Here is a 56540-nt window from a genome sequence, read left to right on the forward strand (position 1 = left end):
CCCGTAAGCCCGTCTGGCGCCCCGCCGCCGCATCTCTGCGCCGCCGGTGAAGGGGGTTCTACGGTTACTCGAAGATACCCGCAACCCCTTTTTTCGAGAAAAGTGCATTTTTTATGACATCTCTGAATATACGTTTGTTTTTAATGGCTTGTGGTATTTTAAATGCGCCAGAACCCCCCGTTGTCGCAATTTTCTTAGGCAGAATAGAAATAGAACATACCAGATTTGGGGTTATCCACAGAGTCTCCTACTAGAGCCTTCAAGATTCACGAAGACTCACGTACCAAAATCGCTCTGAATCGCTGCTATTCACACTTTCTTAAGGCATTGAGATGAAGCTGAGATGGTGATTCATTCTGATTCACCTCCTCACCACACAAAGACCCGGCAGTTTTCGCTGCCGGGTCCGTGGGCAATGTCGCAATATCAGCTCGTTTACCCCGAGGCTGGCTGTCGCTTCCGCTCCAGAGACACATACCGCGCCCCGACCAGCGCCAGCACCAAAATCAAATAGATCAGCGGCTCGATCTGGAAGCCCTTTGCGAGCCAGAGATAATGCAACGCGCCCAGAACGGCGGCCGGATAGGTCAGCTTGTGCAGCTTGCGCCAGGACGCGGCCCCCATTTTGCGCAGGGACAGGTTGTTTGATGTCATCGCGAGCGGAATCAACATCACGAATGACGCCATCCCGACGGTGACATAGGGGCGCTTCACGACTTCTTCCCAGACGCGGCTAAGACTTTGCACATCAAGAACCGCGAAAACCAGGAAATGCGCCAGCACAAAGAAGAATGCACTGACACCGATCGCGCGCCGGAACTTGAGCAGGTTCAGACCGGTCCATTTGCGCAACGGTGTAACGGTTAATCCCGCCACCATCAGGATCAGGGCGATTTCACCATAGGCCCGTTCAAGCACGTTGATCGGCTCGACCAGATAGGGGCCAAGCTGGTTCAGGGCGCGCCAGAACTCCCAGCAGGCGTAAAGCGCGCTGACGATATAGATCGTGCCGGCGGGCAACCGACGCAGAACGCTGTTGATGGGTTGGGCCACTGTCACTTTAGATATCCACGCTCAGATCCTGGCCTGCATAAAGCGGAGCGACTTCGGGATAGCCGTTGAACATCAGCGTGTCCTGACGCGTTGCGAACAAACCGCCGCCAATGCGGCGCTCGGTTGCCTGGCTCCAGCGCGGGTGATCCACGTTCGGGTTCACGTTACTGTAGAACCCGTATTCACGCGCATTGGCCTTGTTCCAGCTGGTCGGTGGTTCACGATCGGTCAGCGTAATCCGCACAATGGATTTGATCGACTTGAACCCGTACTTCCACGGCACGACCAAACGGATCGGCGCGCCGGACTGGTTATAAAGCGGCTCATCATAGATGCCGGTCGCCATAATCGTCAGCGGGTGCATTGCCTCGTCAAGGCGCAAGCCCTCGACATAAGGGAAATCCAGAACGCGGCGTTGGACGCCGATCATGTTCTCTGGCTGCACGACCGTTTCAAAAGCCACATATTTTGCGCGCGACTGAACCCCGACCCTATCGAGGATATCTGCGAGCTCGATCCCGTTCCACGGCACGACCATCGACCATGCCTCGACACAACGGAAGCGATAGAGCCGGTCTTCAACCGATAACCCGGCCAGCAGGTCATCCAGCGCATAGTCACCGGGGTTATCGACCATGCCGTCCACTTTGATCGACCAGGGCGATGTCACCATCTTATGTGCGTTTTGGGCCGGATCATTCTTGCCGGTGCCGAACTCGTAGAAGTTGTTGTAGCTTGTGATCTCTTCCAGCGTGTTGGGCTCGAGGTCGCCCTGTGCGGCGGCGCGGCCCGCAAGGCCAATCGCGCCAAGGCCGATCGTGCCCGCCAGAATCTGGCGCCGGTTCAGATAAGCCGACTTTGGTGTGACGTCAGCCTTTGTCAAAGTATTGGTCCAGCGATATGCCATCTTGGATCTCCGATCTTTTCAGTTCCTGACAGTATATAGGGGATAACGTTTGAAAGATGTCTCACGTTGCCGCCAGATCATTGAAATGTTCCAAAAATATACGGGATCAATCACAAAGTTTCACGCACCTGTGACTGGAAACAGCAAATCATCGCGGCTTAGGTGAATTGCTGTAATCGTCAAGCGGCGTCGGCAAAATTCCCCCATGATCCAAGGCGATCTGCCTTCGTAAAAAGCACAATGCCATCGACAAGGCATGCTTTGAAACTAGGAGAAAACAAATGCTACGCAGAACTTTTATCGCACTGACAACGACAGCTGCCCTGACATCGACATCCGCCTTTGCAGCAGGCCACTCAAAAGACATCGTCGACACAGCGATTGATGCAGGCAGCTTCACAACTCTGGTTGCAGCTGTCGAAGCGGCTGGTCTGGTTGAGACACTGAAGGGCGAAGGCCCGTTCACTGTTTTCGCACCAACAGACGAAGCTTTTGCTGCACTGCCAGAAGGTACAGTTGAAGGTCTGCTTGCCGATCCGGAAGCACTGGCCGCGATCCTGACATACCACGTTGTCCCAGGCAAAGTGATGTCCACAGACCTGAGCAACAACATGATGGCGACAACCGTAAACGGTGCTGACGTCACAATCATGACCGAAGGTGGCGTGATGGTTGACGGCGCAAATGTCGTTACAGCTGACATCGAAGCATCGAACGGCGTCATCCACGTGATCGACGCGGTTATCCTGCCGTCCATGTAAACGATTGACCACAAGGTCTACCAAAGCCCCGGCACATCGCCGGGGCTTTTTTGTTATCGTGCGACGTAACGGTCGCGCCGGTGATTGATCGCAATGATCAGGTTGAGCACCACAGCGCCCACGAGCGAATAGAACACCAACAACGGATCAAAGAGAAAGAACGCCAGCCCGAAGATAAGGGCGTCAAAGATGAGCTGCACATATCCGGCGCGAAACCCTGTCGTATCCTGGATCAGCAGAGCCACAACGCCCAATCCACCCAGCGATCCGTTGTGCCGGAAGAGCACCAAAAGAGCGACCCCGAGCAAAGCACCAAATGTCAGCGCACCTAACAGCGGGTCAATATACGAGAATACCATGCCAAGCGGGATGATCTCGCTCAGGACTGACAAAAGCGTCACAGAGATCAGCGACTTAATGGTGAAAGTGGCGCCCAGACGTTTCCACGCCAGGACGTAGAACGGCAGATTTACCGCAAAGAAGACCACACCGAATGAATACCCGCTGAGGTAAGAAATAATCACCGCAATTCCGGCTGTCTGTCCGGTAATCAGCCCAACCGTCGTCAGTATGTTCAAACCAATCGCGGCAAGAAAGATACCAAGCGACATGCCTTGGACGTCATCAAGAAGCGAATGTGTGGATTCTGGCAGGTTTGTTGTCATGACACCCTTATAGGGCAGCTTTGCTGACCCACAAGTGCCCCACGGACCCACAACGAAAAAGGGGCGCCCAAAGGCGCCCCGATCATTTGCTCAATGTACGACTGCATCATCCGGCCGTGGCCGGTTTGATCCCGCCACGCGGTCACCCACCAACAAGCCATCTGCACCGGCGCTGACACGGATCGTGTCACCGTCCATGACGTCACCGGCCAGGATCATCTCGGCCAGCTGGTCTTGCAGTGCACGCTGGATCACCCGCTTGAGCGGACGCGCACCGAACACCGGATCATAGCCCTCATCGGCCAGCCATTTCAGCGCGGCCTCATCCAGATCAAGATGGATGTTCCGCCCTGCAAGCCGCTTTTCAAGCCGCTTGAGCTGGATCGTGACAATGCCTGCCATGTCTTCGCGGGCCAGACGGTCAAAGATGATCGTCTCGTCGAGACGGTTCAGGAACTCTGGCCGGAAGTGCGCACGCACAGCATCCATCACATCACGCTTGGCATCGCTGGCATCGGCCCCATCAGGCAGTTGGCTCAGCGACTGCGCCCCAAGGTTGGATGTCAGCACGATCAGCGTCTGCTTGAAGTCCACCGTACGACCCTGACCATCGGTCAGCACACCATCGTCCAGGACCTGCAACAGCACGTTGAAGACATCGGGGTGCGCCTTTTCGACCTCGTCGAATAGCACGACCTGATAAGGTCTGCGCCGCACGGCCTCGGTCAACACACCGCCTTCGTCATAGCCGACGTAGCCCGGAGGTGCACCGATCAGACGGGCGACTGCGTGTTTCTCCATGAATTCCGACATATCAATACGCACCATCGCGCTGTCATCATCAAAGAGGTACTCGGCCACAGCCTTGGTCAACTCGGTCTTACCAACACCCGTTGGCCCGAGGAACAGGAACGACCCCAGCGGGCGGTTCTCGTCATTCAGACCGGCACGGGCACGGCGCACGGCATTGGCAACCGCGCGCACGGCGCTTTTCTGGCCAATCACACGCTTGCCCAGCTCATCTTCCATGCGCAAGAGCTTGTCGCGTTCGCCTTCCAGCATCTTGGACGTGGGAATCCCCGTCCAACGCTCGACGACTTCGGCGATCTGCTCGGGCCGCACGGCTTCTTCGACCATCAGGTCGTCGCCTTCAGCGTCTTCAACCTTCGCAACCAAACGCTCAAGCTCCGGGATCACACCATAGGACAGCTCACCTGCCCGCTGCAGGTTGCCTTCGCGCTTGGCGATATCCAGTTCGGCGCGCGCACGGTCCAGCTTTTCCTTGGCGTTGCGTGTGCTTTCAAGCTTGTCACGCTCGGCCTGCCATTTCGCCGTCATCTCAGACGCACGATCCTGCAGGTCGGCCAGTTCTTTCTCCAGCTTTTCCAAACGATCCTTGGAGGCTTTGTCGTCTTCTTTCTTCAAAGCCTCGGATTCGATTTGCAACTGCAGGATCTGGCGATCCAGCGCATCGAGCTCTTCTGGCTTGCTGTCCACTTCCATGCGCAGACGGCTTGCGGCCTCGTCCATCAGGTCGATAGCTTTGTCAGGCAAGAAGCGATCCGTGATATAGCGGTGCGACAGCGTCGCCGCAGCCACAAGTGCCGCGTCACTGATGCGCACACCATGGTGCAACTCATACTTTTCTTTAATACCGCGCAAGATGCTGACCGTGTCCGACACAGTTGGCTCTTCGACCATCAAAGGCTGGAACCGGCGGGCCAAGGCTGCGTCCTTTTCCACATACTTGCGGTATTCATTCAGCGTCGTGGCACCCACGCAGTGCAATTCGCCCCGCGCCAGGGCCGGTTTGATCAGGTTGGCCGCATCCATTGAACCCTCGGATGCCCCTGCCCCGACAAGCGTGTGCATCTCGTCGATGAACAGGATGATTTCACCAGCCGCCGATTCGATCTCTTTCAACACCGCCTTGAGACGTTCCTCAAACTCACCGCGGTATTTCGCACCGGCAATCAGCGCCCCCATATCCAGCGCCATCAGCTTTTTGTTGCGCAGGCTTTCGGGCACGTCACCATCAACAATGCGCAGCGCAAGACCTTCGGCGATGGCGGTCTTACCGACACCGGGTTCACCGATCAAAACTGGGTTGTTTTTGGTCCGACGCGACAACACCTGCATCGCGCGGCGAATTTCTTCGTCACGGCCGATGATCGGGTCGATCTTGCCCTGCTCTGCGGCCTCGGTCAGGTCGCGGGCATATTTCTTGAGCGCATCAAAGCTGTCTTCAGCTGTGGCGCTATCGGCGGTCCGGCCTTTGCGGATATCGTTGATGGCCGCGTTCAGCTTCATGGCGGAAACGCCACCGGCATCCAGCGCATCCTTGGCCTTGGATTTGACGACAGCGAGTGCCGTCAGCAATCGCTCAACCGGGACAAAGCTGTCTCCGGCTTTCTTGGCGATCTTCTCAGCCTCATCCACGACTTTGGCAGTGGTATTGTCCAAATAAACCTGCCCCGTATCTCCGGAAACCTTTGGGATTTTGGCAAGGGCTGCCTCGACAGCGCCGACAACAGCGGGCGCATCGCCACCTGCACGAGAAATCAGGTTGGTGGCCAACCCTTCTTCATCATCAAGCAAAGCTTTGAGCAGGTGCTCGGGGGCGAGTTTCTGGTGGTCCTCGCGCATAGCGATCGTCTGGGCGGCCTGAATGAAGCCGCGCGACCGCTCGGTGAACTTTTCTAAGTTCATGGGTCTCTCCTTTGTTAAGCGCCCGGGTTTATGGATGCCCGCTTGGCGGCACACCCCTGATTGGGCCTCGCTATATAGATGGGCATCGGAAGGTTCGCTCGCAAGGTTGTGAACAGGATTTTTGACAACGGGGAGATCGCAACAATTATTCCCCGCGCTTTCTATCCCCAACTTGCCCAGACTTGATCTGCAGAGAGGGACTTGTGCAATTACACAACGCGCTTTCTGCAAACCCCCACCTTGGTCGGCGTCGGTGATGGCGGCCAGGGGCAATGGCGCGGCCACGGGAGAGGCTGCGCCATTGCATTTGCACCGCCCGCCCGCAATCGCTAGACCCGTGGCAAATCAGCCAAGGAGTTTGCATATGTCCGATGACCGTTTGATCGTAGCAATGGACGTGCCGAACGTCCTTGAAGGGCTGGAACTGGCCAACACGCTGGGCGACAGCGTGAGCTTCTACAAAATCGGGCTCGGGATGCTGACAGGTGGCGGCTTGGCGCTTGCCAATGAGCTTAAGCAGGAACATGGCAAACGCATTTTCCTTGATATGAAATTCTTTGACATCGGAGCGACAGTCGAGGCTGCGGTGCGTGGTGTGGCCCAATTCGATCTGGATTTCCTGACCGTGCATGGCGACCCCCATGTCGTACGTGCAGCGCGTGAAGGGGCTGGCGGGTCCAACATGAAGATCTTGGCCGTAACCATTCTGACATCACTGGACCGCGACGATCTGGATGCATCCTGCATCAAGGCTGGCAATGTGGCCGATCTGGTGCAGGAACGCGCCGGCATCGCGCTCTCGAACGGGGCTGACGGTGTCATCGCATCGCCACAAGAGGCGGCACTGATCCGCGCCCTGCCCGAAGCGGAAGGCAAACTGATCGTCACCCCCGGCGTGCGGCCCGCAGGTGCAGCACTTGGGGATCAAAAACGGGTCATGACACCAGCGCAGGCCATCGCAAACGGCGCGGACCATGTGGTTGTGGGCCGCCCGATCTGGCAAGCCGCGAACCCAAAGGCCGCAGCACAAAGCATTCTGGCGGAGCTGGCATCACCGCAAGCAAAAACCCCCAACCACTAGGGCAGGGGGTTTCCAAGTCTGAAAATCTGGAACGACAGATCAATCGTTGACGTCGGTTTCCCAGATTTTAACCTGTCCGGTCTTGAGGGCGAAGTATTTCCGCATCACCAGATAGGAAATCAGCGACAGGACCGAAAAGATCACCAGCGTGAGCGCAAAGCCTGACGCCGAAATCCCGAAGAGGATCAGCAGCCCCATCATGGCCGCACCTATGGCGAACCCCAGAAATATATAGCCCGGGATCAACACTTCGAGCGTCGCGAGGATCAAAGCCCCCGACATCCACACCCACCATTCTGTCCAAAGCGGCATTATCCACGTCCTTTCAGCATCTGAAATGCGTTGGCAAAGGCATCAAGCGCATTGGCGGGCAGAATAACAGTCTGGCTGCCGGTGCCGTCACCCAGCTTTTGCAAGGCTTCAACCTGCTTGAGGGCAACCTGATACTGCGCCGCCTCCAAACCATTTTCCGCAATCGCCACGGCAACAACCTGCGTCGCATAGGCTTCGGCATCAGCCAGAATACGGCGCGCCTTGGCTTCCTGCTCGGCGGCATAAAGTTCCGCATCCGATTGTAGCTCAACCGCGCGCTTTTTACCCTCGGCTTCGGTCACCTGCGCACGACGCGCACGTTCCGCGTTCAGCTGTTGCAGCATCGCTTCGCGGGTTGCCTGATCCAGATTTACATCGAGGATCTCGGCGCGGGTCACTTCGATGCCCCAGTCATCAACCTGCTGGGCCACTTGGGTGCGGACCGCTTCAATCAGGCTCGAACGGTTCGCCTGTACCTGATCCAGTTCCATGCGGCCGATTTCCGACCGCACGATGCCCGCAACAGTGGTCGAGATCGCACCATCAACATCACGGATCCGGTAGACGGTCTTTTCAGGCTCGATGATGCGGTAAAATACCGATGTTTCGACCTGTACCAGCACGTTGTCCGATGTGATCGCATCCTGATTCATTGACGGCAATTGACGCTCAAGGATGGAGACCTTGTGCCGGACCCGATCCAGAAACGGCACAATAAAGTTGATCCCGGGCCCTAGGACCGCGCGCAAACGTCCGAGCCGTTCGACGACGAATTTCTCCGACTGCGGCACGATGCGGACACCCGCCATGATGCAGACGATGATGAACACCGCCAGAAGTAGCCAAAGCACATTTTGGCCCAGAAACTCGGAAAAAAGGTCTTCAATAGGCATGTATCTATCCCTCATAATTATGAGGGATAGATAAGTAGCTGCTATGCTGATTTCAATGTATGCTGTTGCATACTGTGCGATTTGGGCGCGAAAACACGCGACTGTACCGCACTTGCAACGAGATCGGACGTTGCCGCCGAAAGGGTCCAGCCAAGGTGCCCGTGCCCGGTATTATAGAAAACACGCGGATGACGCCCGGCACCGACACGCGGCATCATATTGGGCATCATCGGGCGCAGCCCCGCCCAAGGCACGACGTTTTCCGTGCTGACATCAGGGAAATGCGCCTCGCACCACTGCACCAGCGGTTTCACACGATCCGCACGGATATCGCGGTTCTCGCCGTTGAATTCCGCCGTGCCTGCAATGCGGAACCGGTCACGCCCCAAGCGCGAAGTGACGATCTTGGCCTTGTCGTCCAGCAGCGAAACCGTTGGTGCCGCCGCCTGCGATTGCGCATCCGGCAGGTTTACGGTGATGGAATAGCCCTTCACCGGATACACATTCACGCGGTCGCCCAGTTTCTTTGCAAAACCGCGTGACGCAACGCCCGCCGAAACAACCACCGCATCAAAACGCTGCTCGGTCCGTGCCCGCACCGTCACGCCATCCGCATCCGCTGCAACATCCTCGACCGCATGGCCCATTTCAAACTGCACACCCTGCTGGCGCAGCCAAGCGGCCAGACCGACCGTGAATTTGTGGATATCGCCTGTGCTGTCGCTTTCGGTCCAGAACCCGCCCAGAATATCGCCGCGCAATGTAGGCTCTGTGGCAAGGGTTTCCTCTGCACTCAATTCGCGCCGCGCCAATCCGCCTTGTGCCAAAAGCGCGGTCACCTTGCGCGCATGGGCAAAGTCTTTTTCGGTCTTATAGAAATGCAGAATTCCCGCAGGCGTGAAATCAAAATCAATCCCGGCATGATCAGCCATTTCCGCCAGACCTGCACGCGCCGTCACCGCCATCCGCGCGGTTGCGACGGTGTTCGCTTTATAGTGCGGAATATTGGCCAGAAACGCCGCCATCCAGCTAATTTTATGCCAGCTGGGGCTCGGGTTCACCGACAATGGTGCGTCCTGTTGCAGCATCCATTTGATGCCCTTCAGAACCGTGGACCATTGGTTCCAGACCTCCGCATTCGACGCGCTGAGCTGCCCGCCATTGGCAAAGCTGGTTTCCATCGCCGCATAGCGCTGGCGATCATAGACGGTCACGTCATATCCGCGTGTGTGAAGTGAATAAGCGGTGGTGACGCCGGTGATTCCGGCGCCCAATACAGCAACTTTAGGCATGGTAAACTCCCTACCATCTGCCCCCGCCGTCTGCTGTACCTGAGAGATTCGCCCAATCGGGCTTGCTCCTTCGGCGGACCACTCAAGGCCTCTCTTCGGCGTGTTGCACCCCAACCGGTCCTTTTGCCTGAGAGTGACCGGGGCGGTTGCTCCTTCGGCGCCAGACCAAACCGGACTCTCCCGGTTGGTGTGTTTCCTATTGGAAACTCATAGACAGATCGGCGCGCAACGCAATGAGAAATTTCAGCCCGGAATGCCATCCGTCGCACCGTGGCATTTTCGCGACGCAACGCCACCAGCAGCATCCTCGCACCATCATGCCGGCCGTTGTGTCCAAATCCTGCCCCTTCTACACTGCCTTCATGCCAGCACTTTGTCGCGATTGCCTGACCACATTCGACAATGAGTCCCGTTGTCCACAATGCCGCAGTCCAAGGGTGACGCGGCATCCGGAACTATTTGACCTGACCATCGCGCATATGGATTGCGATGCCTTCTATGCCTCGGTGGAAAAGCGCGACAACCCGGATCTCGCAGATAAACCCGTGATCATCGGCGGCGGGCGGCGCGGCGTGGTGTCAACCGCCTGTTATGTCGCGCGGATCAAAGGCGTGAAATCTGCGATGCCGATGTTTCAGGCGCTGAAGCTTTGCCCCGAAGCAGTTGTCGTGCGCCCCAACTTTCCCGCCTACACCGAAGCCTCGCGCGCCATCCGCGCGATGATGGATGAACTGACACCGATTGTGGAGCCCTTGTCACTGGATGAAGCCTTCATGGACCTGACAGGCACCGAACGCCTGCACCATGCGCCCCCTGCGGTCATGCTGGCGCGTCTGGTCAAACGGATGAAAGACGAACTGGGGCTGACAGGATCAATCGGGCTGTCGCACAACAAATTCCTCGCCAAAGTGGCCTCGGACCTCGACAAACCACGCGGCTTCTCGATTATCGGCAAGGCAGAAACCACCGCATTTCTGCGCCCCAAATCCGTGCGCCTGATCTGGGGCATCGGGCCGGCCGCACAGGCCAGCCTGGAGGGTGCAGGGATTCGTACCTTTGACGACCTTCTGCGCTGGGACAGGCGGGATCTGCATGACCGCTTTGGCGGCATGGGCGAGCGGCTCTACAGCCTTGCCCGCGGCGAGGACGGGCGACGGATTTCACCCCATAGCCCTGTAAAAACGCTGTCGAACGAGACGACTTTCAACGAAGACACCGGCGATGTGGATATTCTGGATGGCCACCTGTGGCGGATGGCCGAGAAGGTCAGCGCACGCGCCAAAGCGCAGGATAAAGCGGGACGGGTAGTGACGTTGAAGTTGAAAACCTCGGATTTCAAACTGATCTCGAAACGGCAAAGCCTGCGCCATCCGACCCAGATTGCCGACACCATCTATCGCACGGCGCGCGGCTTGTTCGATCAGGTCAGCGGACGCGGGCCGTTTCGTCTGCTGGGGGTGGGGCTGTCCGAGATCACCCCTGCTGCCGATGCCGACCGCGAAGGTGATTTGCTGGACCCCGGCGCGCAAAAACGGGCCGACGCTGAAAAAGCCGCTGACAAAATCCGTGAGAAGTTTGGCAAGGATGCCATCATCAAAGGACGCGCCCTGCGTTGAGGGTAAGGTGGATTTCAATCCACCTTACAGGGCGGCAAATCCTTATCGCACCATTCACAATTCGGTCGTCGCGCCAACATCACTCAGCAGCCACCCGCAAATCGGCCGGACGTCCAATCTCCGCAATCTCGGCGATCACGCCTGACAAGAGCGCCTGAAAGACCGCGAAGTCTGCGTTCAGTTCCAATGTGCGTTCGTTCATGTAAAGCGCACGGTCGATTTCGATCTGAATGGCGTGTTGCTGGCGTGACGGGCGGCCATAGTGTTGCGTAATAAAAGCACCCGCGAAGGGCATGTTCCGTGCGACGCGCAAGCCGGCACTGGTGAATGCGGCCTCCACCTGCTCCACAACAGATGCCGCGGCGGTAGAGCCAAACCGGTCACCCAGAACCACATCAGGACGCGCACTGCCCGGAGGGCCTACGTTTTCCAGCGCTTCATGGGGCATGGAATGGCAATCAATCAAAATCGCCTCGCCATAGGTGTTATTGCTTTCATCCAGCAAGGTCTGCAACTGGTCATGGTAGGGACGCCAGTATTGCGCAATGCGCAGATGCGCCTCGGCCAGTGTAAGTTTGCCGCGATAGATCTGGCGGCCATTGGCCACAACTCGCGGGATCACCCCGAGCCCGCTGGCAATGCGCGGATTATGCGCGTTGCGGCGCACCCCTTCGATCAGGGCCTGATCAAGTTCATCCACACCGCGGTTCAGATCAAGAAAGGCGCGCGGCGCTGTTGCCGTCAACAGCGGTGCGCCGTGGTCAGGCACGGCTGCGAAAAGCTGATCGACAAAGGCGTCCTCGGACGAACGGATCTCGCTTGCATTCAGAACCGACCGGCGCAAGAACGCGTCAGGATAATCGCGTCCGCTATGGGGCGACGCAAAGACAACGCTTGTGGTGCGCACCTGTGGTCGGGTCAGAGTGTAGGCCGTTTTGAGCAATATTTTCTTCCCTTCAGCACAACAGATAGCGCATTTCGGGAAAATACCAAAAGCCCTTGATCCCTTTGTCGACTCCTTTTATAGACCGCACGACTGACGCGGATTGCCCGCGTCCTATTTCGTTATGGGACGTGTCGCAAAACGCAGAAGACATGGATGATTAGCTCAGCGGTAGAGCACTTCGTTGACATCGAAGGGGTCACTGGTTCGATCCCAGTATCGTCCACCATGAATTCATCGGGCTTACCGCCCGTTAATGTAACCCAAGGCGCAGTCCGCGCGCCGCGACAGATAGGAAACGACCCCATGAAGGTACGTAACTCCCTCCGCTCGCTCAAGCAGCGCCACCGCGATTGCCGCGTCGTGCGCCGTAAGGGCCGCGTCTATGTTATCAACAAGACGCAACGCCGGTTCAAAGCCCGTCAGGGCTGAACCTGCGAAAGCATATTTGGGAAAAGGGTCGTGCCGCTGGCGCGGCCCTTTTTCTTTTCCAACAGGCCGATCTCAGCGGAATATCTGCAAAAAACCCGATGAAAAGTCACAATCGCGCCTTGGTAAACCTGTAATATTCGCTAGTCATACTGCGTTTCATCACGCTACTTTGTGGCACTCCAATTTTCTTGAAGACAAAGGATTTTATTCCATGACCCGCCCCACACTTAGAATATCTGCCATTGCAGCCCTCATGCTGGGCACCGCAACACCGGCATTGGCCCAGGACATCTGCGGCGGCTTTGGCAACAACGGTCAGTGGATCGGCGGCGATGAAGCCACCTCGGACATTAGCACATCCACAACCTACCGCGAACAAATGGCGCTGGTTCTGGGCGGCAATGAATATGTGTCCCTTTTCACCGTCTCTGCCCCGACAGATGTCCGCGTTGAGGCCGCAGGGCGTGGGTCGGGCGATCCGGTCATCGACCTGCTCGACAGTACCGGCGATATCATTCTTTCCGATGATGATTCTGGCGGTAACGCCGCCTCCCGTGCGGAAACCTCGCTTGATGCAGGGACCTACTGCATGTCTCTGCGCAGCTATGATGGCGGCCCGATGACCGCATTCGTCCGCATTGGCCGTCAGGAACATGAACCGCTAACGGAAGGCATCAGCACGCCGACAAGCACCCAAACAGGCAGCTGTGACACAGCCGTGCCGTTCGGCACGCTCGGTGCGAGTGTCTCGGCCTCGGCCGCAGAGGTCCCGTTCTGGAGCTTCGAACTTGACGGTCAGACGCCAATCACGATCACAGCGGAAAATGAAACCGCCGATCCGGTCATTACCCTCTATGGTCCGGGCGAGACATACATTGACGAAAACGATGACTATGACGGTTTGAACTCCCGTCTTGATGTCACAGACACTTTGGCCGCTGGCACCTATTGCCTTGGCGTGACAGCACTCAGCGATGACAGCGCGCCGATCACCCTGTCCATCAATCCTTATGATGCGGAAGAAGCCTTGCAGGCGCTCTATGCCCGTGGCGAGGCCGCACCACCTTTGGACGGCAGCGTCCCTGTGACCGATCTTGGCGTGCTGACCTCACGCACACGCCAGGACGTACAGGCAACCGAAGATGTCACATGGTTCAGCCTTGATTTTGAAGGCGCGGGCCTTTTGGTGGTCGAAGCCATCGCAAACGGCAACAGCGACCCTTGGCTGGTGCTCTATGATGATCTGGGCCGCCAGGTCGGACTGAACGACGATTATGGCGACGGACTGGACAGCATGATTGCCGTACGTTTGCAGGAAGGCACCTACATCATCGGTGTGCGCCTGTTTGAGGGCAGCCAGGGCTTTGTCCGGCTTGTAGCCGAAAAATACGTGCGCGCAGACTAAAGAGCGCAAGACTGAAAAGAAGGGCGCCCCACGGCAAGCGGGGCGCCCTACTTCGTTGCCAGAATCACGGCTTACGCCTAGCGGCCGAAGGTATCAGCCAGCAGACGCGCCAGCGTCGCCTGATCCAGATAGCCCGTCGATGTCAGATTTCCCTGCGCCTGATAGCGCCCGATCGCACGCCGCGTATCGCTGTCAAACCGCCCATCGACCTGTCCCGGATTGAACCCCAGTTGCTGCAGCCGGTTCTCGATCAAACGACGCAGGACAGGATTGATATTCAACGCATCCTCACGCGCCCTTGCTGCATCATTGGCGGCTTCATTCGTTGCATCATTCAATGCAGCCAGCCTGTTGCGCGCCTCATCCGCGAAAATACCGTCGGGATAACGCTCCAAATAGGCCTGATAACCGGCTGGAGTACCGCGTGCTCCGGTTTCTTCCCAATAGTCACGCTCCAGAGACAAGGCTTCTTCGCGCGCCCGCTCTTCCTCGGCTGCGACTTCCGCGGCGCGGCGGCTGGCCTGTGCATCAATGCGGTTGATCTGCTCGGTGGTCAGATAAGAGGTCTGCCCAAACCCGTTGTTTTGCTGCCAGTTGCGGATCGCGCCACGTGTGCCGGGGCCAAAGATACCATCCACGCCCCGCGTATCGAATTCCAGCAGCGTGAGATTGCGCTGGATCGCGCGCCGCTCGTTGCGGGTCAGGTTCAGGGCGTCCTCGGCAATCTGTGCAAGCCTGACCGGATCATTTTCGATCTGGTCCAGACGGCGGCGCGCTTCTTCGACATACGGGCTGCGGGGATGGTCGAAAATAAAGTCGCGATAGCTATCTGCGGTGTTTGCATTCTGCGCGTTGGTCCATGCGGTCAGGCTCGGCTCGATTTGGGGCAGGTTTGGTGCCGGCACTGCATCTGACGGCTGCATAATCAGGCTCTGCGGCTGAAAACCCAGCGTGTTCAAACGCCGGTTGTCGCGCACATAGGCCATGATATCGCCACCCGATACGGCAACCGCATCAGTCAGAACCTCGGTAACGCGGTCCGGTTCACCATAAATCACAGTCACACCTTGCGGCACTTCAAGATTGCCGACGCCTTCGCGCAGATATCGCCCGAAACTGCTGAACCCGTCCTGATCGTACCCCAGCACCAGGATCGCCTGACCGGGCGTGCGCGCAAGGACATCCAGTACCGTGTCCACCGATATCGCGCTATCCAGGCCAAAGGGTGTGGGTGTTTGCGCGTCCTGTGCCAGGAACCATGTCCGTGTGCCGTCCGTGGCAAAACGACCAGAGAGCGCAACAACCAGACGATCCGCGTCCAGCGCGTCATCGGCCAATGTTTCCGCCAGACGCTTCATGTCGCGCGCAGAGCCGTTCGAGAGCGTGGTGACCTGATAGCCTGCTTGCCGGAGCTCATCCGAGGCGTCCAGAATGTCCGTTGCATCGCCGACCCTGCTAAATTCCTGATAGCGGTCAACGCCCATCAAGAGGGCTGCATCATCAGCAAAAGCCGGCAGGGCAAGCCCCGAGAGGGCCGCAATCAGGGTCAATCTGCGCATCGCGCGTCTCCTTTGGTTAGTCTTGCAGAAGCCGCAAAATGGGCCCCGCACTCGGCCAAAGGCTAGGCTGTTGCGGGGGTGCTATTCAATAGCGCCCCCTAAACCGGCGTTAGATACGCAGTTTCTTACTCGGCCGCGACGGTGGTTTCGGCCTTTTCGACACGCACGGCAGAGAACTTGAACTCGGGGATTTTGCCATAAGGATCGACCGCCGGATTGGTCAGCACGTTGGCCGCCGCTTCGACATAGGCAAAAGGAACAAAAACCATATCAGGGGCGACAGCCCTGTCTTCGCGGGCCATGATCGTGATGCTGCCACGGCGGCTCGAGACGGTGACCATCCCGCCCGGCTCAACACCCAGTTTGCGCAGTGTCGAGGGGTGCAGCGAACAGTTCGCTTCCGGCTCTACCGCGTCTAGAACACGTGACCGCCGCGTCATGGAGCCTGTGTGCCAATGCTCCAACTGGCGGCCGGTTGTCATGATCATCGGATATTCCGCATCCGGCGCTTCATCCGGCGCGATCACACTTGCAGGTGTGAAACGCGCACGCCCGTTGGCGCGGGGGAAACCATCGCCAAAGACGATCGGCTGGCCGGGGTCCGTAGGCGACAGCGACGGATAGGTCACCGCGTTCTGCACCTCAAGCCGGTCCCAGGTGATATTGGACAGCGATTTCATCGACAGCGCCATTTCGGCAAAAACCTCACGCGGGTGGGTGTAAGTCCAGTTCAGGCCCAACCGCTTGGCAAGCGCGGTGGTGATCCACCAATCCTCGCGAGCTTCACCGGGGGGTGGCACGGCAGGACGGCCCATCTGCACCTGTCGGTTGGTGTTGGTGACGGTCCCCGATTTCTCGGCAAAAGCCGCAGCAGGCAGGATCACATCGGCATAGTTTGCCGTTTCAGTGATGAAGATATCCTGCACCACAAGGTGTTTCAGTTTCGCCAAAGCATCGCGGGCATGTTCGACATCAGGATCGGACATGGCAGGGTTTTCGCCAAGGATATACATCCCGTGGATGTCACCTGCGTGGACCGCATCAAGGATTTCCGTGACGGTCAGACCCTTGTTGGGGTCAATCGTGCCTTCTTGCCAGATTTCTTCGAACGCGGACCGCACACCGTCATCGCCTACAGGTTGATAGTCAGGCAGGAACATCGGGATCAGGCCCGCATCAGAGGCACCTTGCACATTGTTTTGTCCGCGCAGCGGGTGCAGGCCGGCACCGGGGCGGCCCACTTGTCCGGTCATCAGCGCAAGGCTGATCAGGCAGCGGGAATTGTCGGTGCCGTGGATGTGTTGCGATACGCCCATGCCCCAGAAGATCATCGCGGCCTTGGCACCGGCGAAGGTGCGGGCCACATCGCGCAGCACCTCGGCCTCAATGCCGCAAATCTTGGCCATCTTCTCTGGTGTGAAATCGGCAAGATGCGCTTTCTCGGCTTCCCAGTTTTCGGTGTAAGCTTCGATATACTGGCGGTCGTAAAGCTCTTCCTCGACAATCACATGCATGATTGCGTTGAGCATCGACACATCCGCACCGGGCCGGAATTGCAGCATATGGGATGCAAACCGTTTGAGCGCCTGACCGCGCGGATCCATCACAATTAGCTTACCACCGCGTTTGGTGAATTGCTTGAAATAGGTGGCGGCGACGGGGTGGTTCTCAATCGGGTTGGCCCCGATGACGATGGCCACGTCCGCGTTCTCGATCTCGTTAAAGGTCGCGGTCACAGCGCCCGAGCCCACGTTTTCCATCAGCGCCGCAACCGAGGATGCATGGCAGAGCCGCGTGCAGTGGTCGACGTTGTTGTGGCCAAACCCTTGGCGGATCAGTTTCTGGAACAGGTAGGCCTCTTCGTTGGTGCATTTGGCCGACCCGAAACCGGCAATACCGGTGCCGCCGATGTCGGCCATACCTTTGGCGGCCACATCAAGCGCCTCGTCCCAGCTGGCTTCGCGGAAATGGGTTTGCCAGTTGCCGGGGTCCACGTTCAGGCCTTTGGCAGGCGCATCATCCCGGCGGATCAATGGTTTTGTCAAACGGTGATTGTGGTGGATATAGTCGAACCCGAACCGCCCTTTCACGCAAAGCCGCCCCTCATTGGCGGGTCCGTTGATGCCTTCGACGAATTTAACCTTGTCGTCCTTGATCTTCAGGCTGATCTGGCAGCCGACACCGCAGAACGGGCAGACGCTTTCGACCTCTTTGTCGTAGTCTTTCGTGTCGCCCATCTGGTTTTCGTCCGTCACCGTCGCGGGAAGCAGAGCCCCCGTCGGGCAGGCCTGCACGCATTCGCCACAGGCCACACAAGAGGACGCGCCCATCGGATCGGCCATATCAAAGACCGGATAGGCATTGCCGCCGCGCCCTGCCATGCCGATTACATCGTTGACCTGCACTTCGCGGCAGGCGCGCACACAAAGGCCGCATTGGATGCAGGCATCCAAGTTCACCGACATCGCCACATGGCTGTCATCAAGCAAGGGGATGTGATCGGGATCGGCCTTGGGAAAGCGGCTCTCGCTCACGTCCTGTTTCGCGGCCATGTCCCACAGATGCGCGGATTTATCGTGCGCCACCTCTTGGGCGGGCTGGTCGGCGACCAAAAGCTCCATCACCATGCGGCGCGCCTGTTTTTCGCGGGGTTGGTCGGTCGTCACGACCATGCCTTCGGAGGGTTCGCGGATACAGCTCGCGGCCAAGGTCCGCTCGCCCTCGATTGCAACCATGCAGGCGCGGCAGTTGCCGTCAGACCGGTAGCCGGGCGCGGGTTTGTGGCACAAATGCGGGATCACAAGGCCGCGTCCATTGGCCACTTCCCAAATCGTTTCACCCGGTTGCGCGGTCACGGTCTGACCGTCGAGCGTAAAGGTAATTGGATCTGACATCGGGAACCTCCAAGGTGCGTTGCCCGAATATAGACCATTTGTGTCACGGCACTGAAAGGTCATGCGCGACTGCAAGCAGCACATTTACGCCATGCCGGATTTCCGATGGGTTACGAGAGGGGCGAATGAGGGGAATTAGCCCGCGATTTCGCTTTCGACAAAGGCGAGGTTGGCGCGCACTTCGGGAATCGTGGGATCAATGCTGCGGGCACGGCGCAATGCCTGTCGCGCACCCCGCAGATCGCCCTGCGCATAGCGGGCATTGCCCAGACCGAATTGCCAAAGCCAGTTTTCCGGCCATTTCGCGGCACCCGTTTCATAAAGCGTTTCGGCTGCTTCATACTGCGCGACCCGCTCAAGCGCGGCAGCGGCAGAAAGGACCTCGGCCTCGTCCACGCTGGCGGGCAGTTGATCGGGCGGCAGCACCACCAGCCCCCAGTAATCGCCGCGCCGCCATGTGCGCTCAAAGACCGCAAACGGCATGACCATCTGGTCCTGCTGGCCGGAATTCAGATAGACCTCATCGCGTGCAAAATCATAGCCTGTCACAACGCCGTAATGCCAGACAGGCACCACACTGAACCCGAGGTTCTGAAACACAATCACCGGATGGCCTGCGGTCACTTCGGTCAAGAGCTGATCAAAGTTATCAATCTCGACCGCCAATTGCCCCAACCTGCGGCTGCTGCCGATCATATCTGCCAGATAGGTACCTCCCGCGCCGGGGCTGAAGGCAAGGGCGGCGACCTCTTCTTGCGTGATATCCGCCCCTGCCCATTGCATGACCATCGCAATCGAGGTGGGACCGCAGAAGAAATCTTCCTGCTGGATCAGTGGCACGCCAGTGATTTGCGCCCGCGTCGGGGCGTCAAAGGACAGGCGTTCATCCGGATCAAAAGGTGGCGCGCAGGCCGCCAGCCAGCACAGGGCCAGCAGGCAGGCAAAGCGTTTCACAAATGCGCCTAGCGGACACACCGCGTAAAGTTGAAGAAGCGCGTAAAGCACAAAAGGTCAGTAACCAGCAAGATCACGAAAATCGTAAACAGCGTGCCCACGATATCGGCACCGGCGCTGTCGTTTTCCATCTGCGTCAGCATCGTGGCGATCTCTGCGTCGGAAAGTGCGGCCAAACGGGCCTCGGCCTCGGCGGGATCGACACCAAGCGCTTCGATCTCGGCGCGGACCTCATCGCGCTGCATTTCATCCATCAGCGCGTTGCGGTTCGCCAAAGCGGTGTATTTGCTGATCGCTGCATCTGTGCCCAGCATCTCGGCCTGCGCCATTGTTACCGCCTGCGTGGCCAGCACCATCTGCGCCGAAAGCGCGATTGCGATACCTTTTTTGCTCAGATTAAGAAAACCCATGTCGTTCTTTCCCATTCTGTGGCGGCATTCCGGTCCGCCACGTTGCCCCAATACGCATAGTTTTGAGCAATTTCGGCCCCAGCGCAACTCTTTGCGGGAAATTAAACGCCCAATCGGCAAAAACCAGACTAGGCGAATGCGAACATGTTGTTGATCAAGAAGATACGCAGGATTTCAAGGCCGACCAGTACAACGATCGGTGACAGGTCAATCCCGCCCAGATCCGGCATAAACCGGCGCACGCGGCTGTAAATCGGCTCCAGAACACGCTCCAACCCGTACCAGACCTGACCCACAAATTCCTGCCGGATGTTCAAGACCTCAAACCGGATCAGCCAGCTCATGATGAAATGCGCGATAACAAAGAACCGGATCACGCCAATGATCAGCAGAAGGGCTTGGATAATTGTCAGCATGGATGCGGCCTTTTTGAACTGTTTGTCACGATCTAAGCGCTTGCGCGCGCCGCGACAAGCCCAAGGGCTGCCGCAAGGTCAAAGTTGACGCGGACGTCACGTGGGCGCATCCCCGCGAGGCAAGAAAGGACGACCGCATGTACCCCATTATCCGCGTCATCAAAGAGGTTCTCAAAGCCAAACGTATGCCCCCGCTGCACCCTTTGGGCAGCCATGTGTCGCATCACCGCTGCTGGCCGCAGGACATTGATCAATACCTGGAAATGAACAACGGGCGTATCCTGACAATGCTTGATCTGGGCCGTACCGGTCTTGCCCAGCGCACGGGACTGCTCGATGCCCTGCGCAAGGAAAGCTGGGGCTTGACGATGGCGGGCGCGTCGATCCGCTATCGCAAACGGATCCGTCCGTTCGTGAAATTCCGCATTGTGAGCAAGGCGGTCGGCTGGAGCGAGCGGTTCTTTTATCTCGAGCATACCATCTGGATTGGTGACCAATGCGCGGTACAAGCCCTGTTCCGCGCCGCCGTGACCGACAAGAACGGTATCGTGAACCCTGCCCGTGTCTTTGCGGCAGTGGGGCTTGACCAACCCTCGCCCGAAAAGCCCGCATGGGTGCAAGCCTGGATTGATGCGGATAACACCCGCCCCTGGCCACCCGAGGACGACGGCACGTCGCAATAAAGAATTCTTGCCAGCCATAGGCTTATCTGTGTCTTATCCCTTCAGGGAAGAGCAGGGACAAGAATATGGCAGTCGCAAAGAAACGCATCTGGGGATGGATGGCCTTCGATTGGGCATCGCAGCCTTTCTATACGCTTGGCCTGACCTTCATCTTTGGCCCCTATTTCGCAGTTGTCGCGACCGAGTATTTCTTCAGCACCGGCATGTCCGAGAGCGCGGCCGACGCGCAGGCGCAATGGGTCTGGTCAGCAGGCCAAACCGTAGCAGGGCTACTGATTGCATTCACTGCGCCGTTTCTGGGCGCTTTTGCGGACAACTCGGGCCGCAAGATGCCGTGGATCGCATTCTTCTCGGTCGTCTATGTCGTCACGACCTTCATGTTGTGGGGGCTGACACCGGACGGATCGTCGCTCATCCTTGTCCTCGTGATGTTCTACGTGGGCTTCTTTGCTGCCGAAAGCGCATTGAACTTTGTGAACGCCATTCTGCCATCGCTGGGCAATGACAAAGAGGTCGGGCGGATTTCCGGCTCGGGTGCGGCCTTTGGCTATTGGGGCGGCGTGACATCGCTCTTCATCATGCTCCTGCTCTTTGCCGAGAATGATCAGGGCGTCACCCCTCTGGGCAATGCGCCGCTCTTCGGGTTGGACCCGGAAGCGCGCGAGGGCACGCGCTTTGTCGGACCTTTCATCGCGATCTGGTACGTCATCTTTATCATCCCTTTCTTCATGTTCGTCCGCGACGATCCCAAAGCCGCGCGGAAGTCCACGAAACTGGGCGCGGTTTGGGGCGAGTTGATGGAAACGCTGCGGTCAGTCTTTCACCGCAAAAGCCTGCTGAACTTTCTGGTAGGGTCGATGTTCTACCGTGACGCGCTCAATGCGCTTTACGCCTTTGGTGGTGTCTATGCGGCACTGGTGCTGGATTGGCAGACGATCCAGATTGGCGTGTTCGGAATAATCGCCGCGATTGCCGCCGCCATCACAACATGGCTGTCAGGTCTGGCAGACGCACGCTACGGCCCGAAACCTGTGATCCGCGCCTCTGTCTGGGTGCTGATCCTTGTCTCGGTTGTCATCGTGGGTATGTCACGCGAAAGCATCTTCGGCATTCCCTTTGCCGAAGGCTCGGGCATCCCTGACATCATCTTCTACATCTGCGGTGTTTGCATCGGCGGCGCGGGCGGTGCGGTTTATGCCTCGTCACGGTCAATGATGGTGCGTCACACCCATCCCGACCGCCCCGCCGAGGCTTTCGGCCTGTTTGCGCTTACCGGCAAAGCCACCGCTTTTCTTGCCCCTGCGCTGATCACTTTGTTCACGATCATGACCGGTAGCAATCAATTAGGGTTCTTGCCTGTAATCTTTCTTTTCCTGATCGGGCTTTTGTTGCTACGGTGGGTGAATAAAGACGGAGATCGCGCAGAATGGTCCGCTTCATAATCGCAGCAGTATTTACCATCGGATTGGCCGCATGCCAGACGGAAGAACCGCCTGTTGTCAGCCTGTCCAGCCAGAATTTCAACGACACACGTATCGCCAAGACATTGTTCGGCGCGGCACCCACCGGCTCGCCGCAAGCATCGCAGCCCTTTGGGGGTTATTCGCGTGGCTGTCAGGCAGGCGCACAGCAGTTGGAAGAAACAGGTCCGACATGGCAGGCGATGCGGCTGTCGCGCAACCGCAATTGGGCGCAACCCGAAACGCTGGATTACGTCCGCGATCTCAGCCGCTTTGCCGCGACACAACCCGGATGGGCGGGGCTTTATATCGGCGATATGAGCCAGCCGCGCGGCGGCCCAATGCTGACCGGACATGCCAGCCACCAGACCGGTCTGGACATTGATGTCTGGATGCTACCGCCCCAGCGGCTCGACCTGACAGTGGCCGAGCGCGAAAGCATTTCGTCCATCTCGATGCGGCGAAATGCGGGCGCCTTTACCAACGACCTTTGGACGCCCCAGCACGAGGCGATCGTCCGCGCCGCAGCGTCAGACCCGCGCACGGCGCGTATCTTTATCTTTCCCGGTGCGAAGGTCGCGATGTGTAATTCGGCAACCGGTGATCGCAGCTGGCTTTCCAAAGTGCGCCCTTGGTGGGGCCATCACTATCATTTCCATGTACGCCTGAATTGCCCGGCGGGTGCGGCGGGTTGCGAGAACCAGACACCACCGCCGCCCGGCGATGGCTGTGCCGAAGCACAAGAATGGGTCGACCGCATCCTGAACCCGCCACCGCCGGACCCCAACGCGCCGCCACCGACACCGCGCGCAGAGCTGACGATGGCGAACCTGCCCGGCCAGTGCCAAGCCGTCTTGAACGCCCAGTAAGTGTTCCGCTTTTTATGCCTCTTGGCCCTGCTCAGGGCCGTGCCTGCCTATGCCGAGGTCACATATCTTGGCAGCTATGACTGGCGCGTGAGCGACCGGCTCTTCGGCGGCTTCTCAGCCATTGAGGTGACGGCCGATGGAATGGATTTCGTCGCCCTGACAGACCGCGGCAGCATCGCGCGCGGCACATTCATACGCGACGGAGACACCATCACCGGCATCGATTTGGGGGGCTTACGCCGCCTGCTCGGACCAACCCGTGCACCGCTCGCCGACGACCTGAACGATAGCGAGGGGCTCGCGATCGGGCCGGACGGGACGCTTTATGTCTCGTTTGAGGGCGAGGATGGCGTCCGTTCCTTTGCAGACGTTGACCGGCCCGGCTCCGAACTCGTAACCGCGCGGGACTTCAATGCCTTTCAACCCAACTCAGGGCTTGAGGCCTTGGCAATTGGCCCGGACGGCGCGCTTTACACACTGCCCGAAAGGTCGGGGCTGGCCACGCGGCCTTTCCCTGTCTTCAGGCTCAAAGGCGGTGTCTGGGATCAGCCGTTCGAGATCACACGTGCAGGGGCTTTCCTCCCTGTCGGCGCGGATGTCGGGCCCGATAGCAGGCTTTATGTGCTGGAACGCGACTTTACCGGCATCGGGTTTCGCAGCCGTATCAGGCGGTTTGATCTGGACGGTCGCAATGAAGAGACCATTCTCGAAACTGGCCTGCGCACACATGATAACCTCGAAGGGATCAGCGTCTGGCAAGACGCCCAAGGGCTGCGGATCACGCTGATTTCCGACGACAACTTTCGCATGTTCCAAAGGACCGAGATCGTCGAATACCGATTGACGGAGTAGGCAGAGGGCGTTAATGCGCCCTGTCCCCGTCGGGGGCCAAGTGCCGCAACCTTGTCAAAACGGATTAATCGCATGACACGTATCCTTCCCGGCGTTCTCGCCATGGCCACCATTGTTGTGGCATCCAACATCCTCGTACAATTTCTGCTTCTCGACGGGCTTTTGACCTGGGGGGCGTTCACCTATCCGCTGGCCTTCCTTGTCACCGACGTGATGAACCGCGTCTACGGGCCGTCGGCGGCACGTAAGGTCGTGTTCTCGGGTCTTGTCGTGGGTATCATCTGTTCACTGATCGGCAGCCGGATCATGATCCAGGGCGACGGGTTCGAGTATCCGGCCGTGGCGCTGCGTGTGGCGATCGGCTCGGCGACGGCGTTCCTCATTGCGCAATTGCTGGACATCGTCGTGTTCGACCGCCTGCGTGACGGATCGTGGTGGAAGGCGCCTCTCGGCAGCACGCTGGTTGGCTCAACCGTCGATACGGCGATCTTCTTTTCCATCGCATTTGCAGCCGTTTTCAACGGGTTAAGCGCATCTGCCGCCGAAGAAGTCATGTGGGCGCAGGACGCCGCACCCTTCCTGCTGACCGGACCGGAGATGCCGCTTTGGGTGACACTGGCCGTGGCCGACTGGGGCGTGAAACTCAGCATCGCGCTGCTCGCTTTGGTGCCATTTCGCTTCATTGTTACGCGTATGCTGCTGCGCAGCGCATAAACACGACATCAGGTATCTTTTTACTTGAAATATACCAAATCTGTGGTTTTCTGCTTTCAGGCGAAACATTTGAAAGGAGGTGATCCAGTGCATCATGAGGTATTGGAGAAGTGTGTCGGGACAACTTGGGAGGAGCGCAGCTAGGGCAGCCCTTGGCTGACGTGAACCCAAGGTGGAGTTCCTAACCGACCCACCTCCGAAATTCAGGAAAGGGCCATCCCGTCGCCGGGGTGGCCCTTTTTCGTGGGGGTTCGGGGGCGTACACAAGGCGTACACAGGCTGTACACAAGGCGTATGTACAGGTGTGTGGTTGGGGTTGGGGCGTAACTATGTGTGTAGAGGACATATGGCGTAGAAGATTACGTGAAACCACGAGCCAACATGTTGGCATATCGATGCCCAAAAGTATAACAAATACAAGTATATAGGTCGCAGTGACTTTGGTGCTAGCGATTAAGACCGCAAAGCCTTATTCAGAGCGTTACATCAAAGCAGTTCTGAGTTCACTCAGCTTGCTTCCTTCATTTTGTTTGACCGAAACACTTTAGGCTTTAACAGTCCCTCCCGTTCGCGAGATAGTCTGCTAGCTTTTGCTACAGCAGTAGCATCACCATTCTTTACGTATTCACGAACGAGAACGTCAATCTCACGAGTGAGCTGTCCAATTTTTGACTTTGAATCCACGGCTACTCCTCCAGAAAGGTTTCTACGCTTTATCATTTAGGATGTTTCGACCTTCTTTGCACCCTCATCATGAATCAACTTGAAAAGAATAGCAAGAAAAGCTGCAGTTTCTCTTAACGCATCTTCTCGCTCCCAGTCACGCTCTCCTCTTTCAGATTCATCTTGGTATCTTCCAATTTTATCGCTGGTAGCTACGAGTATTCCGAGAGGGTTCGCACCGTCAGTCGAAATAGGCATCGAGGCGAGAGAGCGATATGCATGCTCGTCATACTCACGATAATTTTGCCCTTTTGCGCCGACAACAGTTCGAAGTTCGGGAGTGTTCGCATCTGAAAAAATAATTTCATTACTTCTGCTGTATGCTAGTCCTACATGCCCCTCTCCTACACGCCAACTCCGGTGCACATGATTGGGTGGGACCTCATCTGCTCTTTTGCATGCCAAACATACAAGTTTTTCAACTTCTGCATCGTAGCGATAAACACCAAAGTTCCACTTTTCATCTTGAATTCCAAAGAGGGCTGTCTTGCGTTCATCAAGTAGACCCAGCACTGCTTTGGATGACTTTTTTAGTGCATCTAAGTCAAAACCGTCATCAACAGTTGCAGCCTCAACAATCTCGCGCATGTAAGAGTTTAGTGACAACCTAGCCAACACGTGATCGACGTAGTTTTCGTAGAAATCAAACTCGTCCTCATCTTCCCTGTGCTGCTTTGAAAGCCGCAGATTTTCGGCAAGTATTTCAGAAGTGGTGCGATCTGCAAAAACAAGGACTAATGAGCTAAATGTCGTAAGAGCTAACCCCACCCAGAGTAAAATGCTGGCTATATCTTGAGCATTTTGAAAGCTTTGCGTTGAAACCCATGGGTGCAAAGCGATCATAGCCGCGCCAACTACAGTTCCGAATATTTTGGCAAGCTTAAGGGACCTACTAGAGTCTCTCAAATATTGCAGGGCAGCTTCGAAATTAGCTTCATAATCATCATAGCTCAAACCGTGACCTCAACCCTAATCCGGCACTTCCAGTGCAATACTCACTCATGACGTGCAGCAACGTCAAGTGTGCCTATTGTGTCGCCTATCAAGCGTCTGAATGTCCGACTTCCTAGGCTGCGAACCATCTCATTTACCCAACCGCCTACCCACGCCCCCGCCGCCCGTGTATGCTCTCCCCATCCACCCCCGCACACGGACATCACATGCGTATCAACGATCAGATCGAGATTGCCGATTGGGAGCTGACCGAGAGTTTTGCGCGGTCGTCCGGCCCCGGCGGGCAGAATGTGAACAAAGTGTCCACGGCGGTCGAGTTGCGGTTCGAGGCGGCGCGCTCTCCGCATCTGACCGAGGCGGTCAAGGCGCGCCTGAAGCGGCTGGCGGGGCAGAAATGGACCAAGGACGGCGCGGTTGTGATCTTTGTGCAGGAGACCCGCAGCCAGGCCCGCAACCGCGAGATCGCGCGCGACCGGATGGCCGAATTGATCCGCAAGGCGCTGGTGGTTGCAAAACGGCGGCAGGCGACGAAACCGACCTATGGATCGGTGAAGCGGCGGCTGAAGGCAAAGAAAGTGCGCGGGGAAGTGAAGGCGTTGCGGGGGTCGGTTGATCCCGATGCGTAAGGCGGGGCCTGCCTTAACTTCGCGTTTCCCTTATCCGCCCCTTTCGCGCATCAATAGCCCCGAGACAACCGCATGAAAGGGCCACCGATGCTGATCTACAGACTGGACACCACAGGCGCGGGCGAAACGGACCGCCCCGCACCGGAAAAGCTGGTCTCGGGCGATCCGGTCTTTACCACGTGGAACCTTGAAGAGCGTGACGGCCTCTACTGCGGGATCTGGCGCAGCACGCCGGGGCGCTGGCGGATCAGCTATGACGAATGGGAATACTGCCGCATCCTGTCGGGCGTGTCGCATATCCACGGGCAGGACGGCAGCTGCATGACGGTGAAAACCGGCGACAGCTTTGTCCTGCGCCCGGGGTTCGCGGGCGAATGGGACGTGGAAGAAACCACGGTGAAGGAATATGTGATCCGGGTTTGACGGGGGGCTATGCTGACTGTCCTAAACCATAACCTCCATCTTCTCTTGCGCGCCTACCCCGAACACCCGCTTGTAACGCGCGATCTCTGCCTCCGGCCCCATCGCTTTATTCGGGTTGTCGCTCAGCTTGACCGTGGGACGGCCATTGGCGGACACCGCTTTGCAGACCAGTGAAAACGGCGCGAGTCCGTCATTGGCCACGAGACCTTTGAAGTCGTTCGTCAGCATCGTGCCCCAGCCAAACGACACCCGCACGCGGCCCGCAAATTGTTTGTGCAACTCGACGATCTTGTCCACATCAAGCCCGTCGGAGAAAATGACCAGCTTTTCGCGCGGGTCTTCGCCGCGCGATGTCCACCATTCAATCGCCGTTTCGGCCCCTGCCGCAGGATCACCGCTATCCACGCGAATACCGGTCCAGCCTGCCAGCCAGTCAGGCGCGCCTTGCAGGAACCCTTTGGTGCCGAATGTATCGGGCAGAATGATGCGCAGATTGCCGTCATGTTCTTCCTGCCAGTCCGCCAGCACATCATAGGGCGATTGCCGCAGGGCCTCGTCGCTCTCGGCCAAGGCCGCATAGACCATTGGCAATTCATGGGCGTTGGTCCCGATTGCTTCGATTTCGCGCATCATCGCGATCCGGCAGTTCGATGTGCCCGTGAATTTATCGCCCAGGCCCTCCATCATCGCCTGCACGCACCAGTCCTGCCAGAGATAGGAATGCCGCCGCCGCGTGCCGAAATCCGCGACCCGCAGATCGGGGATCGTGCGCAGCTGGCCGATTTTCTCCCACAGCTTTGTCATCGCGCGCGCATAGAGCACCTGTAGTTCGAACCTGCCCATATCCTTGAGCACCGCGCGGCTGCGCAATTCCATGATCACCGCAAGGGCGGGGATTTCCCACAGCATCACCTCGGGCCATGTGCCTTCAAAGGTGAGCTCGTATTGCCCGTCTTTCTTTTCCAGATGATAGGGCGGCAATTGCAGGTTCTCGAACCACTCCATGAAGGCGGGGGTGAACATCTGGCGTTTGCCGTAAAAGGTATTGCCGCGCAGCCATGTGCTTTCACCGCGGGTCAGCCGCAGGGAGCGGATATGGTCAAGCTGTTCGCGCAATTCGCCCTCATCCACCAGTTCGGCCAGACGGATGGATTTTGTGCGGTTGATCAGGGAAAACGACACATGCGTGTCCGGATGATTGCGGAAAACAGACTGACACATCAGCAGTTTGTAAAAGTCCGTATCTATCAAGGACCGCACAATCGGATCGATCTTCCACTTGTGGTTCCAGACCCGTGTTGCGATATCAACCATATTCAGTTCCCCCTGCTGGCGCTTACGTGTTAGATCAAGCGGGCGCTGGTGTGGCAAGGGGGCCGTGAACATGGCATTGCGTTACGATTTCGATATGGTGGAGGTGCCACCAACAAGCGTGGCAAGCGAAAAGGCTGCGATGTTCCGCGATCCGGCCACAGTCGCCGCGCTGAAAGAGGCAGACACCGCCGTACAGGCTTATTTCTCCGAGAGCGGCTTTGTTTTGCAGGAGTACAACAGCGGCGCCCCTCCGGGCCGTTATCCGATGCGCGATGAAGAGGCGCGGATCGCACTGATTGACCGGCTCACGGCCAATCTGGATGCCTACGATCTGGCCAATGTGAATTGGGGCGGCTTTGATTTTGACGCTTTCATGAATGCGCTTTCGACTGCAGAATCGGTCGAGGATGAGCTGTTGGCGCCTTTGCCGGGTGCCCCAACTGGCGATCTGACCGACGAGATCATCGCCGCACGTATCGCGTCACAACAAAAGAAGGGCCGCCGGATGCTGGCCTTGGGCGGGCTTCTGCTGGGGCTGGTCCTGCTTTTCTATGTCGCCAGCCAAACGCTGATGTGATCCCGTCACACGCCGCGCGTCAAAAGGCCCCCGTATGACGACCACTCCCTATTCCGCCCGTCTGGTTGGCGCTGTCGTTCTGGCGATGACGCTGATTGTGGGCGGGGATGCGGCGGCGACGGTGCTGACCGGCGCGGGTTTCCCCCAGACTTTTGTGGCATGGACCCGCTTTGCGCTGGCGGCTTTGTTGCTGGCCCCTTTGTGCGGGCTGGTGCGCGCGGATCTGGCGCATCTGACGGACTGGCGGCTTTATCTGCGCGCTGCCTTGATTGTGGGCGGCATCGTCTGTATCCTGACCGCGCTGAGAACCGAACCGCTGGCGAATGTTTTTGCGGGTTTCTTTGTGGGGCCCGTGGTGTCCTATTTCCTTTCGGCGCTCTTGTTGCGCGAACGGATTACCGCACTGCGGACCTGTCTTTTGCTGGTCAGTTTTGCTGGCGTTTTACTTGTCGTGCGCCCGGGTTTTGGCATGACGACAGGAATGGGCTTTGCCATGCTGGCGGGGTGTTTTCACGGGTCCTATCTGGTGGCGACCCGCTGGCTCGCCGGGGGCTTCCGCCCGCGGTTCTTGCTGTTTTCCCAACTCTTGATCGGCGCTGTTCTGCTCTCGCCCTTTGCACTGGCCCCCATCCCCGACATGACGCTTTCCCATCTGGGGCTGATCACCATCTCGGCCTTGGGATCGGCAGGGGGGAACCTTTTGCTGGTTCTGGTAAACCGCAACACGCCCGCCGGTGTTGTCGCACCTTTGATTTACAGCCAGCTTTTGGCGGCCATGGTTATCGGGTGGCTGGTTTTTGGCCAATGGCCGGATGGTCTAAGCCTGATTGGTCTGGTGATTATTATGACGGCGGGCGCATCCTCGGTCTGGTTCGCAGGCAGAGGCCGCTAGGCCAGTGTCACACCCGCCTGCGCCATGCCATCCCTGGCCGCATCCAATGAGCCGTCAAAATCTATTGCGCGGCAAAGCGCCATGTTCACCGTCACATCGAACCCCAGATTGGCCGCATCCACGGCAGAATAATTCACGCAAAAATCTGTCGCCAACCCGACCAGAGTGAGGGTCGCAATCCCGCGGGTGCGCAAATAGCCTTCCAGCCCCGTTGGTGTCGTCTTGTCGTTCTCGAAGAAGGCCGAATAGCTGTCAATCGCGGGGTTAAACCCTTTTCGGATGATCAGGTCGGCGCGGTCAACGTGCAGTTGGTTGTGAAAGGCCGCACCCTGTGTGCCCTGGATACAGTGGTCGGGCCAGAGCACCTGCGGCCCGTAAGGCATTTCCATCATGCTCATCGGGGCCGCATCATGCGTTGATGCGAATGAAGAATGGCCTGCTGGGTGCCAATCTTGTGTCAGGATCACCGCATCGAAATTGGCCATGGCGGTGTTGATGCCTGCGACAATCTCATCACCGCCCGCGACCGCCAATGCGCCACCGGGGCAGAAATCATTCTGGACGTCGATTACGAGTAGGGCATGGGTCATGGCGGGCTCCGAATTGTTGATGGGCGCAAGCTAACCTGTTCGGCCCCGACCTGCGACCGCTTTATTGGATTTGGAAAACAGCGCTTGCCAGTGGCAGCTTATTTTCCTATCTGCGGCGTCTTTTACGCAAGGATCAGGTGGTAGAAATGGCGGTTTTGGGCATCGACTTTGGCACCTCGAACACTGCAGCGGGCATCATGGCTGCTGGCCGCCCGCATCTGATTGCGGTGGAACAGGGGCGCACGACACTGCCGACTTCGGTCTTTTTTGATTATGACCGCAAGGTCACGACCTATGGCTCTGTCGCCAATGCCGCGCTGATCGAGGGGCGTGAGGGGCGGTTCATGCGGGCCCTGAAATCGGTGCTGGGCACGCCTTTACTGCGCGAGCGGCGTCAGATTGCCTATGAGCGCATGACGCTATTGGAGGTCGTGGCGCGGTTTTTGCAGATGATCCGTGAACGAGCCGAGGCCGAGACTGGCCAGAATTTTGAGGTCGCTCTATCAGGTCGTCCGGTGCGGTTTCATTCCAGCGATCCCGCCCGCAATGCGCAGGCCGAGATTGACCTGCGCGAGGCCTATCTTTTGGCAGGCTACAAAGACGTGGCGTTTATGTACGAGCCCGAGGCCGCCGCCCTTGCCAGTGGCCCGATAGATCGCGGTGAACTGGGGCTGATCGTGGATATCGGCGGCGGTACGTCGGATTTCTCCATCTTTGAACGCGACGGCGAGACAACGCGGATTATCGCAAGCCACGGCGTGCGCGTTGGCGGCACCGACTTTGACCGCGCGATCAGTATCGCGCAAGTCATGCCGCTGTTGGGGCGCGGTGCCGAGGTCCGCAATGCGATGGGCCAAGGGCGGCATACGGCCCCGAACGCAATTTTCAACGACCTTGCCACGTGGCAAAAAATTCCTTTTCTCTATACACCCGAAAACCGGCGGATGGCGGCGGATTTTGCAAAGCTTGGCGTTGATCCCACGCTATTCGCACGGCTCAATACCGTTCTTGAGATGGAATTGGGCCATGACATTGCCTTTGCTGTCGAAGCGGGGAAAATTCAACTAAATCAGCCGGATCGTGCAGACGTGGGGATTGATCTGAGCGTGCTCGAACCCGCGCTCTGGGCGCGTTTGACCCAGGAAGCGATGGAGAATGTGCTGGCAGATCAGGCCGCACAAATCGGGACCTGCGCGCGCGAAACGCTGGCGATGGCCGATATCGGGCCCGACCGGATTTCCAGGATCGTTTTTGTGGGCGGCTCCAGCCTTCTGACGGTGGTCGAGGATACGATGACAGCGCTTTTCCCGCAGGCCGCGCATGAAAGGGCCGAAGCCTTTACCGCTGTTGCGGACGGTCTGGCGATTGCAGCATCCCGCGACTTGCCCCTTTCGGCGGACAGGCGTATTTGAGTGCCTATGTATACTATCGCTGCGCTCTATCACTTTACCCGCTTTGATGATCCCGCCGCCCTGCGGGGGCCATTGTTGGATTTGTGCAAGTCCAATGGGATCATGGGCACCCTGCTTTTGGCGAAAGAGGGGATCAACGGTACGATTGCCGGACCGCGCGCTGGCATTGATGCCGTGCTTGCGCATATCCGCGCCCTGCCCGGCTGTGCCGATCTGGAATGGAAGGAAAGCACGGCGTCCACGCCGCCCTTCCACCGCATGAAAGTGCGGCTAAAAAAGGAAATCGTGACGATGGGCCAGCCCGATGTCGATCCGGTGGCGCGGGTCGGCAACTATGTGGACCCTGCCGATTGGAACGATCTGATCAGCGCGCCTGACGTGGCCGTAATTGATACCCGCAACGATTACGAAGTGGCGATTGGCACCTTTGAAGGCGCCGTCGACCCCGAAACCAAAAGCTTTGGCGAATTCCCCGAATGGTGGGAAAAGAACAAGCACCGGTTCCACAACAAAAGGATCGCGATGTTCTGCACCGGCGGGATTCGCTGCGAAAAATCAACGAATTACCTGATGGGTCAGGGTGTCGAAGATGTCTACCACCTGAAGGGCGGCATCCTCAAATACCTCGAGGAAGTCCCCCAAGAGCAAAGCAAATGGGACGGCGAATGTTTCGTTTTTGATGCGCGGGTGAGCGTGGGACATGGGCTGACGGAAGGGCCGCATATCCTGTGTCATGCCTGCCGTCGTCCGCTACTGCCCGAAGACCGCGACAATCCAGCGTTCGAGCAGGGCGTATCCTGCCACCACTGCATTCACGAGACATCAGAGGCGGATAAGGGCCGGTTCCGCGAGCGGCAGAAGCAAATGCAATTGGCCAAGGCGCGCGGCACGAACCATATCGGCGGGGTCTAGATCCTCGGTATGCGCGGTTCGTACCCACTCATGCCGCAATTGCTGGCGCTGGCGATTGGGCTGTGCGGTGGGTTGGCTGCTTATTATGCGGGCTTGCCCTTGCCATGGATGCTTGGGCCGATGGTGGCAAACACAGTCGCCGCGATGCTGCGGGCACCAATTGCGGGCCCTGACAGGCTCCGCCCCTATGTGATCCCTGTGATCGGTGTGATGCTGGGGTCCGGTGTGTCGGCGGACGTGCTGGGCCTTTTGGGAAGCTGGCTTATCACTTTGCTTTTATTGCCGCTGTTTTTGATCTGTGCAGCCGGGATTTCTTATACCGTTTACCGCAGGCTTGGCCGTTACGATCCGGTCACCGCTTTCTATTCCGCGATGCCCGGGGGTATCAACGAGATGCTGATCCTCGGTGCCGCCGCAGGCGGAGACGAGCGCCGGATCGCTCTGGCCCATGCGGCGCGCGTGTTGATTATTATCGTATTCGTGGCGTTGTTCTTTGGCTTGGTGCTGGGCGTGACAAGTGGTGGGCGCGGTGCCGCACAGTGGATCGGGCTTTATCAGATTACCGCACTGGATTACGTGATCCTTGGCATTTGCGCTGTTCTGGGCGCGCTTTTGGGCAAGTGGCTGGGTCTGCCTGCCGCACCCATTTTCGGCCCCATGATCCTGAGCGGTGTGGCCCATATCGCGGGCTGGGTGACGGTGGCGCCGCCGACGATTTTTGTGATCGCAGCGCAGGTGACGATTGGAACGATCATCGGCACACGGTTTGTCGGGGCGACTTTGCGCGAAGTCAGAACCGATATCGGGCTGTCGGCGGTCGCATCATTCCTGATGCTGGTCGCCGCGGTGGGGTTTGCGGAATTGATTGTCGTCATCAGCGGCATCCCCCTCGCGCAGGCCTTTCTGGCCTTCTCGCCCGGTGGTTTGACCGAGATGTCTTTGCTCACGCTCGCGATGGGCCAGGATGTGGCCTATGTTTCGGTGATGCATATCATCCGCATCACGATGGTTATCGCGCTGGCGCCTTTCCTGTTCACGCTGACACGGAGCAGAAAAGGCTAGCAGGCGCTAGAAATCCAGATTTTCCACGTTCAGCGCATTGTTCTGGATAAATTCGCGGCGCGGCTCGACCACGTCACCCATCAGCTTGGTGAACAAATCGTCCGCCTCAGCAAGATCCTCGACCTTGACCTGAAGCAGCGTACGCGCGTCAGGGTCCAGCGTCGTTTCCCAAAGCTGATCCGGGTTCATTTCGCCCAACCCCTTGTAGCGCTGATAGGACAGGCCCTTTTCGCCCTCCTCAAGGATCGCCTTGAGCAGGTCAAGCGGGCCGTGGATCGCCTGGCTGCGGTCCTTGCGGATCAGTGTGGCAGGCAGGTTGTAGACGTCCTGCAGGCTTTGGGTAAACGTCCCAGTGCGCCGTGCTTCGCCACCGCGCAGCATCGGGCCGTCAAGCGTGCGCACCTCTTCGACACCGCGCAGCATACGGGCAAGCCGCATACCGTGGTCTTGGGTGATGCGCCCTTGCCAGCCGCGTTCCCATTCCAGCGCAATCAGGTTCAACCGCTCGGCCACACGATCGGCGGTGCCTTGCAGGTCATTTTCCACAACACCAGGCACAAAAGCACCGGCGATGGCGGCCTGTTCAAGGATGTGGCGCGGGTAATGCGTCGGGAAGGCTTCCAGCACACGTTTGAGTTGGCGCGCCTCTTCCACCACACGGCGCAGATCAGCACCGGCGATTTCTTCGCCGTTGCCTTGGCGGAGCATCGCCCCGTCAATGCCCTGCTCGATCAGATATTCATCCATCGCGGCCTGATCCTTGAGGTAAACCTCGGACCTGCCGCGCGAGACTTTGTAAAGCGGGGGCTGTGCGATGTAGAGGTAGCCACCTTCGATGAGTTGCGGCATCTGCCGGAAGAAGAAGGTCAGCAGCAAAGTACGGATGTGTGCGCCGTCAACGTCCGCGTCAGTCATGATGATGACTTTGTGGTAGCGCAGCTTTTCGATGTTGAACTCGTCGCGGCCAATGCCGGTGCCCAGCGCCATGACAAGGTTGCCGATTTCCTGACTGCCAAGCATGCGGTCAAAACGGGCGCGTTCGACGTTCAGGATTTTACCCTTCAGCGGCAGGATCGCCTGTGTGCTGCGGTCGCGCCCTGTCTGGGCGGAACCGCCAGCTGAGTCACCCTCGACAAGGAAGACTTCGGTCTTGGAGGGGTCTTTTTCCGAGCAGTCCTTCAGCTTGGAGGCGTTGAAGTTTACGTCCATTGCCGATTTGCGGCGGATTTCGCGGGCCTTGCGCGCGGCTTCGCGGGCAGCGGCCGCTTCGACGATTTTCGAGATGATCGACTTGGCCATTTGCGGGTTCTCTTCGAACCACTCGTTGAGCTTTTCACCCATCAGATTCTCGACGGCCGGACGGACTTCCGAACTGACCAGCTTGTCTTTCGTCTGGCTGGAAAACTTTGGATCAGGGACTTTCACGGACAAAACGCAGGTCAGACCTTCGCGGGCATCATCGCCGGTCAGAGACACTTTTTCCTTCTTCGAGATCCCCGTCTCGGTGGCATATTTCGCAATGGCACGGGTGAGCGCGCCACGGAAACCGGCCAGATGGGTGCCGCCATCACGCTGAGGGATGTTATTGGTAAAAGGCAGCACCATTTCGTTGTAGCTGTCATTCCACCACATCGCGACTTCGACGCCGATGTCATCGCGTTCACCAGTCACATATATGGGTTCTTCCATCAGAGGGGTCTTGGAACGATCGAGGTATTTGACAAATTCCTTGACGCCGCCCTCATAAAACAGATCCGCCTTGAGCGGTTCGGCGGGGCGCAGGTCCTCAAGGATGATCCGCACGCCAGAGTTCAGAAACGCCAGCTCGCGCAGACGCTTTTCCAAAATGCTGAATTCAAAGTCACGGTTGCTGAAGGTGTCGGTCGAGGCAAGGAACGTCACCTCGGTGCCTTTGCGCCCGTTTGCGTCACCCACAACGCGCAGGTGTTCGGTGGTAAAGCCGCCTTCGAAGCGTGCATAGTGTTCTTTGCCATCGCGCCAGATGCGCAGCTCAAGGAAATCCGAAAGCGCATTCACAACGGACACGCCCACGCCGTGCAGACCGCCCGACACCTTATAGGAGTTCTGGTCGAATTTGCCGCCCGCATGCAGCTGGGTCATAATGACCTCTGCGGCGGAAACACCCTCGCCCTCGTGGATGCCCACAGGAATCCCGCGCCCGTTGTCGCCCACGGTGACCGATCCGTCGGCGTTGATTTTCACATAGACATGGTCGGCATGACCGGCCAGCGCCTCGTCAATCCCGTTGTCGACGACCTCATAAACCATGTGGTGCAGACCCGAGCCATCATCGGTATCGCCGATATACATGCCCGGGCGCTTGCGCACCGCCTCTAAGCCCTTGAGAACTTTGATGGAATCTGCGCCGTAGTCTTCTTGTTGTTGGGGCTCATTGGCCATGTCGGAAATCCTGTATTCTTCTGCCCAAAATATACGCTTTTGGGGGGCGTTTGTCACGCAAATGGCACAATATTTTGTGGTTTTTGCGGTCCGGCGCTCACGGGCTCAGGTCAGCCCGATGACAACGCCCACACCGATCAAAAGACAGCCCGCGATGATATTCATCCGGCGCACTGCGGCGGGTGATTTCAGCACTCCGCGTACGCGATCCACAGAGGCGGCCAGAACCAGATTTCCGACCAAGGGAACCATGAAACTGAGCGTACAGATCGCAACCATATCAAACGGCGTGACCCTGCTCAGATCAAAGAAACCGGGCAGGATACCCATATAGAAGAGCGCCGCCTTGGGGTTGCCAACGATGACGGCGACACCGGCCAGAAACCCGGCCCATCTGCCCGGCCGCATCAGCCTGCTGTTGGCATCCAACCCATGGTCGGCGTTGCGGATCAATGCCGCCCCCATCAGCATGAAGACAAGGACAGCGACGTATTTCAGAAAATCCATGAAGCCAGCAAATTCCGACACCAGCCATGCCACCCCCAATACCGCGACCAGCGGCCAGAGGATATCACCAATGGCCACACCGATAGCGAGCGGCCAAGCGGCCTGAAACCCGCCCGACAGTGACCGTGCGAGCAACGCGATCCATACGGGACCGGGTGTCATAAACAAGATGATCAGCGCTCCTGCATAGAGCAGGAGTTCGTAGGCCGAGATTGTCATGCGGTGTCCAATGTCAGGCTGCCGTCGGCGTTCAGGGTCCAGAACGGGTTTTGCGCAACTTCCCAGACGTGACCGTCAGGGTCCGCGTAGTAGCCCGAATAGCCACCCCAAAAGACCTTTTCCGGCGCCTTGAGTGGGGTCGCCCCTGCTGCAAGGGCGGCGGCATAGGCGGCATCAACATCTGCATCAGTGGTGAAATTCTGCGCCAGCGTGACGGCACCGGTGCCCAGTTTTGCATCAGGCCGCCCCTGATCTTTCGCCAAGGGAGCAAGACCAAAAAGACCAAGCACCATGCCGTTGATCTGGTAGAACACAACTTCCCCTTCGTCATTGGTCGGGGTCCAGCCGAGAGCCGCGTAAAAGGCTTTGGAACGGTCCAGATCCGCCACCCCGAGGGTGATCAATGTGACGCGTTGTGGTGTCATGGTGCATCCCTTTGCGTGACGGTAGATTGTCCGTCTACCTCAGTGATTTCCGCGTATTGCGCGCGCGCGCCGAGTTCGGTGAAAAGTTCGGGCCCTGTGCCGGTCATGAAAGCCTGTGCGCCGAGGCTGCAGATCTCATCATAGAGCGCTGCGCGGCGGCCTGCGTCAAGATGGGCTGCGACCTCATCCAGCAACAGGATGGGTGGCGCACCGAAATCGCGGGCAAGCGCGCGGCCATTGGCAAGGATCAGGCTAATCAGCAGCGCCTTTTGTTCACCGGTCGAGCAATCCTTGGCAGGCACGCCCTTGTCGGCAAAGACAGCGTCCAGATCAGCGCGGTGCGGCCCGATCAGCGTGCGGCCTGCCGCCATGTCGCGGGCGCGGTTGTCGGCGAGTGCGGCTTGCAGGTCGTCCGGCACTGGCTCGGGTGACGTGAGCGCGAGCGTGGCCGTGGGAAAGGCCGTGGTGGCGGAGGCTTGCGCCGTGGTCAGTGCGTCAATTGCATCAAGGCGATTGCGCTGGATAGTGGCGCCCGCCTCGGCCATTTGCGCCTCGATCGCGGTATACCAATGGGCGTCGCGCACCATGTCTTTGAGCAGGCGATTGCGTTCGCGCATGGCCTTTTCATAGGTCAACACGGCCTCTGCATGGGTCGGCTCGAAACTGAGCGTCGCACGATCAAGAAAGCGCCTGCGTCCTTCGGCACCTTCGATCCAGAGCCGGTCCATCGCAGGCACCAGCCAGAGAACGCGCCCGATCCGTCCAAGGGCCGTTTGCGGCGCGGCCTTGCCGTCAATCCGGAGTTGGCGGGGGTTGCCGGCCTCGGCCCATGTTTCGACCTCGTGGGTTTGGTGGAGGGATTGCAGGATCCCGGTGATCTTCCAGCCCAGGGCCTCGGGACGGCGCGCGAGGTCCTCGGCCCCTGCGCGGCGCAGGCCACGCCCCGGCGAAAGGAGCGAGACGGCTTCAATGATGTTGGTCTTGCCCGCACCATTGGGGCCAAATATCGCCATAGGGCGCGGATCAAGCGTGAAGGACGCGCGTTTGTGCGAGCGGAAATGCGACAACGTCAGCTCTTGCAGGGCGAGCGTATTCACAAGCGGTTGTCAGGATTTTGCAAAATCCTGCCTCCAAAATTTTCAAAAATTTTGGGGCTCGTCACACGCGCATCGGCATGACGACATAGACCGCCGAGGTGTCGTTGCCTTCACGCATCAGTGTCGGATCACCCGCCGTGTTAAACATGAACACCGCGTTTTCGCGGTCCACCTGGCTTGCGATTTCCAGCAGGTATTTCGCGTTGAATCCGATTTCCAACCGCTCGTCGCTATAGGCAACAGCAAGCTCTTCTTCGGCGGCACCGCTGTCAGGCGCGTTCACGGAAAGGATCAAACGGTCCTCATCGAGTGACAGCTTCACGGCACGCGACCGCTCGGATGATACAGTCGCCACGCGATCCACAGCGCGGGCAAATTCGCTGGCGTCCACTTCGAGTTTGCGGGTATTTCCTTGTGGGATCACACGGGTGTAATTGGGGAACGTCCCGTCGATCACTTTGGAGGTCAGCGTGATATCCGGTGTCGCAAAGCGCACTTTGGTTTCCGACACGGATACCGCAATCTGCATATCGTCATCATCAAGCAACTTGCGCAATTCGCCCACGGTCTTGCGTGGCACGATCACGCCGGCCATTTCGGCTGCACCTGCGGGCAGGTCGGCGTCGATCCGGGCAAGACGGTGGCCGTCGGTCGCAACGCACCGCAGCACTTTGCCGCCTTCGCTGTCGGCGACATGCATATAAACACCATTGAGGTAATAGCGGGTTTCCTCGGTCGAGATTGCGAATTTGGATTTATCAAACAGGCGGCGCAACACGGGGGCGGGTGCCGAAAAATTGGCGGCGTAGTCGGAAGAGGCCATCACAGGGAAATCTTCTTTCGGCAATGTCGCCAGAGAGAAGTTCGACCGTCCTGCCTCAATGCTCAGCCGCCCGGATGCGCCGTCTTCGGTCAGCGTGACCAAAGCCCCATCAGGCAGTTTGCGCACAATTTCATTCAGGGTAACCGCAGCAACTGTTGTCGCCCCCGCGCGTTCCACCTTGGCGGGCGCGCGGTCGACAATCTCGATGTCGAGGTCGGTCGCGCGGAACTGGACAGTGTCGCCTTCCGCTTCGATCAGGACGTTGGCCAAAATCGGGATCGTATTGCGCCGCTCGACCACGGACTGGGCTTGCGCCACAGCCTTAAGAAGCACCGCACGTTCAATGCTGAATTTCATATCCCAATCTCCGCATATCTTGGCATCCGACGCCATCGGGACGCAAAATGTACTCTATTTTGCGCCACCCTCAAGCGTTTTCTGGACTGTTGACGATGGGTGTGTCCACGTCAAGCTTCGGGCCTGTTTTGCAGGCTTATTCCTGCAGCGCGCGGCGCAAGAGTTCCAGATCATCGGCGATCTGGCTATCCAGCGCCTTGAGCTCTTCAATCCGCTTGACCCCGTGCATGACCGTTGTGTGATCACGCCCGCCAAAACGCCGCCCGATCTCGGGCAGTGAGCGGCTGGTCATCTGCTTGGCCAGATACATCGCGATCTGGCGTGGGCGGGCATAGTTGCGCACGCGCTTGGGGCCGATCATGTCGGACAGGCGGATGTTGTAATGCTCGGACACTTTGCGCTGGATCTCTTCGACCGTCACCTTGCGGTCCGACGCCTTGAGCACGTCAGACAGGCAATCCTGTGTCAGGTCCAGCGTAATTTCGCGGCCCACAAGCGACGCGAAGGCGAAAAGACGTGTCAGCGCGCCTTCCAGAACGCGCACATTGGTTGAAATACGGTGCGCGAGGAATTCCAGAACACCATCAGCGATCTGAAGTTCGGGGTATTGGGCGGAGTAGACCTCGACCTTGGACTGCAGAATGCCAAGGCGAAGTTCGTAATCTGTCGGGTGCAGGTCCACCACAAGACCACATTGCAGGCGGGATTTGATCCGCTCTTCAAGGTCCTTGATCTCGCCCGGTGCGCGATCGGCAGAAATGATGATCTGTTTCTGACCATCAACCAGCGCGTTGAAGGTGTGAAAGAATTCTTCCTGCGTGCTGTCCTTGCCGCCGATAAACTGCACATCATCCACCATCAGCACATCGACCGAACGGAAGAGTTGTTTGAAGTCCATCATCTTGCGTTCGCGCAATGCGGTGATGAAGCGGTACATGAACTGCTCGGCAGAGAGATAAAGCACGTTCAATTCCGGCGAACGCAGCTTCAGCTCATGCGCGATCGCATGCATCAGGTGGGTCTTGCCCAGCCCGACGCCGCCATAAAGAAACAGCGGGTTGAATGTGACAGGGCCACCTTCGGCGACGCGGCGGGCGGCCGCATGGGCCAGCTCGTTCGGTTTGCCGACGACAAAGGTGTCAAACGTGAACCGGCTATCAAGAGGCGCACCTGATCCGGCTTCGGGTTCGGCGGCTTTTCTGGCCGTTTGGGGCTTGGCTGTCGGGCGCATTTGCGACGGGACACGGAATTGCAGGCGCTGGACCTCTTGGCCCAGATTATTCATGTGATACAGGATCTGATCACCGAAGTTCTGTGAGACATAGTTCCCGATAAAATTCGTGGGCACATCAAATACGGCCACGCCATCTACCAGTTCTTTGAATTCGAGCGGTTCAATCCAGCTGGAATAACTGTTCTTCCCCAGTGCACTTTTCAGAGCAGCCAAAACCGTCGCCCAAATTTCGTTCGTCATTTTATGCCTTTGTCCCACATTCGCAGCTACCACGTGAGACGCGAAAATCGCGCCTGCGCCACAACACCGAGGACAAAAAAGGTCAACCAGATCAAGTTGCCCAACTTGATCCCCAGCGCCTTTTACCCAAAACCATAGACCGAGACGAAAACCGGCATCGCAAGGATGCAGACAGACGCCAAACGGCAGCTCAACGGGCCACGAACAGCAACCAGAAACCAAAGAGCAGACCTTGGCCCTGACGCAGACACAAAATGACACGGGTTTGCAGTTTGCACTGCAATCTCCACGGCACCTTAGCATGAAATTTGCGTTCTGGTTCGGTGAAAAAACCCGTCAACGACGACGTCTTATCACCCGATCAGTTGCAAATCCCCTCATGTCCCCCCGGAACGATGTGAATCGCAGGGCTAAGGTAGCAAGGGGTTTGGGACCGCTTCAACATAACATCGCGCTTGACTCAGCGATTGTCGGAAAAGAATCTCTTGGCGCTTTGAAATGTCTCATTTTCTGCGCAGGCAGACCACAGTAAAACAAAAAAAGCGCGCCCAGTCTGGACGCGCTTGAACTTTTGGAATTTTGCCGATTACGACAGAATCAACCGACAGCTTTGACGCGTGACGCCAAACGGGACATTTTGCGTGCCGCTGTGTTCTTGTGCATGACACCTTTGGTGACACCGCGCATCAGTTCTGGCTGAGCTGCCTTTAGAGCCGCTGCTGCGGCCTTTGGGTCGCCGGATGCAATCGCTTCTTCAACAGCGCGCAGATATGTACGGATGCGCGAACGACGCATCTTGTTGACTGCAAAGCGTGCTGCGTTCTGACGGGCGCGTTTTTTCGCCTGAGGTGAGTTTGCCATGTGTTCGTTTCCTAGCTGGGCCTTGATCGGGCCAAATTGAATATCATTCGCGCATCAAGCCCAAGCCCCGGGTTTTCGAACCGGTGATTCTGGCCAAAGCGGGCCTCACGCGCATGTATGGCGCCGCGTTTAAGCGAGACAACACAGCGTTTCAACCCCTAATTACAAGGCAACGATCCCAACCGGACCGGTTAGAAGGCCACTTTTGAATGGTCCTGATAAAGATAGAGCAGATCAAGCAAGACCACTTTCTCGTCAATCAGCTTGTAGTAGAGATCAAATCGCTGTTGATCGGTAATCTCTTCATCCACGGCAACGAGATTGAGCACCGGCTGATTTTGCACCCAGACACTGCCAATCTCTTCCAGCTTGTCCGCGATCCCGGGTGTCTGCGGAGGTAGAATGCTCATCTGCGGCAATCCATTGCGCAGGGCGCTTAACGTACCGTTGTAGGCCTGGATCGTCTGCTTGAGTTCATCAGCGATTGTCTGGTCCATCCCTTCCGACCAGAGCAGACAGGCCTGAAGAGCCATTTGCTGGTTCAAAGTCACCAGACGGCCCGCGAGTTGAATGAACATGATATCCCGCGCCTGGATTTCGGCCGAGCTCGAATACTGTGCGTCCAGCATTGTCGCCAATTGATATGTCTGCTCGCGAAGGTCATCCGATGCTTGCGTGAGGATCAAGGCCGCGTCTTTGTCGGTTGGTGTTTCCAAGAGCCGTCTTGCCGCCTGTTGTGCAGGGGCCCAAGTCGCGCGCAGTTGTTCAATTTCGGCAATTGTCTTGCGGCGTGTTTCAGGTGTTTCGATCCCCCAAAAGATATCACCCTCCAAGAGCGCGTTCAGCACTTCTTCCACCTGCGCATCGCCAACAGCAAGGAGCTCTGCCGCATCCTCGACATTGACCTGATTGTGCAGGTGGCAAGCCGCAGCAGGCACAGCCTGCGTCCATGACAACAGCACTTGGGCCGCTGTAAGACGGTTCGCAACGCCCGTATCCTGAATGATGGACTGCGCACTGCCTGCGGATTGAAAGGAAGAGTCAGCGTAAAGGCCACCGACCGGCATGATCATGGCACCCGTCAGGAAGACGGAAGCCAGCAAAGAAGAATATCGCATAATTTTGGCCGCTTTAGTTGTTTCGCGCCACCACCCGCGGCCCGATCTACTCAACCCGCGGCCGATGGTCCATGACCTAAATCAAGTGCGCGGATTGCACACACGACTTCCGCGTGGATTTGAAGGAACAGGTCTACTTATCGCGGAATTGCGCTTCACGTTTTTCGGTAAAGGCCGCCATGCCCTCGGCTTGGTCCTCGGTTGCAAAGAGCGACTGGAACAGCCGCCGCTCATAATTCAGACCTTCGGCAAGTGTCGTTTCATAGGCACGATCTACAGCATCTTTTGCTGCCATCGTCGCAATCTGGGATTTCTCGGCAATCTTTTCTGCAGCTGCTTTCGCTTCGCTCAGCAATTTCTTGGCGGGGACAACACGGCTCACAAGACCGCTGCGCTCGGCCTCTTCGGCATCCATGAAGCGGCCTGTCAGATGCATGTCCATCGACTTGGATTTACCCACATAGCGGGTCAGGCGCTGTGTGCCGCCGATCCCCGCAATCACACCAAGGTTGATTTCGGGCTGGCCGAATTTGGCATTGTCCGCCGCGATAATGAAATCGCACATCATCGCCAGCTCGCATCCGCCGCCCAGCGCGTAGCCTGCAACAGCGGCGATGATCGGTTTGCGGGTGCGATTGAAGCGGTCGGTTTCATTCTCGAAGAAGCGCTTGGTGTACATCTCGACAAATGTCTTGTCGGCCATCTCGGAGATATCGGCACCTGCAGCAAAAGCCTTCTCGGATCCGGTGATCACGATGCAGCGGACCTTTTCACTGGCGTCGGCGTCTTCCAGCGCCGTGCAGAGTTCGCCCAGCAAGGTGCTGTTCAACGCATTCATCGCTTCGGGTCGGTTCAGCGTGATCGTTGCGACACTGTCGCTGATATCTACGATGATCTTGTCAAAGGCCATTCTGCTCATCCTGTTGCGCCGGTCAGAACCCAAGGCTTAGCAAAGCGCGCGGGCGGATCAAGTTATCTTTGGCATTGCGGACAAAAGAAAGATGATCTGCCGGACTGTACGATTCGGGTGATTGTCTTGCCACATCCGTGGGTTACGCAGGGTTTATCCGCGCGGTCATAGACCTGAAAAACATGCTGGAAATATCCCAACTCACCATCGGATTGCCGGTAATCGCGCAAGGATGAGCCGCCTGCGGCGATTGCTTCGGACAACACATCGCGAATGAGGGGCACTAAAGAAGCGATGCGCGCAGCGCTGATACGCCCCGCCTTGCGGGCAGGATGGATACCGGCGCGAAACAGCACTTCGCAGACATAAATGTTGCCAAGCCCCGACACGATCCGCTGATCCAGCAGCGCCGATTTGATCGGTGTATTGCGCCCTTTCAGGCGGTCGATCAGATAGGTTTCGTTGAAGGCATTGCCCAAGGGTTCCGGCCCCAGATCGCGGATCAGCCAGTGATCTTCCTGGCGCGCTGTCTCCATCAGGTCCATCGCGCCAAAACGGCGGGCATCATTGAAGGTAATGCGCGCGCCGTTTTCCATGTGGAACACAACATGATCATGTTTGGCGGGCGCCGGATGCGGGTGATGGAATTCACCGATCATCTGCCCCGATACCAACATGCGCCCAGACATGCCCAGGTGGATCAAGAGCGTTTCCGCGCTTTCCAGATCGACAAGGATATACTTCGAGCGCCGCCGCAGACCCAGTACCCGCTGCCCCGTCAACCGCTCGGCCATCCGTTCGGGAAACGGCCAGCGCAGATCGGGCCGGTTCACCTCGGCACGCGCGATCACACTGCCCTCCATCACGGGGGCAATGCCGGCTTTAACGGTTTCAACTTCGGGCAATTCGGGCATTTTATGTCATCTGTTTTTGCTGTGGCCCACTACATAGGCATTGCTGCGCCCCTTGTCGTCCCCATTCGTGCGCCGTGGCACATTGACAGTTTGTCTATTTCGTCGCTTGGGTATAACCCCTTGCGGGACAGTATTCAGGCGAAAGCATGACATGACCGACAAGGCAGACAATACCACACACTTCGGGTTCGAAACCGTCCGCGAGGATGAAAAAGCAGGCCGCGTCCAAGGCGTGTTTTCATCCGTGGCCAGCAAATACGACATTATGAATGACGTGATGTCGGGCGGTGTGCACCGGATCTGGAAAGATGCGATGATGGATTGGCTGGCCCCGCGACCCGGACAGCGCCTTTTGGATGTGGCCGGCGGGACCGGTGACATCTCGTTCCGCTTCCTGAAACGTGCGGGGCGTGGTCACTCAACCGTGCTCGACATTACCGAATCCATGCTTGTCGAGGGCCGCAAACGGGCCGAGGCCGCACAGATGTCGGACAGCCTTGATTGGGTTGTGGGCGATGCGATGGCCCTGCCGTTCGAGGCGAATACCTTTGACGTCTACACCATCAGCTTTGGCATCCGGAACGTGACCCGCCCGCAAGAGGCGCTGAACGAGGCCTATCGCGTCCTGAAGCCAGGTGGCCGTTTGATGGTGCTGGAGTTCAGCCAGTTGCCCAACCCGATGATGCAGGCCGCATATGACGCCTATTCGTTCAACGTCATTCCGCGTATGGGCCAGATGATTGCGGGGGATCGTGACAGCTACCAGTATCTGGTCGAATCCATCCGCAAGTTCCCCGATCAGGAAACCTTTCTCGGGATGGTGCGTGAAGCAGGTTTCGGCAACGCGAAATATCGCAACCTGACAATGGGCGTTGCGGCGCTGCATTCGGGGTGGAAGCTCTAGCATGCGCGGCCCTCACAATATCATCCGCCTGATCCGCACAGGCGCCACCTTCGAACGCACCGGCGCGATGAAAGTCGTGCTGGATGCGTTGGATGCAGGGCCCTTGTTGCGTATCACGCTCCGCACGCTTGTCTGGCCGTTTCAGTGGCTTGGCTACAAAGGCGATGTGTCGATGCCGCCTGCGGTGCGAGCGCTGCAAGCACTGGGTCCGGCCTATATCAAATTCGGCCAGATTCTTTCGACCCGCCCTGATGTGGTGGGGGACGAACTGGCAGTGCAACTGCGGGTTCTGCAGGATAAATTGCCGCCGTTTTCCATGGCAGAGGCGAAAAAGGCGATCCAATCTGAGCTGGGTACCAGTTTTGATAAACTCTTTTCGACCTTCTCTGAACCGGTCGCTGCCGCCTCGCTCGCCCAGGTGCACAAGGCCCATCTGGCCGACACAGGCGAGGCAGTAGCCGTCAAGATCCTGCGTCCCGGGATTGAGCGCGCGTTCCGGACCGACATTGATGCGTTCTACTTTGCTGCCCGCGCCATCGAGTTTTTGTCGCCCGCGTCGCGCCGTCTGCGCCCGATGGATGTGATCACCCACTTCGAAGGCGTGGTCATGGGCGAATTGGACCTGCGATTGGAAAGCTCGGCCGCCGCGGAATTTGCCGCGAATACCGAAAACGATGCAGGTTTTCAGGTGCCCAAGGTGCATTGGCATCTGTCAGGGCGCCGCGTGATGACAATGGAATGGGCCGAAGGCACGAACATCGGGATGAACGAAGCGCTGGATGCCGCAGGGCATGATCGCGTCGTTTTGGCCACGCGTGTCCTGCAGCTCTTCCTGAACCACGCGCTGCGTGACGGCTACTTTCACGGCGACATGCACCAAGGCAACCTGAAGGTCGCCGCAAACGGGGATATCATTGCCTATGATTTCGGCATCATGGGGCGGATCGATGAATATACCCGCCGCGTCTATGCCGAGATCCTGTTCGGCTTTATCCGTAAGGACTACCAGCGGGTCGCAGAGGTCCATTTCGAAGCGGGCTATGTGCCTGCAAACCGCGATGTTGACGAATTCGCCCGCGCACTGCGCGCTGTAGGCGAACCGATTTTCGGCATGGACGCGAGCCGCATTTCGATGGCGCGCCTGCTGAGCTATCTGTTTGAAGTCACCGAGCGTTTCGGCATGGAAACCCGCACCGAGCTGATCTTGTTGCAACGCACAATGGTGGTGGTCGAGGGTGTGGCCCGATCACTTGATCCGCGGATGAACATCTGGCACGTCGCAAAACCCATCGTCGAAGACTACATCAAGGAAAGCATCGGCCCGAAGGCATTGTTGCGTGATCTGGCAAAGACCGCGCGTATTCTGTCGCGCTTTGGCCCGCAGTTGCCAAAGCTTGCCGAAGACGCGCTGATCCGTCTGAACAATCCGCCACCGCCGCCAAAGCCGCAGCGCCGTATCGCGCGGTTGTCGTGGATGGCGCTTGGCGCGGTTCTTGCAAGTGGCGCTATATGGGGCATCTCTCTGCTCTAGAGGTTCGCGTCACGGAGCGCTGTGACCTGGTCACTCGCCACGGTAATTCCCCCCGTCAGGACCAGCATGGTCACACCGCCCTCAAGCCGCACCTCGTTCACGGTATGATAGCTTGCGACGGGGTTCTGGGCGATCACCTGACCGTTGGATGTTGACTGGATTTCGAACTGATAAACCCCTGCAGGCAGTGGCGTACCGTCTGGGCCGACACCCGCCCATTGCACCGTCTCGGCAGCTGGCGGGACAGCCTGCCTCTGAAGCTCTTCGCCTGCAGCATTGCGCACGACAAGCTCTGCGCTGTCAGCGGCCACGGTTCTTGTCGCCAGTAGTGTCATTGGCTGGCCGTCAAAATAGGCAGGCCCCTCTGTGCGTACCTCTTTGCCGACCAGTGCTGCCATTTCAACCAGCCCACCTGTTGTCATCTGGGTGCTGAGGGACCGCAACAAATCATTCGTCAGCACGGCCTGTTCAACCCCCGAGAAGGTTGCCAGCTGCGTCGCATAGTCTGTCGAATCGATTGGGTTCAGCGGGTCTTGATACTGCATTTGCGCTGTCAGCATCTTCAAGAAGGTCTCAAAATCAGAACTGATCTGCGTCGCGGCACTGGCCATGCCAGCGTTGGGGGTTGCCCGACCGGTTTGGGTGAGTTGCGTGATATCCATGTGTGCTCCTTAAATGCGCAGATCGAGGCCACCCGCAGCAGGTGGTGGCGTGGTTTGGGTGATCGGAACGGTATCTTGTATCTGTTGCTCGACAGGTTGCTCGTCCGGCCTCGCCTCAGGGCGCGCCTGCCCCTTTTGGTCGCCAAAAGAGAACGAAATTGAGTTATACCCAAGCTGACGAAACTCCTGCGCGAGGATATCAATGTGCCGTCGCAACAAGTCCTGTGTTTCGGGGCGATCGGCCAGCACGTTCACCGTGATAACACCGTCACCCGCAGCAAGGCTCAGCTTCACCCGCCCCAATTCTTCGGGATTAAGCGCAATTTCCGTGGTCTTGCCGTTGCTGTTCGTCACGGCCACCGCAATCTGCGCCGCCACATGACGTGCAGTTTCTGGTGTGGCAGCGGCCACCCCAGGGGCCGGTGTCCCGGTTGCCGTGGTATGCCGCTCGGCAGGCATCGCCGACAAAATACTATCCACATCAGCCGGTTTAGACGCCTTTTCAACCATCTCACGCTGCGGATGAGCAGCGATTTGCGCCATGGCCACGGCAGGTGGCTGTGCCGCAGGCACTTGTGCTGCCGCACTCGGGGGTAGCTGTACCGTTGCCCGCGGTGGCATGGCATCCTCGCGTACAGGACGTGGCCGTTCATCGGCAGGATGAAACCGGGGTTTTCGTACTTCTTTGGCCTGACCTGCGAAATCTGCCCTGGGTTTGTCTGAAATCAACGGTGGTGACACAGGTGGCGGCGCGTCCACCTTCGTTGGCTCGACCGGTTTCGGCTGCAGTGGTTGTGTAGACGGCACCTCAGCACGCACCTTAACCGGCAAACGCCCTTCGACCACAGACTGGGCCACAGTCGCGCCTGTTGATTTGCCTTCCCGCGCGACCGGAGTGGTCTGTTCGGGCTGCTTTTCTGTTGCGCCCTCGCGCGCAGGCGGCGGCACGTTCAGGCCCTCACGCCGCAACATCTGCGTTCTATCCTCTGCTGGTCCGGATAGTGCGGCTACACCTTCGCTATCAGCCTTTGCTGCGGGCACCGGTAAAGCGATCGGCGTTTCGGCCTTGGCAGCAACGTCTTTTGTCACCGCAGGCAGAGCGACCGCATCGTCCGGTAGCAGCTCTGGATCAGCAGCAAACGCCACACCCATTCCCCCATCCGCCGCGTCACCATGTATGTCATCACTGGCCGGTGCGGTCGCGGCCATCATTTCGTCGAATGTCGTGACATCGGCGCTAGCGGCCCCCACGGCAGGCACCGGCGGGGTCTGTGCGGTCGTCGCTGCCGACTGGGAAAGGATCAAGGGAATCATCGGTTCTCCGATTGCGTCTGTTCGATCTTCTGTTTGACGCAAAAAACTTACTGAATGTTTAGGAAGGTCGGTCAAGTTGCGCAAACCACCAACCGGAGAATCCGATGACAATGATCACTGATCTGCCGCCGCCACGCCCCGCGCCCGCTCTGCCGGACTATATAAACAACAACGCAAAGCTGCGTGACGCCGCCCAAAAGATGGAGGCGACATTTCTGGCGGAAATGCTGAAATCCGCAGGTGTCGGGACGCCACGCGAAACATTCGGCGGCGGCGCAGGCGAAGAGCATTTCGCTTCTTTCCTGCGAGAGGCGCAGGCCGAGGAAATGGTGAAAGCAGGGGGAATCGGACTAGCCGAAGCGCTTTTCGAGGCCATGAAAGTCCGGAACTTTGCTTAATACAGTCGTTTCTCAATTGCATCAGGTGCTGGACCAGGAACGCCAGGCGCTGATTTCCGCGGATTACGACGCGTTGGCCACCTTTGTTTCACAAAAGGAGGCATTGCTGTCACAACTGGAAAAAACAATTCCGGCTAAGGAAGAGTTGCGGCCCCTGCGCCAAAAGATGGACGAGAACCTTGGTCTTCTGGCGGCCGCGATCAAAGGCGTCGCTGCCGCGAGCGCGCGTCTTTCAGCGCTTCAGAACGTGAAAAGCGGTTTGAGTGTTTATGACAACGCAGGCCGTCTTGAACATGTCCGCACCCACAACCCAGCCCTCGAGAAGAAGGCCTGATTTCAGTCAAATTCTCTTTATTTGGACGGGCCGAGTTAAGAGGTTGTTCAGCCTGCGCTAGATATTCATCCGGCATCGCCACAAAGGCGCACCGGTACGAAGTGATCGGTGAATTCCGTCAGAATGACGCATCGCGCCGCAGTAAATTTGCGGAGTTTCCAACCAACCCGGTGCAAAGCGCCATACATAAAGGACCGTGAATTATGTCCAGTATTTTGACCAACAACAGCGCAATGGTTGCGCTGCAAACGCTCAAGTCGATCAACAACGATCTCTCCAAAACACAATCGATGATCTCAACCGGCAAAGATGTCGCTTCGGCCAAGGATAATTCCACAGTCTGGATGACCTTGGCGTTGGACGAATAGGCGCGTTGTGTCTGGATCAGTTCCGTCAGCTCACCGGCAACATCCGTGGCCGATTCCTCGCGTGCAAAGCCGACGATATCGCCCGTCGGCCCGTCACCCGCGTCCCACAGGAAGAAAGAACCACTGTCAGGCGTCACGCGGTAACTCTGCTGATCAAGCGTTTCCAATCCGTTCACGTTTGGCACGTCCACAAGCGGAATTTGATAGAGAACACGGTTGATCCCGATATCAAAGGAGGCCCGCACGAAACCGTTCTGGTCCACCTCGATCGAGGTCAGACTGCCCACGGGTGTGCCGTTCTTGGAAATTGAAACGGGCGCGAAAGCATCGGACAGTTGGGTCAATCCGATCGAACTGCCCAATTCGCCGATATTGATTTCCATTGGTCCGCCATCGACCGCAATTGTCAGTGCCCCGGTGAGCGGATCATAGGCCCCGCCAATCGGGTTCAGCGGGTCTGCAAAATCGACGTTTGCAAGCGTACCGCCGCCGCCGCGTGTCGCATCAAAGGTTAATGTATATTCGCCAACAACATCGGGAACACCATCAAGATCAGTATCGGACTCACTGTCGCGGATTTCCATTGTCCATGTATTCGATGAACCATTTGCCGGTACAGTTGGCGTAAACAGGAAGCTCAGGTTCGAAGACGCACCCAGGTTGTCGAAATATTCAACCGAGAGCGTTTCCGTATCCCCCGGTGATCCTTCCCGCGTTGACGTGGCGGGCAGGTTGACCGACAAGTCAACGCGCGTCGTCGCCTCGCCCGCAAATTGGTTGGCGTTGATCTGGACAGGCACCAAACCGTCGATAGAGTCGCGCGGATAGTTGGGAATGGTTCCGTCAGCCGCCGCTGGCACACCCAGCAGAACCAACCCCCCTGGCGTACGCAAATACCCTTGGGCATCGGGGCGGAAAGATCCCGTAGTCGTCAGGAACAATGGATTGTCCCCGTTGTTGACGGCCACAGATGTTTCCGATGTGACCGGCAGCATTCCACGGCCCCGCACGGCAAGGTCTGTGGGGTTTGACGTCGAAACCAGCGCACCACGTTCATCAATCAAGCGCGATGTTGTTGTGCGCACACCGCCCGCAGAATAGGTTCCCTGACCGCTTTCAATCACCATCGACTGAAAGTCGGTCACCGCTCTTTTGTAGCCATAGGTTGATGAGTTCGAAATATTGTCCGAGATCGTGGCCAACCGAGAGGCGTTTGCCGCCAAACCGGCAACGCTGGCATTCAGGGAAGAGGAAATCGTCATAAAGATGAGCCTTTCTGCGTCAGAGATGACTAATGTTCACACCACCTCTAAGCCCCGCGCCTTAACACCCCCCTAACGGCTAAAATTCGAATGATATCGTTCTAGCGGTCCGATCGCAGCAGGATGACTTCAATCCGGTTGTTGCGCGGGGCGGTCGCATCGCGCACAGCAGGATCGCGGTCGCCCGCACCCGTCTGGCGGACAATACGCATCGGATCGAGACCACCGCTTTGCAGCATCAGACGCATCTGGTCGGCCCTGCCGGTTGACAGTGCCCACACAGGATTGTCGACCTTCAGAACAGATTTTGCGCTCAAATGCCCTTCTATCGCAACGCCGTTGCGGACCGTTTGAAACAGCCGCGCCATGATCGCTGCAATCTCGGCGATCACGGGATTGGGGACGACCGTATCCTCAACAAAAAGCGTGACGTCAGGCAGATCAAATATCTCGATCACAAGTCCCTCATCGGTGAGGCGGGTGATGATATGACGCAGCGCCTGATCGGATAACATGCTCTCACCACCCTGCCCCAGAAGTACAGCCTCGATTTCGCGCAGGGCCGCGACCTGGGCTGCGGCGGCGGCGTCTGCCCCGGTCTCGCTCTCGCTGCGCAGGGGTTCATTGCCGATACTCGGCTGGCTGATGCCAGTGCCGCTTTGTGCCAGGGTCTCTTCGGTGAAGATATTGTCGCCACCAAAGGCACCGGACCCACCGCCTGAAATGCGGTTGACGGGAATCGTTGGTGAAAAGTAATCCGCCAACCCCTTGCGCTGCTGTTCAGTTGTGGCGTTGAGCAGCCACATTAACATAAAAAACGCCATCATCGCGGTGACGAAATCGGCATAGGCAACCTTCCAGGCACCACCGTGGTGGCCGCCGCCAGCAACCACTTTCTTGCGTTTGATAATTGTCGGTGCGTTTGATCCTGCGCCCATCTCTCTACCTCATGTTTCACCCAGAACGGGCATAGACGGGCAGAAATGAAAGCAGGCTTAACGCGACAATTCGATGAAAAACACACGCGTATTCCGGGCATCGCTGTCGCGTTCATGCGACGACCAAGCCGAGTGACAAGATGGCGCAGTGTCAACAGACCTTTACACTTGCCCAAACGCCATATGTCACACTAAACTGACAAAATGAGTGTAACGTCAGATTTACAGATTGAACCCGCCATACGCCGCTGGCCCGAGCCGCGCGCGATGCTGCGGCTGATCAAACCTGTGACATGGTTCCCTCCGATGTGGGCCTATCTCTGCGGCGTCGTTTCATCGGGTATAAGCCCCTCTGGCCAATGGTTTTTCGTGGTCTTGGGCGTGGTGCTTGCCGGCCCGATCGTCTGCGGCATGTCGCAGGCGGCGAATGATTGGTGCGACCGGCATGTTGACGCGATCAACGAGCCCGACCGCCCGATTCCTTCAGGGCGCATTCCCGGACGCTGGGGGCTCTATATCGCACTCGCAATGACTGTGTTGGGGTTGGCGGTCGGGTATCAACTGGGGCCTTGGGGCTTTGGTGCCACCATACTGGCCGTTGCGGCGGCTTGGGCCTATTCGGCCGAGCCGATCCGCGCCAAGAAATCCGGCTGGTGGGGTCCGGGGCTTTGCGGCCTCGCTTACGAGACACTGCCGTGGATCACCGGGGCGGCTGTTGTCGCCGCTGGCGCACCAAGCCCGCAGGTGATCACGATTGCCGTGCTTTACGGCATCGGCGCCCATGGCATTATGACACTCAACGATTTCAAAGCAATCGAGGGCGACCGCGCCACTGGCCTGCGGTCGCTGCCTGTCACACTTGGGCCCGCGCGCGCGGCGCAGGTTGCCTGCTGGATCATGGCTGTCCCACAGATCATCGTCATCGGACTGCTGACCTATTGGGGCAAAGCCGGTTTCGCGCTTGGCGTAATGGCAATGCTGGCGGTGCAGTTGGGCGCAATGCGCGTTCTGTTGCGCGACCCCGAAGGCAAAACGCCTTGGTATCAGGGCATGGGTATTCTGTTCTACATCAGCGGCATGATGATCAGCGCCGTTGCGTTGCGGAGCATTGGAGGCTGATATGACACTTTCATGGTTCCAGATTGTCCGGCTTGGCTTTGTGCAAATGGCACTGGGGGCGATTGTCGTCCTGACAACATCGACACTGAACCGTCTAATGGTGGTCGAGCTGTCGCTGCCCGCAATTCTGCCGGGGCTTTTGGTCGGCCTGCACTACGGCATTCAACTGACACGCCCGCATTGGGGGTTCTACTCTGACACTGGCGGGCACCGGACACGCTGGATTATCGGCGGTATGGTGGCGCTCGCGCTCGGCGCTTTCACTGCGGCCTGTGGTGTCTTGGCCTTCGAGCAATCCTTTGCGCTTGGCCTGACCGTTTCAATCATCGCCTACACGCTGATCGGCCTTGGCGTCGGCGCGTCAGGCACATCATTGCTGGCGCTTCTGGCCACGACGACGGCACCGCACCGCCGCGCGGCCGCCGCAACGATCACATGGCTGATGATGATCTTCGGGATCGCGATAACCGCAGGGATCGTGGGGCAGTTGATTGACCCCTACACGCCGTTGCTCCTAATCGAGATTGTGGGCTTCGTTGTGACCATCGCAACACTCGTGACCTGTCTCGCCGTCTGGCGGATCGAACGCAATCTGGTTGCCGTGCGCGAGCCGGACCCGACACCCTTCATGGAGGGGCTGAAAGAGGTCTGGTCCGAACGCAAAGCGCGCAATTTCACGATCTTCGTCTTCCTGTCGATGACCGCCTACTTCATGCAGGAACTGATCCTCGAACCCTACGCCGGTCTCGTCTTCGGCTTCACGCCCGGGCAATCGACTTCTTTATCAGGCGCGCAGAACGGTGGCGTTTTCATCGGTATGCTCGCTGTCGGTATCCTGGCCACTGGTTTCAAGATCGGCGCATTGCGCAACTGGGTGATGACGGGCTGTGTCGGCTCTGCCGCAGCGCTGATCCTGATCACATTCCTCGGGCCTATCGGTCCAAGTGCTCCGCTTGTCCCCGCAGTCGTCCTGCTGGGGTTCTTTAACGGGATGTTTGCTGTTGCCGCCATCGGCTCGATGATGGCGCTTGCCGCAGCAGGGGCCGCGCGCCGCGAAGGGACCCGCATGGGGCTTTGGGGTGCGGCACAGGCCATCGCCGCCGGTTTCGGCGGATTGGTTGGCGCAGGTCTGGTCGATGCCTTGCGCGTCACCATGACCGACACCCAGGCCTTCGGGATCGTGTTCATCGCCGAAGCCGCCATCTTTATCGCCGCCGCCACAATGGCAGCCAAAATCATGGATCGCAAAATGCCGTCCGCCACGCTCGTTCCGGGAGAATAGCACATGCAATATGATGTCGTTGTCGTGGGCGGAGGCCCGTCAGGGGCCACTGCCGCAGAAGACCTTGCACGGTCCGGTCACAAGGTCGCCTTCATCGACCGTGACGGGCGGATCAAACCTTGTGGCGGCGCTGTTCCTCCGCGTCTGATCCAAGATTTCTTTATCCCTGACGCCCAGATCGTGGCCAAAGTGAACACCGCACGCATGATCTCTCCCACCGGACGGCAGGTCGATATCCCGATCGAGAACGGCTATGTCGGCATGGTAGATCGCGAACATTTCGACGAATTCCTCCGCAAGCGGGCCAAGGACGCCGGGGCGCATCGCTACACAGGGACATTCACGAAGATCGAACGTGACGCGGACGGCACCCATGTGGTCTATCGCGACAAGATCAGCGGCAATGAGATGAAACTGTCTACAAAGCTGGTCATCGGCGCTGATGGCGCGCGCTCAAACGTGGCGCGGGCCGAGATCAAAGACGGCGATAAAATTCCTTACGTGATTGCCTACCACGAAATCATCGAAGCGCCGGCAGCGACCGCCAGCTATGATCCCGCACGGTGCGACGTGATCTATGATGGCCGCATTTCACCCGATTTCTATGGCTGGGTCTTTCCGCACGGCGGGCAAGCCAGCGTCGGCATGGGCTCCTTGATCAAATCCGTTGACGTCAAACAGGCCACCGCCGATCTGCGTGCGGCCTCAGGGCTGACCGATTGCAAGACGATCCGCAAAGAAGGCGCGCCTATTCCGCTCAAACCATTGGATTGCTGGGACAATGGCAAAGATGTGGTTCTGGCAGGCGATGCGGCGGGCGTCGTGGCGCCGTCATCGGGCGAAGGCATCTACTATGCAATGGTTGGCGGACGCGTTGCGGCGACCGCAGCAGCGGCCACTCTGGCATCAGGGCGCGTAAAGGATTTGCAACTGGCCC

General features: G+C 58.1%; 54 protein-coding genes, 1 tRNA gene and 1 riboswitch (1 of these 56 running past the window's edge). Of the genes, 25 read left to right on the forward strand and 30 right to left on the reverse strand.

Annotated features, from left to right (window positions below; all coding sequences use genetic code 11):
• Positions 1–435 precede the first annotated feature (435 nt).
• Together msrQ and msrP are read right to left on the reverse strand one after the other, a co-directional pair.
• The gene (gene msrQ, locus C7964_RS15605; protein ID WP_110280600.1) at positions 436–1059 is read right to left on the reverse strand and encodes a protein-methionine-sulfoxide reductase heme-binding subunit MsrQ; all 624 of its coding nucleotides are present in this window, start codon (positions 1057–1059) and stop codon (positions 436–438) included.
• A 1-nt stretch (position 1060) separates the two neighbouring features.
• Positions 1061–1960 carry a protein-methionine-sulfoxide reductase catalytic subunit MsrP gene (gene msrP / locus C7964_RS15610; RefSeq protein WP_110280601.1) on the reverse strand — a complete coding sequence of 300 codons (900 nt, stop codon included), beginning with the start codon at positions 1958–1960 and terminating at the stop codon, positions 1061–1063.
• 281 nt (positions 1961–2241) lie between these two features.
• Between msrP and C7964_RS15615 the strand changes: the two genes are divergently transcribed.
• Positions 2242–2721 (forward strand): fasciclin domain-containing protein, encoded by a 480-nt coding sequence (locus C7964_RS15615; protein WP_110280602.1) that lies wholly within the window; start codon positions 2242–2244, stop codon positions 2719–2721.
• A 53-nt stretch (positions 2722–2774) separates the two neighbouring features.
• Here the strand turns inward: C7964_RS15615 and C7964_RS15620 are convergent, their stop codons facing one another.
• Together C7964_RS15620 and clpB are read right to left on the reverse strand one after the other, a co-directional pair.
• On the reverse strand, positions 2775–3386 hold the full coding sequence (locus tag C7964_RS15620) for a YitT family protein (RefSeq protein WP_110280603.1): 612 nt from the start codon (positions 3384–3386) through the stop codon (positions 2775–2777).
• 90 nt (positions 3387–3476) lie between these two features.
• Positions 3477–6095: an ATP-dependent chaperone ClpB gene (gene clpB, locus C7964_RS15625; protein ID WP_110280604.1), complete on the reverse strand. Its 2619-nt coding sequence runs from the start codon at positions 6093–6095 to the stop codon at positions 3477–3479.
• A gap of 364 nt (positions 6096–6459) precedes the next feature.
• Here clpB and pyrF point away from each other — a divergent pair, with 364 nt between their 5' ends.
• Positions 6460–7176: an orotidine-5'-phosphate decarboxylase gene (pyrF, locus tag C7964_RS15630; protein WP_110280605.1), complete on the forward strand. Its 717-nt coding sequence runs from the start codon at positions 6460–6462 to the stop codon at positions 7174–7176.
• A 39-nt stretch (positions 7177–7215) separates the two neighbouring features.
• Here pyrF and C7964_RS15635 read toward each other — a convergent pair whose 3' ends face one another.
• The 3 genes from C7964_RS15635 to C7964_RS15645 are packed head-to-tail and all read right to left on the reverse strand — an operon-like array spanning position 7216 to position 9673.
• Entirely contained in the window at positions 7216–7488 is a 273-nt protein-coding gene (locus C7964_RS15635) for an NfeD family protein (protein ID WP_055296985.1), read from the reverse strand.
• On the reverse strand, positions 7488–8381 hold the full coding sequence (locus C7964_RS15640) for an SPFH domain-containing protein (RefSeq protein WP_110280606.1): 894 nt from the start codon (positions 8379–8381) through the stop codon (positions 7488–7490). The genes C7964_RS15635 and C7964_RS15640 overlap by 1 nt, the downstream gene beginning before the upstream one ends.
• A 41-nt stretch (positions 8382–8422) precedes the next feature.
• On the reverse strand, positions 8423–9673 hold the full coding sequence (locus tag C7964_RS15645) for a D-amino acid dehydrogenase (protein WP_110280607.1): 1251 nt from the start codon (positions 9671–9673) through the stop codon (positions 8423–8425).
• Positions 9674–9778: 105 nt separating this feature from the next.
• Positions 9779–9866, reverse strand: a riboswitch (glycine riboswitch).
• 169 nt (positions 9867–10035) lie between these two features.
• Between C7964_RS15645 and C7964_RS15650 the strand changes: the two genes are divergently transcribed.
• Positions 10036–11289 (forward strand): DNA polymerase IV, encoded by a 1254-nt coding sequence (locus C7964_RS15650; protein WP_110280732.1) that lies wholly within the window; start codon positions 10036–10038, stop codon positions 11287–11289.
• Between the two features lie 79 nt (positions 11290–11368).
• Here the strand turns inward: C7964_RS15650 and C7964_RS15655 are convergent, their stop codons facing one another.
• The gene (locus tag C7964_RS15655; RefSeq protein ID WP_110280608.1) at positions 11369–12232 is read right to left on the reverse strand and encodes an N-formylglutamate amidohydrolase; all 864 of its coding nucleotides are present in this window, start codon (positions 12230–12232) and stop codon (positions 11369–11371) included.
• Between the two features lie 154 nt (positions 12233–12386).
• Between C7964_RS15655 and C7964_RS15660 the strand changes: the two genes are divergently transcribed.
• From C7964_RS15660 to C7964_RS15670, 3 genes are all read left to right on the forward strand, one after another.
• Positions 12387–12461: transfer RNA gene (locus C7964_RS15660), tRNA-Val, on the forward strand.
• A 77-nt stretch (positions 12462–12538) separates the two neighbouring features.
• A complete protein-coding gene (gene ykgO / locus C7964_RS20015; RefSeq protein WP_010141322.1) occupies positions 12539–12664 on the forward strand; it encodes a type B 50S ribosomal protein L36 in 126 nt (41 codons plus the stop codon).
• A gap of 211 nt (positions 12665–12875) precedes the next feature.
• Complete coding sequence (locus C7964_RS15670; RefSeq protein WP_110280609.1) at positions 12876–14069, forward strand: PPC domain-containing protein; 1194 nt, start codon at positions 12876–12878, stop codon at positions 14067–14069.
• A 77-nt stretch (positions 14070–14146) separates the two neighbouring features.
• Here C7964_RS15670 and C7964_RS15675 read toward each other — a convergent pair whose 3' ends face one another.
• The 5 genes from C7964_RS15675 to C7964_RS15695 all read right to left on the reverse strand — a co-directional run bounded on the left by C7964_RS15675 (position 14147) and on the right by C7964_RS15695 (position 20302).
• The gene (locus C7964_RS15675) at positions 14147–15628 is read right to left on the reverse strand and encodes a peptidoglycan-binding domain-containing protein (RefSeq protein WP_110280610.1); all 1482 of its coding nucleotides are present in this window, start codon (positions 15626–15628) and stop codon (positions 14147–14149) included.
• Between the two features lie 125 nt (positions 15629–15753).
• Positions 15754–18522, reverse strand: coding sequence for a formate dehydrogenase subunit alpha (fdhF, locus tag C7964_RS15680; RefSeq protein WP_110280611.1), 2769 nt, complete (start codon positions 18520–18522; stop codon positions 15754–15756).
• A gap of 135 nt (positions 18523–18657) precedes the next feature.
• A complete protein-coding gene (locus tag C7964_RS15685; protein WP_286163997.1) occupies positions 18658–19476 on the reverse strand; it encodes a PA2778 family cysteine peptidase in 819 nt (272 codons plus the stop codon).
• Between the two features lie 8 nt (positions 19477–19484).
• Positions 19485–19886 (reverse strand): PA2779 family protein, encoded by a 402-nt coding sequence (locus C7964_RS15690; RefSeq protein WP_055296970.1) that lies wholly within the window; start codon positions 19884–19886, stop codon positions 19485–19487.
• A gap of 128 nt (positions 19887–20014) precedes the next feature.
• Positions 20015–20302 (reverse strand): YggT family protein, encoded by a 288-nt coding sequence (locus tag C7964_RS15695; RefSeq protein ID WP_076660626.1) that lies wholly within the window; start codon positions 20300–20302, stop codon positions 20015–20017.
• A gap of 137 nt (positions 20303–20439) precedes the next feature.
• Between C7964_RS15695 and C7964_RS15700 the strand changes: the two genes are divergently transcribed.
• The 5 genes from C7964_RS15700 to C7964_RS15720 all read left to right on the forward strand — a co-directional run bounded on the left by C7964_RS15700 (position 20440) and on the right by C7964_RS15720 (position 24880).
• Positions 20440–20985, forward strand: a complete 546-nt coding sequence (locus tag C7964_RS15700) for an acyl-CoA thioesterase (protein WP_110280612.1) — start codon at positions 20440–20442, stop codon at positions 20983–20985.
• A gap of 65 nt (positions 20986–21050) precedes the next feature.
• Positions 21051–22427, forward strand: coding sequence for an MFS transporter (locus tag C7964_RS15705; RefSeq protein WP_110280613.1), 1377 nt, complete (start codon positions 21051–21053; stop codon positions 22425–22427).
• Complete coding sequence (gene mepA / locus C7964_RS15710) at positions 22412–23314, forward strand: penicillin-insensitive murein endopeptidase (RefSeq protein ID WP_110280614.1); 903 nt, start codon at positions 22412–22414, stop codon at positions 23312–23314. Before C7964_RS15705 ends, mepA begins: the two co-directional genes overlap by 16 nt.
• Positions 23315–24166, forward strand: a complete 852-nt coding sequence (locus C7964_RS15715; RefSeq protein ID WP_110280615.1) for an esterase-like activity of phytase family protein — start codon at positions 23315–23317, stop codon at positions 24164–24166.
• Between the two features lie 72 nt (positions 24167–24238).
• Positions 24239–24880 carry a queuosine precursor transporter gene (locus tag C7964_RS15720; RefSeq protein WP_110280616.1) on the forward strand — a complete coding sequence of 214 codons (642 nt, stop codon included), beginning with the start codon at positions 24239–24241 and terminating at the stop codon, positions 24878–24880.
• Between the two features lie 720 nt (positions 24881–25600).
• Here the strand turns inward: C7964_RS15720 and C7964_RS15725 are convergent.
• Positions 25601–26557: a hypothetical protein gene (locus C7964_RS15725; protein ID WP_110280617.1), complete on the reverse strand. Its 957-nt coding sequence runs from the start codon at positions 26555–26557 to the stop codon at positions 25601–25603.
• A gap of 206 nt (positions 26558–26763) precedes the next feature.
• On the opposite strand from C7964_RS15725, the gene arfB reads away from it, so the two are divergent.
• Positions 26764–27183 (forward strand): alternative ribosome rescue aminoacyl-tRNA hydrolase ArfB, encoded by a 420-nt coding sequence (gene arfB, locus C7964_RS15730; protein ID WP_110280618.1) that lies wholly within the window; start codon positions 26764–26766, stop codon positions 27181–27183.
• Between the two features lie 87 nt (positions 27184–27270).
• Positions 27271–27606, forward strand: a complete 336-nt coding sequence (locus C7964_RS15735; RefSeq protein ID WP_110280619.1) for a cupin domain-containing protein — start codon at positions 27271–27273, stop codon at positions 27604–27606.
• Positions 27607–27627: 21 nt separating this feature from the next.
• Here C7964_RS15735 and pncB read toward each other — a convergent pair whose 3' ends face one another.
• Positions 27628–28920, reverse strand: coding sequence for a nicotinate phosphoribosyltransferase (gene pncB / locus C7964_RS15740; protein ID WP_110280734.1), 1293 nt, complete (start codon positions 28918–28920; stop codon positions 27628–27630).
• Between the two features lie 70 nt (positions 28921–28990).
• Here pncB and C7964_RS15745 point away from each other — a divergent pair, with 70 nt between their 5' ends.
• Positions 28991–29497 (forward strand): hypothetical protein, encoded by a 507-nt coding sequence (locus tag C7964_RS15745; protein WP_110280620.1) that lies wholly within the window; start codon positions 28991–28993, stop codon positions 29495–29497.
• 34 nt (positions 29498–29531) lie between these two features.
• Positions 29532–30389 (forward strand): DMT family transporter, encoded by an 858-nt coding sequence (locus C7964_RS15750; protein WP_110280621.1) that lies wholly within the window; start codon positions 29532–29534, stop codon positions 30387–30389.
• On the opposite strand, the gene pncA is transcribed toward C7964_RS15750, so the two are convergent.
• Entirely contained in the window at positions 30386–30979 is a 594-nt protein-coding gene (gene pncA / locus C7964_RS15755; RefSeq protein WP_110280622.1) for a bifunctional nicotinamidase/pyrazinamidase, read from the reverse strand. The genes C7964_RS15750 and pncA overlap by 4 nt on opposite strands.
• Positions 30980–31125: 146 nt before the next feature.
• Here pncA and C7964_RS15760 point away from each other — a divergent pair, with 146 nt between their 5' ends.
• The 3 genes from C7964_RS15760 to C7964_RS15770 are packed head-to-tail and all read left to right on the forward strand — an operon-like array spanning position 31126 to position 34365.
• Positions 31126–32391 (forward strand): Hsp70 family protein, encoded by a 1266-nt coding sequence (locus C7964_RS15760; protein WP_110280623.1) that lies wholly within the window; start codon positions 31126–31128, stop codon positions 32389–32391.
• 6 nt (positions 32392–32397) lie between these two features.
• A complete protein-coding gene (gene trhO / locus C7964_RS15765) occupies positions 32398–33303 on the forward strand; it encodes an oxygen-dependent tRNA uridine(34) hydroxylase TrhO (protein WP_110280624.1) in 906 nt (301 codons plus the stop codon).
• A gap of 9 nt (positions 33304–33312) precedes the next feature.
• Positions 33313–34365, forward strand: coding sequence for an AbrB family transcriptional regulator (locus C7964_RS15770; RefSeq protein WP_110280625.1), 1053 nt, complete (start codon positions 33313–33315; stop codon positions 34363–34365).
• A 6-nt stretch (positions 34366–34371) separates the two neighbouring features.
• Here C7964_RS15770 and gyrB read toward each other — a convergent pair whose 3' ends face one another.
• From gyrB to mutM, 10 genes are all read right to left on the reverse strand, one after another.
• The gene (gene gyrB, locus C7964_RS15775) at positions 34372–36786 is read right to left on the reverse strand and encodes a DNA topoisomerase (ATP-hydrolyzing) subunit B (RefSeq protein ID WP_110280626.1); all 2415 of its coding nucleotides are present in this window, start codon (positions 36784–36786) and stop codon (positions 34372–34374) included.
• Positions 36787–36891: 105 nt separating this feature from the next.
• The gene (locus tag C7964_RS15780; RefSeq protein WP_110280627.1) at positions 36892–37512 is read right to left on the reverse strand and encodes a LysE family translocator; all 621 of its coding nucleotides are present in this window, start codon (positions 37510–37512) and stop codon (positions 36892–36894) included.
• Positions 37509–37937 carry a VOC family protein gene (locus C7964_RS15785; protein WP_110280628.1) on the reverse strand — a complete coding sequence of 143 codons (429 nt, stop codon included), beginning with the start codon at positions 37935–37937 and terminating at the stop codon, positions 37509–37511. Before C7964_RS15785 ends, C7964_RS15780 begins: the two co-directional genes overlap by 4 nt.
• Positions 37934–39034: a DNA replication/repair protein RecF gene (gene recF, locus C7964_RS15790; RefSeq protein ID WP_110280629.1), complete on the reverse strand. Its 1101-nt coding sequence runs from the start codon at positions 39032–39034 to the stop codon at positions 37934–37936. Before recF ends, C7964_RS15785 begins: the two co-directional genes overlap by 4 nt.
• Positions 39035–39095: 61 nt before the next feature.
• Complete coding sequence (gene dnaN, locus C7964_RS15795; protein ID WP_110280630.1) at positions 39096–40214, reverse strand: DNA polymerase III subunit beta; 1119 nt, start codon at positions 40212–40214, stop codon at positions 39096–39098.
• A 136-nt stretch (positions 40215–40350) separates the two neighbouring features.
• Positions 40351–41688: a chromosomal replication initiator protein DnaA gene (gene dnaA, locus C7964_RS15800; protein WP_110280631.1), complete on the reverse strand. Its 1338-nt coding sequence runs from the start codon at positions 41686–41688 to the stop codon at positions 40351–40353.
• Between the two features lie 597 nt (positions 41689–42285).
• The gene (rpsT, locus tag C7964_RS15805) at positions 42286–42549 is read right to left on the reverse strand and encodes a 30S ribosomal protein S20 (protein WP_110280632.1); all 264 of its coding nucleotides are present in this window, start codon (positions 42547–42549) and stop codon (positions 42286–42288) included.
• 191 nt (positions 42550–42740) lie between these two features.
• Positions 42741–43667, reverse strand: coding sequence for a type IV pili methyl-accepting chemotaxis transducer N-terminal domain-containing protein (locus tag C7964_RS15810; RefSeq protein WP_110280633.1), 927 nt, complete (start codon positions 43665–43667; stop codon positions 42741–42743).
• A gap of 133 nt (positions 43668–43800) precedes the next feature.
• Entirely contained in the window at positions 43801–44577 is a 777-nt protein-coding gene (locus C7964_RS15815; protein WP_110280634.1) for an enoyl-CoA hydratase, read from the reverse strand.
• Positions 44578–44639: 62 nt separating this feature from the next.
• Positions 44640–45491 carry a bifunctional DNA-formamidopyrimidine glycosylase/DNA-(apurinic or apyrimidinic site) lyase gene (mutM, locus tag C7964_RS15820; RefSeq protein ID WP_110280635.1) on the reverse strand — a complete coding sequence of 284 codons (852 nt, stop codon included), beginning with the start codon at positions 45489–45491 and terminating at the stop codon, positions 44640–44642.
• A 151-nt stretch (positions 45492–45642) separates the two neighbouring features.
• Between mutM and ubiE the strand changes: the two genes are divergently transcribed.
• Positions 45643–46395, forward strand: coding sequence for a bifunctional demethylmenaquinone methyltransferase/2-methoxy-6-polyprenyl-1,4-benzoquinol methylase UbiE (gene ubiE / locus C7964_RS15825; RefSeq protein ID WP_110280636.1), 753 nt, complete (start codon positions 45643–45645; stop codon positions 46393–46395).
• Position 46396: 1 nt separating this feature from the next.
• Positions 46397–47926 (forward strand): 2-polyprenylphenol 6-hydroxylase, encoded by a 1530-nt coding sequence (gene ubiB / locus C7964_RS15830; RefSeq protein ID WP_110280637.1) that lies wholly within the window; start codon positions 46397–46399, stop codon positions 47924–47926.
• On the opposite strand, the gene C7964_RS15835 is transcribed toward ubiB, so the two are convergent.
• Positions 47923–48588 (reverse strand): flagellar hook capping FlgD N-terminal domain-containing protein, encoded by a 666-nt coding sequence (locus C7964_RS15835; protein WP_110280638.1) that lies wholly within the window; start codon positions 48586–48588, stop codon positions 47923–47925. The two genes, ubiB and C7964_RS15835, sit on opposite strands and share 4 nt — an antisense overlap.
• Positions 48589–48597: 9 nt before the next feature.
• Entirely contained in the window at positions 48598–49902 is a 1305-nt protein-coding gene (locus C7964_RS15840; RefSeq protein WP_110280639.1) for a flagellar hook-length control protein FliK, read from the reverse strand.
• A gap of 104 nt (positions 49903–50006) precedes the next feature.
• Between C7964_RS15840 and C7964_RS15845 the strand changes: the two genes are divergently transcribed.
• Positions 50007–50300: a rod-binding protein gene (locus C7964_RS15845; protein WP_110280640.1), complete on the forward strand. Its 294-nt coding sequence runs from the start codon at positions 50007–50009 to the stop codon at positions 50298–50300.
• Between the two features lie 16 nt (positions 50301–50316).
• A complete protein-coding gene (locus C7964_RS15850) occupies positions 50317–50634 on the forward strand; it encodes a hypothetical protein (RefSeq protein WP_110280641.1) in 318 nt (105 codons plus the stop codon).
• 118 nt (positions 50635–50752) lie between these two features.
• Here the strand turns inward: C7964_RS15850 and C7964_RS15860 are convergent, their stop codons facing one another.
• Together C7964_RS15860 and C7964_RS15865 are read right to left on the reverse strand one after the other, a co-directional pair.
• Entirely contained in the window at positions 50753–52264 is a 1512-nt protein-coding gene (locus C7964_RS15860; protein WP_502693572.1) for a flagellar hook protein FlgE, read from the reverse strand.
• A gap of 101 nt (positions 52265–52365) precedes the next feature.
• Positions 52366–53202: a flagellar motor protein MotB gene (locus tag C7964_RS15865; RefSeq protein WP_110280642.1), complete on the reverse strand. Its 837-nt coding sequence runs from the start codon at positions 53200–53202 to the stop codon at positions 52366–52368.
• A 204-nt stretch (positions 53203–53406) separates the two neighbouring features.
• Between C7964_RS15865 and chlG the strand changes: the two genes are divergently transcribed.
• The 3 genes in view from chlG to C7964_RS15880 are tightly spaced (at most 3 nt apart) and all read left to right on the forward strand, a layout consistent with a single transcriptional unit that may run on beyond the window.
• Positions 53407–54321 (forward strand): chlorophyll synthase ChlG, encoded by a 915-nt coding sequence (chlG, locus tag C7964_RS15870; RefSeq protein WP_110280643.1) that lies wholly within the window; start codon positions 53407–53409, stop codon positions 54319–54321.
• Between the two features lies 1 nt (position 54322).
• The gene (locus C7964_RS15875; protein ID WP_110280644.1) at positions 54323–55603 is read left to right on the forward strand and encodes a BCD family MFS transporter; all 1281 of its coding nucleotides are present in this window, start codon (positions 54323–54325) and stop codon (positions 55601–55603) included.
• Between the two features lie 3 nt (positions 55604–55606).
• A protein-coding gene (locus C7964_RS15880; protein WP_110280645.1) for a geranylgeranyl diphosphate reductase crosses the window boundary here: on the forward strand, positions 55607–56540 show its 5' portion. The gene runs 248 nt beyond the window's last position; the window shows 934 of its 1182 coding nt (coding positions 1–934); the start codon lies at positions 55607–55609; its stop codon lies beyond the right edge, outside the window.

Origin of the sequence: Loktanella sp. PT4BL (assembly GCF_003201935.1) — a bacterium.
GTDB lineage: Bacteria > Pseudomonadota > Alphaproteobacteria > Rhodobacterales > Rhodobacteraceae > Yoonia.

Excerpts from the sequence above, each read along its gene's own strand:
- C7964_RS15670 (WP_110280609.1), top strand. The coding sequence starts at position 12,876 with ATGACCCGCCCCACACTTAGAATATCTGCCATTGCAGCCCTCATGCTG.
- mutM (WP_110280635.1), bottom strand. The coding sequence starts at position 45,491 with ATGCCCGAATTGCCCGAAGTTGAAACCGTTAAAGCCGGCATTGCCCCC.
- clpB (WP_110280604.1), bottom strand. The coding sequence starts at position 6,095 with ATGAACTTAGAAAAGTTCACCGAGCGGTCGCGCGGCTTCATTCAGGCC.
- rpsT (WP_110280632.1), bottom strand. The coding sequence starts at position 42,549 with ATGGCAAACTCACCTCAGGCGAAAAAACGCGCCCGTCAGAACGCAGCA.
- C7964_RS15750 (WP_110280621.1), top strand. The coding sequence starts at position 29,532 with ATGACGACCACTCCCTATTCCGCCCGTCTGGTTGGCGCTGTCGTTCTG.
- ykgO (WP_010141322.1), top strand. The coding sequence starts at position 12,539 with ATGAAGGTACGTAACTCCCTCCGCTCGCTCAAGCAGCGCCACCGCGAT.
- C7964_RS15690 (WP_055296970.1), bottom strand. The coding sequence starts at position 19,886 with ATGGGTTTTCTTAATCTGAGCAAAAAAGGTATCGCAATCGCGCTTTCG.
- pncB (WP_110280734.1), bottom strand. The coding sequence starts at position 28,920 with ATGGTTGATATCGCAACACGGGTCTGGAACCACAAGTGGAAGATCGAT.
- C7964_RS15860 (WP_502693572.1), bottom strand. The coding sequence starts at position 52,264 with ATGACGATTTCCTCTTCCCTGAATGCCAGCGTTGCCGGTTTGGCGGCA.
- C7964_RS15840 (WP_110280639.1), bottom strand. The coding sequence starts at position 49,902 with ATGATTCCCTTGATCCTTTCCCAGTCGGCAGCGACGACCGCACAGACC.
- arfB (WP_110280618.1), top strand. The coding sequence starts at position 26,764 with ATGCGTATCAACGATCAGATCGAGATTGCCGATTGGGAGCTGACCGAG.
- C7964_RS15620 (WP_110280603.1), bottom strand. The coding sequence starts at position 3,386 with ATGACAACAAACCTGCCAGAATCCACACATTCGCTTCTTGATGACGTC.
- C7964_RS15815 (WP_110280634.1), bottom strand. The coding sequence starts at position 44,577 with ATGGCCTTTGACAAGATCATCGTAGATATCAGCGACAGTGTCGCAACG.
- C7964_RS15845 (WP_110280640.1), top strand. The coding sequence starts at position 50,007 with ATGACAATGATCACTGATCTGCCGCCGCCACGCCCCGCGCCCGCTCTG.
- C7964_RS15705 (WP_110280613.1), top strand. The coding sequence starts at position 21,051 with ATGGCAGTCGCAAAGAAACGCATCTGGGGATGGATGGCCTTCGATTGG.
- dnaN (WP_110280630.1), bottom strand. The coding sequence starts at position 40,214 with ATGAAATTCAGCATTGAACGTGCGGTGCTTCTTAAGGCTGTGGCGCAA.
- ubiE (WP_110280636.1), top strand. The coding sequence starts at position 45,643 with ATGACCGACAAGGCAGACAATACCACACACTTCGGGTTCGAAACCGTC.
- ubiB (WP_110280637.1), top strand. The coding sequence starts at position 46,397 with ATGCGCGGCCCTCACAATATCATCCGCCTGATCCGCACAGGCGCCACC.
- C7964_RS15785 (WP_110280628.1), bottom strand. The coding sequence starts at position 37,937 with ATGACACCACAACGCGTCACATTGATCACCCTCGGGGTGGCGGATCTG.
- C7964_RS15675 (WP_110280610.1), bottom strand. The coding sequence starts at position 15,628 with ATGCGCAGATTGACCCTGATTGCGGCCCTCTCGGGGCTTGCCCTGCCG.
- fdhF (WP_110280611.1), bottom strand. The coding sequence starts at position 18,522 with ATGTCAGATCCAATTACCTTTACGCTCGACGGTCAGACCGTGACCGCG.
- mepA (WP_110280614.1), top strand. The coding sequence starts at position 22,412 with ATGGTCCGCTTCATAATCGCAGCAGTATTTACCATCGGATTGGCCGCA.
- msrP (WP_110280601.1), bottom strand. The coding sequence starts at position 1,960 with ATGGCATATCGCTGGACCAATACTTTGACAAAGGCTGACGTCACACCA.
- chlG (WP_110280643.1), top strand. The coding sequence starts at position 53,407 with ATGAGTGTAACGTCAGATTTACAGATTGAACCCGCCATACGCCGCTGG.
- trhO (WP_110280624.1), top strand. The coding sequence starts at position 32,398 with ATGTATACTATCGCTGCGCTCTATCACTTTACCCGCTTTGATGATCCC.
- C7964_RS15635 (WP_055296985.1), bottom strand. The coding sequence starts at position 7,488 with ATGCCGCTTTGGACAGAATGGTGGGTGTGGATGTCGGGGGCTTTGATC.
- C7964_RS15650 (WP_110280732.1), top strand. The coding sequence starts at position 10,036 with ATGCCAGCACTTTGTCGCGATTGCCTGACCACATTCGACAATGAGTCC.
- dnaA (WP_110280631.1), bottom strand. The coding sequence starts at position 41,688 with ATGACGAACGAAATTTGGGCGACGGTTTTGGCTGCTCTGAAAAGTGCA.
- C7964_RS15835 (WP_110280638.1), bottom strand. The coding sequence starts at position 48,588 with ATGGATATCACGCAACTCACCCAAACCGGTCGGGCAACCCCCAACGCT.
- C7964_RS15770 (WP_110280625.1), top strand. The coding sequence starts at position 33,313 with ATGCGCGGTTCGTACCCACTCATGCCGCAATTGCTGGCGCTGGCGATT.
- C7964_RS15640 (WP_110280606.1), bottom strand. The coding sequence starts at position 8,381 with ATGCCTATTGAAGACCTTTTTTCCGAGTTTCTGGGCCAAAATGTGCTT.
- C7964_RS15615 (WP_110280602.1), top strand. The coding sequence starts at position 2,242 with ATGCTACGCAGAACTTTTATCGCACTGACAACGACAGCTGCCCTGACA.
- pyrF (WP_110280605.1), top strand. The coding sequence starts at position 6,460 with ATGTCCGATGACCGTTTGATCGTAGCAATGGACGTGCCGAACGTCCTT.
- C7964_RS15865 (WP_110280642.1), bottom strand. The coding sequence starts at position 53,202 with ATGGGCGCAGGATCAAACGCACCGACAATTATCAAACGCAAGAAAGTG.
- gyrB (WP_110280626.1), bottom strand. The coding sequence starts at position 36,786 with ATGGCCAATGAGCCCCAACAACAAGAAGACTACGGCGCAGATTCCATC.
- C7964_RS15760 (WP_110280623.1), top strand. The coding sequence starts at position 31,126 with ATGGCGGTTTTGGGCATCGACTTTGGCACCTCGAACACTGCAGCGGGC.
- C7964_RS15780 (WP_110280627.1), bottom strand. The coding sequence starts at position 37,512 with ATGACAATCTCGGCCTACGAACTCCTGCTCTATGCAGGAGCGCTGATC.
- C7964_RS15810 (WP_110280633.1), bottom strand. The coding sequence starts at position 43,667 with ATGCGATATTCTTCTTTGCTGGCTTCCGTCTTCCTGACGGGTGCCATG.
- C7964_RS15700 (WP_110280612.1), top strand. The coding sequence starts at position 20,440 with ATGTACCCCATTATCCGCGTCATCAAAGAGGTTCTCAAAGCCAAACGT.
- C7964_RS15645 (WP_110280607.1), bottom strand. The coding sequence starts at position 9,673 with ATGCCTAAAGTTGCTGTATTGGGCGCCGGAATCACCGGCGTCACCACC.
- C7964_RS15695 (WP_076660626.1), bottom strand. The coding sequence starts at position 20,302 with ATGCTGACAATTATCCAAGCCCTTCTGCTGATCATTGGCGTGATCCGG.
- C7964_RS15875 (WP_110280644.1), top strand. The coding sequence starts at position 54,323 with ATGACACTTTCATGGTTCCAGATTGTCCGGCTTGGCTTTGTGCAAATG.
- pncA (WP_110280622.1), bottom strand. The coding sequence starts at position 30,979 with ATGACCCATGCCCTACTCGTAATCGACGTCCAGAATGATTTCTGCCCC.
- C7964_RS15745 (WP_110280620.1), top strand. The coding sequence starts at position 28,991 with ATGGCATTGCGTTACGATTTCGATATGGTGGAGGTGCCACCAACAAGC.
- C7964_RS15735 (WP_110280619.1), top strand. The coding sequence starts at position 27,271 with ATGCTGATCTACAGACTGGACACCACAGGCGCGGGCGAAACGGACCGC.
- C7964_RS15720 (WP_110280616.1), top strand. The coding sequence starts at position 24,239 with ATGACACGTATCCTTCCCGGCGTTCTCGCCATGGCCACCATTGTTGTG.